A 56,734-nucleotide genomic window follows, 5' to 3' on the forward strand; every position below is an offset into this window, starting at 1 on the left:
GCCCTCGGCTGCCAGCGCCGCGATGATGTGGTAGATTTGTTGCTTGGTGCCCACATCAATGCCGCGCGTCGGCTCATCCATGATGATGATCTCGGGCTCGGCCTCCATGGTCTTGCCCAGCATCAGCTTTTGCTGATTGCCGCCCGACAGTTGGCCGACCTTGACCGATGCGTCGCGGGCCCGAATGTCGAAGCGGCGCACGGCACGCTCCAGCGCCCTGGCTTCGCTCTTGCCATCGAGAAAGCCATGCTTGAGATGCTTGCTGAGCGTCAGCAGTGTCAGATTGGGTTCGAGGCCGACATTGAGCAGCAGGCCACGACCCTTGCGGTCCTTGGTCATATAGGCGAGGCCCGCCGCGACCGACTGCGCCACTTCGGTGAAGTTCTGCGGCGTACCGTTGACCGTAATGGCGCCCTGCTCGCGCGGGTTGAGCCCGACGACGGCTTCGGCGACCGCAGTGCGGCCCGAACCGATCAGCCCGGCAAAGCCGAGAATTTCGCCGCGCCGCAGCTCAAACGAGAAATTCTTGACGCCCGGCGCCACCAGATCGCGCACCGACAGCACGATTGGTGCGTCGACATCAGGTTCATGCTTGGGCGGATAGAGGTTGGAGAGTTCGCGGCCCACCATCATCTGGGCGATGGAGTCCGGGGTCAGCGCTTCGGTGCCGACAGTGGCGATCAACTGCCCATCGCGCAGCACGGTGACGCGCTGGGCCAGCGCCATGATCTCGTCGAGCTTGTGGGAGATGAAGATCACCGCGACGCCACGCGCCCGCAGGCGGCGGATCTGTTCGAACAGGGTCTCGGTTTCGCCCTGCGACAGCACGGCGGTGGGCTCATCCATGATCAGCACACGCGCATCGCGGCTGATCGCCTTGGCGATTTCCACCATCTGCTTGTCGGCCACCGAGAGCGTGTTGATCCGGGCATCCGGATCGACATGCACATGGAGGGTATCGAGGATGGCGACGGCCCGCTCGCGCATCTCAGCGAGGCGCAGAAAGCCGTTTCTGGTCAGTTCGCGACCCAGGAAAATCGAGTCGGCGACCGTCAGATGCTCGGCCAGCAGCAATTCTTGATGGATCACCACAATGCCCATGGCCTCGGCTTCGCCATTGGGGGGCAGCACCACGGTCTTGCCGTCATAGGAGATGGTGCCCGAGCTGGGCTGTTCGAGGCCGGACAGTACCTTGATCAGGGTGGACTTGCCGGCGCCGTTCTCGCCGATAATGGCGTGCACTTCGCCCGGCTTGATGTCGAAATCGATACTGAACAGAACGGGGACTTCGCCAAACGACTTGCTGATCCTGTGCGCCGACAAGATGGCAGGCACAACCGCGCCGTCAGCTATGGACATGATCAAACCCCTCCCGGAACGCGGCGGGGTTGACCCCCAACTCTTCATTCTCAACCCGACATGTAAAGGTTTTCATGATCGATGTAAAGGTTTACAGTCTCGACAAACGGCTTAAGCCGTAGGAGGGGTCTGGCGCTGTCCGTGCCATCTGCTACAGGCAGATCGGGTGGGCGCCAGGGGGCGGGCGAGGCACAGATTGCAGCACCGGAAACTGGCCACGATTGAAGACGTAGCGGCGATCGCCGGCGTATCCATCGCCACGGTGAGCCGCGCCATCAATGAGCCCACCAAAGTCGCCGACGAAACGCGCCGCCGCGTCGCTGAAGCCGTGGCTCGCACCGGCTACACCACCAATGCCATGGCGCGCTCGCTGCGCATGCGACGATCCAACATGATCCTGATTCTGGCGCCCGATGTGGGCGACCCGAACTTCTCCAATATTCTGGTGGGGCTGGAGACCGAGGCGAGCAAGCGCGGCTATGGCGTGCTGATCGGCAATACGCAGAATGACCCGGCCCGCGAGGCCGACTATCTGCGCTTCATCAATTCCAATCAGGCTGACGGGCTGATCCTGCTCACCGGGCACCTGCCCTATGGCATCGGTGCTGCCGGCAGCGCGATGCGCCTGCCGCCCATGGTGGCGGTCAATGAGCCGGTGTCCAATAGCGACGTGCCGTTTGTCGGCGTCGATAATTTCGAGGGTGCTCGGATTGCCGCAGAGCACCTGATTGCCCAGGGACATCGGCGCATCGCCTTTATCGGCCACTCCACCAGCAAGGCCGTCAACAAACTGCGCGAACAAGGCTACCGCGCCGCGCTGAGCGGGGCCGGGCTGGCCATCGATCCCCTGCTGATCCTTGATGGCGACGGCACCACCGAAAGCGGGCGCGCCGCCACCGAGCACATGTTTGTGCGCGACGTGCTGCCCACCGCCTTCCTCTGCGTCAACGACGCCACAGCGCTGGGGGTGATCATCTCGCTGACCGCCCGCAAATATGACCTGCCGCGCGATTTTTCGGTGATGGGCTTTGACGACATTTCCTTCGCCAGCTTCGTCACCCCCTCGCTGACCACCATGAAGCAGCCGCGTCACAGGATCGGCGAAGGCGCCATGGATCTGCTGCTGGCCCTGCTGGCAGGCGAAACGCCTGCCAACACCGAGGTGCTGTTGCGCAGCGAGTTGATCGTGCGCAATTCAGTGGGCGCGCCACGGCGGGCCTGACGCTATTTGCCGCGTTTGGCGAGCCAGTCCTGCATCCAGGCGATTTCCTGTTCCTGGGCGGCAATTACCGCCTCGGCCAGGGCCTTCACTTCGGGATCGCTGCCATGTTCGAGCACAATCCTGGCCATGTCCACCGCGCCTTGATGGTGCGGTATCATTGACTTGATGAAGTCGACATCAGCATCGCCGGAAAAGGCGATCGCCATCTCCTCGTGCATCTGCATATTGGCCGCCTCATAGGCAGCGGTGGCCGGGTTGTCCGACGGCGCCATGGCATGGGTGGTGTGTTCCTGCGCCAGAACCGGCAGGCTGAGACCAAGGGTGAGTGCTGCAGCAATCAGGAGGGATTTCATTGCAAATCCGTTTCGTTGAAAGATGCCGATTGTGGGGCATTCCCCTCTGGTAAGGTCAAGCGGGAACAGACTGGCGCGCAATATTGTGATTGTCTCGGTTGGAGGATCGCTGCCGGCACCGCGATCCGGTTCAACCAGGCGCCAGGCTTCAGGTCTTGTTGCGGGGTGGCGGCTGCAGCGCCTTGAGGTAATAGTCCAGCTGATCGAGATCCTGTTCCCAGAACTGGCGATAGTTTTCCAGCAGTGCCGCAACGTCACGCATCGGCGCGGCCTTCAGCTTGCAGGGCCGCCATTGTGCCTTCTTGCTGCGACTGACCAGCCCCGCGCCCTCTAGCACCTTGATGTGCCGGGACACGGCGGCCAGGGTGATGTCGAACGGCGCGGCCAGCTCGTTGACGCTGGCCTGACCCTGCGCGAGCCGCGCCAGAATGGCCCGGCGGGTGGGATCGGCCAGCGCAGAGAGTGTCGCGCTAAGGGGGTCCGACATGATCCATTCAACCCAATTGTATAATATAATGCATTTGAATAAATTGCGCGTGATCGCTTGTCAAGGACCCGCCCATCGGGCAAGAACCGAGCATGAAAACCATTCTCGTCGTGGGTATCGGGGCTGGCAATCCCGAGCACATCACCATTCAGGCCATCAATGCGCTCAACCGGGCCGATGTGCTGTTTATCCCCGACAAGGGGGCGAACAAGGCCGATCTGGCTGATCTGCGCCGTGAGATCATCGCCCGCTATGTGACCAATCCGGCCAGCCGCACGCTGGGATATGCCGTGCCCCAACGCGATGCGGCCAACCCGGATTATGGCGCTGGCGTTGACGACTGGCATGCAGCCCTCGCCCAGCGCTTTGCCGGCCTGCTGGCCGATGTTCCCGAGGATGGCAGCTGCGCCTTCCTCGTCTGGGGCGATCCGGGGCTCTACGACTCAACCATTCGCATCATCGAGCGCTTGCGCCAGGCTCATCCCGTCGCCGTGGAAATCGTCCCCGGCATCACCTCGGTACAGGCGCTGACGGCGGCGCACGGCATTGCCCTCAATCGCATTGGCGAGCCGATCCACATCACCACTGGACGCCGCCTGACGGCTGTCACGGACGACACCATCGTCATGCTTGACGGCCAGACCGCCTTCACCCAGGCTGACCCCGACCTGGAGATTTTCTGGGGCGCCTATCTGGGTACGCCGGACGAAATCATCATTGCCGGTCGCCTCGGGGATGTCGCCGAGCAGATCGTGGCAACGCGCCAGGCTGCCCGGCGCCAGCACGGCTGGATCATGGATACCTATCTGCTGCGCAAGCGGGAGGCGCGGGAGCCCCTTCATCCCTGACCGGCAATGGGATAAACCTCCTGCCATGTCCGTTGTCCCATCCATCGCCATTCCATCGCCGCGGCGTCGCGGCGCCTGCCCGACGCTTGAGGCGCCGATGCAGACCGGCGACGGCTTGTTGGCCCGGCTGCGGCTTGCCGATGGCCAATTGTCCCCGACGCAGCTTGGCGCCATCGCCAAACTGGCAGCCCTGCATGGCAATGGTCAGGTCGAAATCACGGCTCGCGGCAATCTGCAGGTGCGCGGGCTGACTACCGCCAGCACCGCGCCTTTTGCTGCAGCCGTGCGGGCTATCGCCACTATCGAGCAGGGACTGGTGGTGGAAACCCCGCCCCTGGCTGGCGACGACCCCACGGAACTGAGCGACCCGCGCGGTCTCGCCGCCGCCATCCGGGCTCTTGCCGCGCCGCTGGATGGCCGACTTGGCCCCAAGGTCACCGTGGTGGTGGATGGCATGGGGCAGATCACCCGCGCCGGGCTGAAGGCCGATATCGGGCTGACCGCAATCGCGCCCGGTCGCTGGACATTGACGATTGCCGGCCAGCCGCAGGCGGAGTTCGACGCAGCAGATGCACCTGCCGCTGCGCTGACCGTGCTGCACCAACTCGCCGAACGGGGGCTGGCCGCCCGGGCCACCGATTTGATCGAGGGCACAGCGCTGAGTGCGCAGACGAGCAGCGCCACCATTGGTCAGTTCAAGGTGACAAAGGGCAGTGCGACCGGCATCGCCCTGCCCTTTGGCGCCAGCGACAGTGCCGCGCTGATCGCGCTTGCCGCCCGCGCCAGCCAGATGGGCGTCACCGAATTGCGCATCGCCCCGCACCACGCTTTGCTGGCCATCAATGCTCCCGCCGAATTCGTCAGCGAAGCGACCGCGCTTGGTTTCATCACCGATCCGGCCGATCCGCTCACCCGGATCAGCGCCTGCATCGGCAGCGCCGGTTGTGCCTCCGGCCATATCCCGGCCCGCGCCATTGCTGAAAAGCTGGCAGCTTTTCTGCCGGCGGGCAGCGATCTGCACGTCTCGGGTTGCGCCAAGGGTTGTGCGCATCCGCGCCGCGCCGCATTGACGCTGGTGGGGCAGCCGGACGGTTACGGTCTTGTCATCAACGGCACAGCGGGCGATACGCCAGAGAGTGTTTTGCGCGCGGACCAGCTTGAGTCCGCCCTCGGCCCGTCCGGGCAAGGAAGACGATGACCCAATACGACTACATCAAGGATGGCGACGCCATTTACCGGCAGTCCTTCGCCATCATCCGGGCCGAAGCCGACCTGTCTGCGTTCAGCGCTGATGAGGCTGAACTGGCCATCCGCATGATTCACGCTGCCGGCGCGGTCGAGGCGGCACAGCATTTCGAGTTTGGTCCCGGTTTCGTTGCCGCTGCGCAGAACGCCCTCAAAAACGGCGCGCCGATATTCTGCGATGCTGAAATGGTCGCGCGCGGGGTTACCGCCGCCCGCCTGCCGGCCAATAACGACGTCATCTGCACACTGCGTGATCCAGCCACGCCAGCCCTGGCCGCGGCGATCGGCAATACCCGCTCCGCCGCCGCCCTGCGCCTCTGGCTGCCACGTCTGGATGGCGCCGTTGTCGCCATCGGCAATGCGCCCACGGCGCTATTCTATCTGCTCGAACTGCTGCGCGATGGCGCGCCCAGGCCGGCCGCGATCATCGGCATGCCCGTCGGCTTTGTCGGTGCGGCCGAATCCAAGGCCGCGCTAGCGGAAAATTCCTATGGTGTGCCCTATGCCATCGTGCGCGGGCGGCTCGGCGGCTCGGCCATGACGGCTGCGGCCCTCAACGCTTTGGCGAGGACAGGCATATGAGCGGCACACTGATTGGCGTCGGCACCGGGCCGGGCGATCCCGAACTGCTCACGCTCAAGGCGGTGCGGGCGATCCGGAATGCCGATGTGGTGGCCTATTTTGCCAAGCAGGGCAATGCCAGCAATGCCCGCGCCATTGTCGCCGATCTGATCACCGATCAGATCGAGGAACAGCTCGGCTACCCGGTCACCACCGAGATCGACCGCCGCCACGCCGACTACAAATCGGCCACCGGTGATTTCTACGCCGAGGCCGCTGCCCGCGTTGCCGCCCATCTTGATGCCGGGCGGAGCGTGGCCGTGCTCAGCGAGGGCGACCCGCTGTTTTATGGCAGCTATATGCACATCCATGTGCGACTGGCGCATCGTTACCCCACGGAGGTCGTCGCGGGCATAACCGCCATGTCAGGCTGCTGGTCACAGGCCGGACTGCCGCTGGTGCAGGGAGACGACATTCTGGCCGTGCTGCCGGGCACGCTGGAGGAGGTCGATCTGGCCAGACGCCTGGATAACACCGATGGCGCGGTGATCATGAAGGTGGGCCGCAACCTGGCCAAGATCCGCCGCGCCATTGCAGCTTCCGGCCGGCTCGACAGCGCCATCTATGTCGAGCGCGGCACCATGGCCAATGGCGCCTCGATGCGGCTGGCCGACAAGCCCGACGATATTGCCCCCTATTTCGCCATCATCCTGCTGCCGGGCTGGAGCACGCGACCGCTTGCGGCAGGTGCGGCATGACCGGCAAGCTCACTGTCGTCGGCACGGGTCCGGGCAGTCCCGACCAAGCCACGCCCGAGGCCCTGGCTGCCATTGCCGCCAGCCACGTGTTTTTCGGCTATGGCCCCTATCTCGACCGGCTGACGCTGCGCGACGACCAGCGCCGCGTTGCCTCGGACAATCGCGAAGAACTGGCCCGCGCCAAGGACGCCTTGATGACCGCCGCCAGTGGTGAGCGGGTCTGCGTCGTCTCGGGTGGCGATCCCGGGGTATTCGCCATGGCGGCGGCGGTTTGCGAAGCCATTGAAGCGGGCCCGCCCGCCTGGCGCGCGCTGGAGCTGTCCATCGTGCCCGGCGTTACGGCCATGCTGGCGGTCGCGGCCCGGGTCGGTGCACCGCTGGGCCATGATTTCTGCGCCATTTCGCTGTCGGACAATCTCAAGCCCTGGACGGTGATCGAAGCCCGCCTGCGCGCCGTAGCCGGCGCCGGGCTGGTGATTGCGCTCTACAATCCCATCTCAAAGGCGCGCCCGTGGCAATTGGGCAGTGCCTTTTCGATTCTGCGCGAAGTGCTGCCCTGGAGCACGCCGGTGATCTTTGGCCGGGCCGCCGGACGCCCCGATGAGGCGATCAGTGTCGTGACGCTGGCCGACGCTGATCCGGCCAAGGCCGATATGGCCACCTGCGTGATCATCGGCTCGCCCGAGACCCGGATCATCGAGCGCCCCGGGCAGTCCCCGCTGGTCTATTCACCGCGTGGGGTGCAGAAGTGAGCATCAACTGTAGCCTGGTGCGTGTGGCCCCACCCCACCCTCATTCCCTCCCCATCGAGGGGAGGGAGGCGCAGGCTGCGATGCCGGCGTTCATCGTCTCCCTCCCCCTTGTGGGGAGGGATCAAGGGTGGGGGTGCTGCGCCATCCATCGCACCGGGGTTCAGCCATGACCACCGCATGGCTGTCAGTGGTCGGCATTGGCGAGGACGGGCTCGATGGCCTCGGCGACGCCGCCAGGGCCGCCATTGCCGAGGCCGAGATTGTGTTTGGTGGCAATCGCCATCTCGACCTCGCCGCTCCGATCATCAGCGGTACCAGCCGGACCTGGCTCTCCCCCTTCTCGGAATCCATCGCAGCCGTGCTGGCCGAAAAGGGGCGCAGGATCTGCGTGCTGGCCTCCGGCGATCCATTTCATTTCGGGGTTGGCGCCACGCTGGCCCGCCATATCGACGCCAGTCAGATGGTCGTCTATCCGCATCCTTCAGCCTTCGGCCTCGCCGCTGCGCGCCTGGGCTGGCCGCTGCAGGATGTTCTTGCCCTTTCGCTGCATGGCCGGCCGCTCGACCTGATCCGGCCGCATCTGCATGCGGGCGCGCGCATTCTGGCACTGACTTCGGACGAACACGGACCGACGCTGCTGGCAGCCCTGCTCACCCAGGCCGGGTTTGGGATTTCTGTTGTCACCGTGCTCGAAGCGCTGGGCGGTCCCGATGAGAAGGTCCGCAGCCAGGTGGCGATGAGCTTTGCCCTGGACGGGGTCAACCCGCTCAATGTCTGCGCCATCAGCGTGGTGGCCCTGCCCGAGGCGCGCGTGCTGCCACTGACGCCGGGGCTGGCCGACGACCTGTTCGAGCATGATGGGCAGATCACCAAGCGCGACGTGCGGGCACTGACGCTCTCGGCCCTGGCGCCGCGGCGTGGCGAGACGCTGTGGGATGTTGGGGCTGGGTCCGGCTCGGTGGCCATTGAGTGGATGCTGGCCGATCCCGGCCTGCGCGCAGTCGCCATCGAGGCCGACCCCGAGCGCGCCGCCCGCATCTCGCGCAATGCGACCCTGTTCGGTGTGCCTGACCTCAAGATCACCATCGGCACCGCACCAGAGGCGCTGGAGGGTCTTGAGCCGCCCCATGCCATTTTCATCGGTGGCGGCGGTTCCGATCCCGGCGTGCTCGATGCCGCCATTGTCGCGTTGCGCCCCGGCGGGCGATTGGTAGCCAATGCGGTAACGCTGGAGCTCGAAGCGCTGCTGCTGGCCCACCACGCCAGGCTGGGCGGCAGCCTGACCCGTATCGAGATTGCCCGGGCCGACGCTATCGGCAGCATGACCGGCTGGCGTCCAGCCATGCCGATTACCCAATGGGTCTGGAGCAAGACATGATCGTGCATTTCATCGGCGCCGGTCCCGGTGCAGCCGATCTGATCACCGTGCGCGGGCGCGACCTGCTCGCCGCCTGCCCGGTATGTCTCTATGCCGGCTCCATCGTGCCGCGGGAAATGCTGGCCTGGTGCGGACCGGACACGCGCCTGATCGATACCGCGCCACTATCGCTCGACGAGATCGAGGCCGAATATGTGCGGGCCCACGCGGCCAATGAGGATGTGGCGCGGCTGCATTCGGGCGATCTGTCGATGTGGAGTGCGGTGGCCGAGCAGATGCGGCGGCTCGACCAGCTTGGCATCCCCTATTCGCTGACGCCGGGCGTGCCGGCCTTTGCTGCGGCGGCAGCGACGCTGGGGCGCGAGCTGACCATTCCGGCCGAAGCCCAAAGCCTGGTGCTGACCCGCATTTCCGGGCGAGCGTCCGCCATGCCAGCGGGTGAAACCCTCAGCGCCTTTGGCGCCACCGGGGCAACCCTGGCGATCCACCTGGCCATTCATGCACTGGACCGGGTGGTGGCCGAACTGACGCCGCATTATGGCGCAGATTGCCCCGTCGCCATCGTCTTTCACGCCTCCTGGCCCGATGAAAAAATCATCCGGGGCACGCTGACCGATATTGCCGCCAGCTTTGCCGCCGACCCGGTGGAGCGGACGGCGATCATTTTTGTCGGCCGGACCCTGGCCGCCGAGGACTTCCGCGAGAGTTCGCTCTACGATCCCGAGTACCAGCGCCGCTTTCGCGGCCGTGATGGGCTGGATTGATCCGTTCTGCGGCTCAGGCGCGGGAAATATCGTTCAGGAGTTGCACGAACTGCAGGCCGGCCTGTTCCAGATCGCCGGAATTGTCGATCCGCACCGTATTGGCCGGCAGGTGATCGCTGACCTGCCGGTCAAGGCGCCGCTGGATGGAGCCGGCGGTTTCGCGGCCACGGCCAGCCAGCCGGCGTTCGATCACCTTGGGATCAGCCGAAACCGCCACAACCACCGTGCCGGGATAGCGCTCAAGCAGGGTCGGAATCATCGCTCGCGACAGATTGGCTACCACCACCCGGCCGGCGCGCAGATCGTCTTCCAGCGCAATCGGCAGGCCATAGCGCAGCCCGTGGGCCTCCCAGGTCAGGGCAAAGGCACCAGCGCGCTCGGCCGCGGCAAAGCCGGCCAGATCGAGACTATCGTGGTCTTCGCTGCCGCCATCAGCCTGGCGCGTCACCACGCGGCGCACCACGCGCAGCCAGTCCGCCTCGGCAAGCCGTGCGCTGGCAAAGCCGATCAGACTGTCCTTGCCGACCCCACTGGGTCCGACAACGGCAACAAAGCTCCCCTTCATCTGATGCGGCGACCTTTCCGGTAGATCGTAAGCATTGGGGGCGTATCGCCCTTGCGCTCACCAGTGCGCGTGCCGGCTGCAGCATAGCCAAAGCCGGACAGTCCGGCGACACCCTATCGTGCACATCAATGTCAGCGGGCTCAGGCGGGGCACTCTTCGAGTTCGATCAGCGTGCCGTCAAAATCCTTGGGGTGCAGAAACAGCACCGGATTGCCATGGGCGCCGGTTCTCGGCGTGCCATCGCCCAGCACGCGGGCGCCGCCCGCCGTCAGCGCGGCGGCGGCAGCGGCAATGTCTGGCACTTCAAAGCAGATATGATGCATGCCCCCGGCCGGGTTCTTGGCGAGGAAGGCGGCAATGGGCGAGCCAGCGCCGAGCGGCTCCAGCAGTTCCACCTTGGTATTGCCGGTATCGATGAACACCACGGTAACGCCATGCTCGGGCAGCGCCTGCGGCTGGCCGACATGGGCCCCCAGCAAGTCGCGATACTTCGCTGATGCCGCAGCCAGATCGGGCACGGCGATGGCGATGTGATTGAGGCGACCGATCATTGGTTGGAGAGCCTTCCTTCAATCTGGCTGAGCACGGAGAAGGCCGCCGAGAGCACATTGGTACCGGGACCGAAAATGGCCGCCACACCGCAATCGAGCAGGAAGTCGTAATCCTGCTCGGGAATGACACCACCGACAATCACGGTGACCTCGCCCAGATCACGATCCTTGAGTGCCGAGATCAGTTCGGGCACCAGCGTCTTGTGGCCGGCGGCCAGCGACGAGACGCCCACGGCATCGACCTTGAGCTCGGCGACATGGGCGGCCACTTCCGGCGCGGTTTCAAACAGATCACCCATATGGACGAGGAAGCCGAGATCGGCGAAGGCGCTGGCGATCACCTTGGCGCCGCGATCATGGCCATCCTGGCCCATCTTGGCGATGAAGATCGAGGGCGCCCTGCCCCGGCTCTTCTTGAAGCTGTCGATGCGGCCGGCAATGGCGGCAAATTCGGGATCGTCGCCATAGCCCTGCGCATATACCCCCGAGATGACGCGGGTAATGGCGGCGTGGCGACCGAACACATCTTCCATGGCCTGGCTGATTTCGCCCAGGGTGGCGCGGGCGCGGGCGGCGGCCACTGCGGCGTCAAGCAGATTGCCCTCATCCATGGCCGCAAACTCGCGCAGGGCGGAGAGCATGGACTGGCATTTGGCCTCGTCGCGGCCGGCGCGCACGCGTCCCAGCAGCGCGATCTGCTCGGCACGCACCTTGGCGTTGTCGATATCGCGGACGTCAATGCCATCCTCGACATCAAGCCGGTAGCGGTTGACGCCGACAATGACATCTTCGCCGCGATCAACACGCGCCTGCCGCAGCGCAGCGGCCTTTTCGATTTCGAGCTTGGGACCGCCGGTCTGCACCGCCTTGGTCATGCCACCCTGGGCCTCGGCCTCGCCGATCAACGCCTTGGCGCCGGCGACCAGTTCGGCGGTGAGCGCCTCGACGTAGTAGGAGCCGCCCAGCGGATCGACGACGTCGGTGATGCGGCTTTCGTGCTGCAGGATGAGCTGGGTATTGCGGGCAATGCGGCTGGAAAATTCGGTCGGCAGCGCGATGGCCTCATCGAACGAATTGGTGTGCAGGCTCTGGGTGCCGCCCAGCGTCGCGGCCAGCGCCTCGATGGTGGTGCGCACGATATTGTTGTGTGGATCCTGCTCGGTCAGCGACACGCCCGAAGTCTGGCAATGGGTGCGCAGCATCTTGGAGCGCGGGTCTTTTGCCCCCAGCCCGGTCATGATTTCGCTCCACAGCTGGCGCGCGGCGCGCAGCTTGGAGACTTCGAGGAAGAAGTTCATGCCGATGCCGAAAAAGAAGCTCAGCCGGCCGGCAAACTTGTCGATGTCGAGGCCGCGGGCCTGCGCCGCGCGGACATATTCCATGCCATCGGCCAGGGTATAGGCCAGTTCCTGCACCGCCGTCGCCCCGGCCTCGTGCATGTGGTAGCCCGAGATGGAGATCGAGTTGAACTTGGGCATGTGTTCGGCGGTATAGGCGATGATGTCGCCGACAATGCGCATCGAGGGTTCAGGCGGGTAGATATAGGTGTTGCGGACCATGAACTCCTTGAGCACGTCGTTCTGGATGGTCCCTTCGAGCTTGGCCTGCGGCACGCCCTGCTCCTCGGCGGCGACGATGAACATGGCCAGCACCGGGATCACCGCGCCATTCATGGTCATCGACACGCTCATCTGATCGAGCGGGATGGCATCAAACAGGATCTTCATGTCCTCGACGCTGTCGATGGCCACGCCGGCCTTGCCGACATCGCCGACAACGCGCGGATGGTCGCTGTCATAGCCGCGATGGGTCGCCAGGTCGAAAGCGACCGAGAGCCCCTTCTGGCCCTTTTCCAGCGCCTGCCGGTAAAAGGCATTGGATTCCTTGGCGGTCGAGAAGCCGGCATATTGCCGAATGGTCCAGGGCCGGTTGGCATACATGGTCGCCCGCACGCCACGGGTGAACGGCTCGGCGCCGGGCACCTCGCTGCCCTCGCCGAAATACACAGGCTTGACGGCGATGCCGCCATAGTCGCGGTCGAGCGCGGAGAGCGGGATATCACGGAGTTCCTTTTGGGCGAGTTCGGCCCAGTGCGCGAAATCGGCTTTTTGGTCAGACATCGTAACCCCCACCCTTGATCCCTCCCCACAAGGGGGAGGGAGACGACTGCGCCTCTGGTGGGCAGGATTTCACGGCAAACTGAGAGCAAGCGTCCCTCCCCCTTGTGGGGAGGGAATGAGGGTGGGGGTATCTCGCCGCAGACACCAAACTCATGACACCGCCTCAAATTCCAGAATCACCTGATCGACCGCCAGCACCGCGCCGGCCACGGCGTGTACCTTGCTGATGCGGGCGCGCTTTTCGGCCTTCAGCACATTTTCCATCTTCATGGCTTCAACGATGGCCAGCGTCTGGCCGTCCTCGACAATGTCGCCCACGGCCACATCGATGCGCACCACCTGCCCCGGCATCGGGCAGAGCAGGAACTTGCTCATGTCGGGCGGGACCTTGATCGGCATGTGCCTGAGCAGGCTCGCCACATGCGGCGCCAGCACCTGCACCCTGAGATCGGCGCCACGATAGCGGATGCGGAAGCCCGAGGTGGTGGCATTGACCTTGAACACCGAGTGACGGCCATCGGACCATTCGACACTGGCCAGGCCGGCGCCCGGCTGCCAATCGAGCCGCGCGGCCTGGCTGCGCCATTCAGCGCCCACCGTATAGCCATCGGCCGTTTCGTTGACGGTGACCGGCAGCGCCTGGTTGCCGATCTGGACGTGCCAGTGCTGTTCAGTGGTGCCCGTGCCGTGCCGCGCTTCGCGGCGGCTCATCAGCATCGCGGCTGCAGCGGCAACATCATAGTGATGCTGCTCGCTGAGGGCGGCGCCAAGGAAACCATCGGGGAATTCTTCGGCGATATAGCCAGTGGTCAGCCGTCCTTCGCGGAAGCGGGTCTGCTCCATCACGGTCGAGAGAAACGGCAGATTATTGCCGACGCCTTCGACTTCAAAGCTGTCCAGCGCCACGGCCATGGCGTCGATCGCCGCCAGACGGGTCGGCGCCCAGGTGCAGAGCTTGGCAATCATCGGATCGTAGAAGGTAGAAATCTCCCCGCCTTCGAACACCCCGGTGTCATTTCTCACCACCAGCGTCTCGGACGCGCTTTCGACAGGCGGGCGATATTTGGTCAGCCGACCCGTGGAAGGCAGAAAACTCCGATAGGGGTCTTCGGCATAGAGCCGGCTTTCAATGGCCCAGCCCTGGCGCTGCACATCGGCCTGCTTGAGCGGCAGAACCTCGCCATTGGCGGCGCGCAGCATCAGCTCGACCAGATCGAGCCCGGTAATCAGCTCGGTCACCGGATGCTCCACCTGCAGGCGGGTGTTCATTTCAAGGAAATAGAACTTGCGGTCCTTGTCGACGATGAACTCAACCGTGCCGGCACTCTGATAGCCGACGGCCTTGGCCAAAGCGACGGACTGCTCGCCCATGGCCTTGCGCGTCGCCTCATCGAGAAACGGCGACGGCGCCTCCTCAATGACCTTCTGGTTGCGCCGCTGAATGGAGCATTCGCGCTCGTTGAGGTAGAGCACATTGCCGTGGCTATCGCCGATCAGCTGGATTTCGATATGGCGCGGTTCGGTGACGAATTTTTCGATGAAGATGCGATCATCGCCAAAGGATGACGCAGCTTCCGATTTCGAGCGATCAAAGCCCTCGCGCGCTTCGGCGTCATTCCAGGCAATGCGCATGCCCTTGCCGCCGCCGCCGGCACTGGCCTTGATCATCACCGGATAGCCGATGGATTTGCTGATGGTCACGGCGTGCTCGGCGTCATCGATTAGCCCCATATGGCCGGGCACAGTCGAGACGCCCGCTTCGGCTGCGAGTTTCTTGGAGGTGATCTTGTCGCCCATGGCCTCGATGGCTTTCACAGGCGGACCGACAAAGATGATCCCCGCAGCTTCCAGCGCTTCGGCAAATTTGGGGTTTTCGCTCAGAAAGCCATAGCCGGGGTGCACGGCCTGCGCGCCGGTCGCCTTGCAGGCGGCAATGATCTTGTCGATCTGCAGATAGCTATCCTTGGCCGGCGACGGGCCGATATGGACCGCCTCGTCGGCCATGCGCACATGCAGCGCCTCCTTGTCTGCGTCCGAATAGACGGCGACGGTGGCGATACCCATGCGCTTGGCCGTCTTGATGACCCGGCAGGCAATCTCGCCGCGATTGGCGATGAGGAGTTTGGTGATCATGGATGTTGCCTCGGAAATGCCGTTTGCTCGGAGTCGCACCCTCCCCCTTGCGGGGCGGGTTGGGGAGGGGGGCTCGCACGGGGACGTTCCGGGCGATACTCAAGGGCGGCCGCGATGGTATCGTAAACGCCATCGGCGTGGAACAGGACGTCCTCATTGGAAAAGCGCAGCACCTTGAAGCCTCGCGACGACAGATAGTCGTCGCGCGTCCGGTCATTGGTCTGTGCCAGCTCGCCATCGTGGCTATTGCCATCGACCTCAATGACGAGTTGGGCGTGCCGACAGGCGAAGTCGACATAATAGGGCCCAATCTCGACCTGCTTGCGGAAGTGAAAGCCGCCAGTACGCATGGGCCAGAGCAACTGCCACAAGGCTCGTTCGGCACGCGTTGAATTTGCGCGCAGCTTTCGTCGAAGTTCCCGGCTCATCGGTTCCACCTTGAGCGGCTACGTCGCTGGAAGCAGGCGGGACTGCCCAAATATGGGGGCCAGCCGCCCCCCTCCCCAGCCCTCCCCGCAAGGGGGAGGGTGTTCGTCCGGCGGGCGAGGCGCGACAGTGCCACAAACGCGATGGGGCACCCTCCCCCTTGCGGGGAGGGCTGGGGAGGGGGGCGTTTGGGCAAGGTGCTGATGCTGTCCCTCACAACGGTATATTCCCGTGCTTCTTCCTCGGCCCCTGCACGCTCTTGTTTTTCAGCGTCGAGAGCGCCCGGATGACGCGGCGTCTTGTGCCATGCGGCATGATGACGTCGTCGATGAAGCCGCGTTCGGCGGCAACGAAGGGGTTAGCGAAGCGCGCTTCGTAGTCTGCCGTGCGCCGGGCGATCTTGTCCTTGTCGCCCAGTTCGGAGCGATAGAGGATTTCGGTGGCGCCCTTGGCGCCCATCACAGCGATTTCGGCTGAGGGCCAGGCGTAGTTCACGTCGGCCTTGATGTGCTTGCTTGCCATCACGTCATAAGCGCCGCCATAGGCCTTGCGGGTGATGACGGTGACCAGCGGCACGCTGGCCTCGGCATAGGCGAACAGCAGCTTGGCGCCGTGCTTGATGATGCCACCATATTCCTGGGCGACGCCGGGCAGGAAGCCGGGCACGTCGACCAGGGTCAGGATGGGGATTTCAAAGCTGTCGCAGAAGCGGATGAAGCGCGCTGCTTTCTTACTGGCGTTGATATCGAGACACCCCGCCAGCACCAAAGGCTGGTTGGCGACGACGCCGACCGTATCGCCGCCGAGGCGGATAAAGCCGATCAGGATATTGCCGGCATGGTCCTTCTGCAGCTCAAGGAAGTCGCCCTCGTCGGCGATCTTTTCGATCACCTCGCGCATGTCGTAGGGCTGGTTGGCGCTGGCGGGAATGATGGTATCGAGGCTGATATCGTCACGATTGAGGGGATCGTCGGTCGGGCGATGCGGCGGCTTCTGCCCGGCGGCCAGCGGCAGGAAGCCATAGAGCCGGCGCACTTCGAGCAGGGTCTCGATATCGTTTTCGAAGGCCGCGTCGGCGACCGAGGAGATTTTCGTGTGCGTGGAGGCGCCGCCCAGTTCTTCCTGGGTCACGCTCTCATTGGTGACCGTCTTGACCACATCGGGCCCGGTGACGAACATGTAGCTGGTGTCTTTGACCATATAGATGAAGTCGGTCATGGCGGGCGAATAGACTGCGCCGCCGGCGCAGGGGCCCATGATCACCGAAATCTGCGGCACCGCGCCCGAGGCCTGGGTATTGCGCCAGAACACGTCGGCATAGCCACCCAATGAGGCGACGCCCTCCTGAATGCGGGCACCGCCAGAGTCATTGAGCCCGATCACCGGGGCGCCATTCTGCATGGCCAGATCCATGATCTTGCAGATCTTCTTGGCGTGGGTTTCGCTCAGCGAGCCGCCGAACACCGTGAAATCCTGGCTGAACACATAGACCAGGCGGCCATCAATGGTGCCCCAGCCGGTGACGACGCCGTCGCCGGGGATGATGGTGTCGGCCATGTCGAAATCGGTCGCCCGATGGGTGACGAACATGTCGTATTCTTCAAAACTGCCCGGATCGAGCAGGATGTCGAGCCGCTCCCGCGCCGTCAGCTTGCCCTTGCTGTGCTGGATATCGATGCGGCGCTGGCCGCCGCCGACCCGCGCTTCGGCCCGCTTGGCCTCAAGTTGAGCGATGATATCCTGCATGTCGTCGTCTCCTTGCTCGTGTTGAGACTAGCGCGTTGTGTGCAATCCCCCAAGACAGCAAACGGCGGGTCTGTTACAATCACACAGAAGCAGATTTGTAATTTTGTGGATTTGTGAATGGCGACGCGCAAGATTTTCGCCGGGGCACGGCTACGGGCCCTGCGGACGCAACACAGGCTGACCCAGGGTGAGCTGGCGGCGCGGCTGGATATCTCGGCCTCCTATGTCAACCAGATCGAATCCAATCAGCGCCCACTGACAGCCTCGGTGATGCTGGCGCTGGCGGACCGGTTCAATCTTGATCTCTCCAGCCTGATGACCGACGGCTCGGACCGGCTGCTGGCGGGACTGCGCGAGGCGCTGGCGGACCCGGTATTTGGCGAGGGCGTACCGAATTTGCAGGAACTCAAGACGGTGGCGGCCAATGCGCCGGACGTGGCGCGGGCCCTGCTGGCGCTCTATGAAACCTATCGCAAGACCAATGAACGGCTGGCCAGCGTCGATGCAGAACTCACCAGAAATCCGCAGGCCGGCCTGCAGACGTCTTACGAAGAGGTGCGCGACTTCTTCCACTATGCCGACAACTACATTGATCCGCTCGACCGCGCCGCCGAGGCGCTGGCCGAGGAACTCGGCATCTTTGCCGCTGACCGGCTCAACCGGCTGATCGCCTATTGTGGCGAGGCCCATGATCTGCGGGTGGTGCTGACGGCGCCAAGCCAGCCCGATCTGATCAAGAATTATGATCGATCGACACGAACGCTAGCGATCAATGGCCGGCTGGAGCCGTCAACGCAATTCTTCCAGATCGCCACCCATCTGGCCGTGGCCGAGCAGGCCACCCTGCTCGATCACCTGCTCGACGCGGCCAGTTTCAAGACCGCCGAGGCGCGCTCGGTGGCGCGGATGGGGCTGGCCAACTACTTCGCCGGCGCGCTGCAAATGCCCTATGGCGCCTATCTCAAGGCGGCCGAGGCGCATCGCTACGACATCGAGGAACTGGCTCATCTGTTTGGCGCCAGTCTGGAGCAGGTGGCGCACCGCCTCTCGAGCATGCAGCGGCCGCGCGAAAAAGGCGTGCCGTTCTTTTTTGCCCGGGTCGACGCCGCCGGCACCATCACCAAACGGCACTCGGCAACGGCGCTGCAATTTGCCCGCTTTGGCGGGGCCTGTCCGCTGTGGAATGTGCATCGGGCGTTTGAGGCCCATGGCCAGATCATCCGGCAACTGGCCGAGACGCCGGATGGCAACCGCTATCTGAGCCTGGCCTGGTCGAGCGAGAAGCGCAGCGGCGGCTATAACGGCATCACGCGGCGCTATGCCTATGCGCTGGGCTGCGAAATCAGCCACGCCAATCGGCTGGTCTATGGCAGTGATGTGGACCCGGTGCGGGCCCGGTTTGACCCGATCGGCATTTCCTGTCGCATTTGCGAGCGCCGCGCCTGCCCGCAGCGTTCCGTACCGCCGCTGGCGGCAGAGATTTCCATTGATGGTGACCATCGCGCCATCGTTCCCTACCAGATCGGTTGATCGCCCATCTGAGGCCGAGTTGATCGGGGTCAATTCTTCGAACCGTGGCAATGCTAAAGTGAAAGGCTACAGGCGACTGGAAATCCGATGATACGAGCGAACCGGCGCATTGAGGCGCTGGAACAATGCCATAGTGAAGTGCTGGCGCTGTGCGACGGTCTTGAAGCCGTGGCCGACAGTCTGCCGCACAACGTGCAAAAGCGGATCTGCCTGACCCTGGCGGCCACGCTTGAGCCGCTCATCGCCCGCACGCAGGCCCTGGAGGAACAGGCCTTGTTTCCGCTGCTGGAAACGATGCAGAACCCGCAAATGGCGCGGACCATGGCACGGCTGCGCGAGGAACATCTGGCCGATCACAGCGCAGCAAGTGAGGTGAGCGAAGCCTTGCAGGATTTGGGCAAGGACCGCTCGAAGCTGTCGCCCGACGCCATGGGTTATCTGCTGCGCTCGTTCTTTGTGAGCATGCGCCGTCATGTGCAGAGCGAACGGGATCTGATTGCCATGGCCCTGCCGGCCGAGCCTGGCCGCGGGCCGACAACGGACGGCTGAGCCAGCCCGCGCTGGCCGCATGATGCATCTGCTCCCGCGACGGAATGGCGCTTGCGGCTGACGCCGGGGCCATCGTACCGTCAGGCCGCAGCAGGCAGACCCTTGATCAGCCCGTGGCGCCGATGGGGCGCGCCAGCGATGTGGTGCCGCCAATGGCCTGGACTGAAAGGCTGCCGGAGGCGATGCCAGCCTGCAGGCAGCGCTGGGGCGCGTGCCCCTCCAGCCACGCATGGAGCAACCCCGCATTGAAGGCGTCGCCAGCGCCGGTGGTGTCGCGTACCGGCACTCGCGGCGCCGGCTGAGCAAGGCGCTGGTCCTTGATGGCCAGCATGGCGCCATCGGCTCCCAGCTTGATGGCCACAACCGGGAAATGCCGGGCCAGATGCGCCAGCGCCGCGCTGGCCTGGGTTTCGCCGGTAATGGCCAGCGCCTCGTCCAGATTGGGCAGAAATACGTCAACCCCGGCGCAGCGCGACAGGAGCGAGGGATCGTGGATCAGTTCTTCATCCCAACTCGGATCCAGCGACACGGTCAAACCCAGCCGCTTGGCGTCGGCGACCAGATCGGGGTGTTCGGCAAAGGTGGCATATTCGGCGATGTGCAGATGGACTGCCCCAGAACTCGCGAGCAAGCGGGCATAATCACGCGGCAGCGCATGGCCGGCGCGGCGCGACAGAAAGGCGCGATCACTGTCATGGGCCATGACAATGGTGATCTGCGGACCAGCATCGGCCGCCCGCTCAATCAGGTCCATCGCCACCCCATCAGCGGCAAACTGGCCTTCCAGAGCAACAGAAATCGGGTCCGTACCAAAGCGCGACAACACACCGGCCGGCCGGCCATGCGCTACCAGGTGGGCCGCTGCAATGAAGGCGCCGCCGCCCAGGACCGGGGTCATGGCCTCGGCGAAGACTTCCGCACCCAGCCGCGGCATCGCTGGCAGGCCCGAGAACACCAGATCGCAGTAAATCCGACCGGCACAGACAATCGCGCCCGTCGGGCGTGCCGTCATCATAGCCGGCCCAGTGCCTGCTCGGTCTGCGCGTCGAACAAATACAGCGCTCCCGGCTGCGCCGTGGCCGAGACAGTACTGCCCACCTTGGGCAGCAGTTTGCCGGGTGCGGTGGCAATGGCTTCGGCCCCGGCAATATCGAGATGCACCAGGGTCTCGGAGCCCAGCGGCTCTACCGCCGTAACGGTTCCGGCGATTTCAAAGCCAGCATGGGTGGGGGCGCCGACCAGCAAATCATGGGGCCGCACGCCGACCAATATCGGACCCTCGGCAAATGCCGTCGCGTCCAATCCGGCGGCAACGGTCTGATTGACGCTGAGCTTGCCGCCCGCAATCTCGCCCGTGAGCAAATTCATCGACGGACTGCCGATAAACCGAGCGGTGAACACATCCACCGGGTTTTCATAGAGGTCCGTGGGCGTGCCCACCTGCAGGATGCGGCCATCGCGCATCACCACGATCTTGTCGGCCATGGTCATGGCTTCGATCTGGTCGTGCGTCACATAGACAATGGTGGTGCCCAGGCGCTGATGCAGGCGCTTGATCTCGATGCGCATCTGCGCGCGCAATTGTGCGTCGAGATTGGATAGCGGCTCATCGAACAGGAAGGCGACCGGATCGCGCACCATGGCCCGGCCAATGGCCACGCGCTGGCGTTGCCCGCCCGACAGTTCTGACGGGCGTCGATCCAGCAGGTCCTCGAGGCCAAGGATCTTGGCGGTTTCCAGAATGCGCTGGCCTTTTTCGGTGGCGCTGAGCTTGGACGTATAGAGGCCAAAGCCGATATTCTTGCCCACACTCATATGCGGGTAGATGGCGTAATTCTGAAACACCATGGCGATGTTGCGCTGCTTGGGTGCCATGTCATTGACCACCGCACCGGCAATGCTCAGCGTGCCAGCGGTGATGTCTTCCAGCCCCGCAATCATGCGCAGCGTGGTGGACTTGCCACAGCCCGACGGACCGACAAACACCACAAATTCCCCGTCATTGATGGTCAGATCAATGCCGTGGACGGCAGTTGTCTTGTTATAGGCTTTGACCAGGCCCTGTAGTTCAATAGTCGCCATCAGGCCGCTCCGATCAGTGCACCAAATTTGGAATTGAGTTCGGCTTTCGCCAGCGCCTGCGCCGCGGCACGGGCCCTGGCAGCATCGGCAAAGGCCGCAGCGCGCGCACGATAGCTCGCCAGTGCTTCGTTCATGGGCGCCAGCGCCGGGCCGCCGAAACGGTCCCGCACGGCGACGAAATGCTCGGGCGAGACCAGTTCGGCAAAACGCTTGGCGTCGATTGTGGTGGGCCGGCCCACCGATTTCTCGAATGCCGTCACAAACGGGCCATAGCCATCTTGGGGCAGATCGCCATCTGCGGCGACCACCGCACGGGCCACGGCGGCGGCAATCTCATGGCCTTCACGGAACGACAGCCCTTCCTGGCGCACCAGGCTGTCGGCCAGTTCGGTAATGGTGATGCAGGAGCGCCTGATATTGGTGGCGACCCGCGCCGGGTCGATGCGGACTTGTGCCATCACCGAGGCCAGCAGATCGAGCACGCGATAGGCGCTGTCAAAGGCCTGATAGCCCATGGCCTGGGTCTCGCCTTCGCTGTCATTCATGTCGGTGAAGGGTGTGTTGCGCATGACGTCGAGCATGGCCCGGGCCCGCCCGAAAGTCTGGCTGGAGAGCAGCCGCAAATGCTCGATCGGCACCGGATTGCGCTTTTGCGGCATGATCGAGGAGATCTGCACCAGCGCGTTGGGTACATAGAGCTGTCCGACTTCAAAACTGCTCCACACCTGCAGGTCCTGAATGGGCCGTCCGAGATGGAGAAACAGCAATTCGATGGCGCCATAGGTGGCCGTGATGTAGTCGACCGCCGCGATGCAACTGTAGGAGTTCTGCAGTGGCGCCGCGAAGCCGAGCAATTGCGCCACCCGGGCCCGATTGATCGGAAAGCCCGACGTCGTTATGGCGGCCGCGCCCATCGGCGATTGATCGACCACGCCATAGGCCTGCTGCAACCGGTCGATGTCGCGGCCCAGCACTTCGATCATCGCGCCCAGATAGTGGCCAAAAGTGCTCGGCTGGGCCGGCTGGCCGTGCGTGTAGGCCACGATCAGCGTGGCCTTTTCGCGCTCGCCGGTGTCGATCAGCACGGTATAGAGCGCCTGCGCCTTGGCGATCAGCACGTCGAGTCGCGCCTTCAGACCCAGCTTGAACAGGGTATGATCGATATCGTTGCGCGAGCGGGCGGTGTGCAACCGCCCCGCCAGATCGGGCCCCAGCCGGGCCTTGAGTTCCTTCTCGATGAGAAAGAAATAGTCTTCCACGTCGCCGGTATAGACCAGCGTCGCCGGGTCGACTTCGGCCGCGATGGCGGTGAGTGCCCGGGCGATGTCACGCCCCTGCCCGGCATCGAGAATGCCGGTCTCCACCAGCATCACCAGATGGGCCTGGTCAATGGCGCCGAAGGCCGCGACGTGGTGGGTCTTGGCACTGTCAAACAGCGGCCGCAGCACGGTGTCCTTGTAGACCGGATCGGGGAAAACGCTGTCGTCGTTGATGCGGGGATCGGTCATGGTCAGCCCTTGAGTCCTGCCAGCATGACGCCCCGCACGATGAAGCGTTGCAGCACGAGAAACACGAGCAGGGTGGGGATGGTGGCCAGCGCGGCGCCGGTCATGATCAATTCCCACTGGATAGACTGTTCGACAGCAAAGCTCGAGAGCCCGACTGGCAAGGTGTAGAGTTCCTTGCTGGTGGTGACGATCAGCGGCCAGAAGAAGGCGGTCCAATTGCCCAGGAAAGTAAAGATCGCCAGGGCCGAGATTGCCGGCATCACCAAGGGCATGGCCACCTTCCACCAGATTTCGAACTCGTTGAGCCCATCGATCCGCGCGGCTTCGAGGAAGTCATCGGGCACCGTCTCGAAGAACTGCTTCATCAGGAATGTGCCGAAGGCTGTCATCATGCCCGGGAACATGATGCCCCAATAGCTGTCCAGCCAGCCAAGCTGGCTCGACATCAAATACCACGGAATAACCAGCATTTCGGTGGGGATCATCAGCGTCGACAGGATCGCCAGAAAGATGAAGTAGCGGCCGCGGAACTCGAACTTGGCCAGCGTGTAGCCGACCAGGCTGTCGAAAAACACGTTCGACAGGGTCACCGTGGTGGCCACCAGCGCCGAATTGAGGAACCAGCGCATGAAGCGGCCGTCGGACAGCACCTTGATGTAATTGTCGAAGCTGGGCGCCAGCGGGATGAGCCGCAGATCATAGACCTGCCCCGCCGATTTCAGCGAGGTGGAGAACATGTAGAGCAGCGGCGTGATCATCAGCAGTCCGCCGAGCAGCAGCATCGTCCAGGTCAGGATCAGCCCCGGGCGGATGGGTTTGCGGTTGGCGGCGAGCTCATAGCCGTTGGCGGTCACCTCGGCCATGTCAGCGGTTCCTCAAGACAAACAATTGACCCAGTGACACCACCAGCAGGATCAGGAACAGCACCACCGTCTGTGCTGCCGCGTAGCCCATGTCGAAGGACGAAAACGCGGTCTGGTAGATCATCATCACCAGCGGCTTGGTCGAGTTCAGCGGCCCGCCGGGATCGTTGGAGGTCATGTTGTAGACCTGATCGAAAATGCGCAGGAAGCCGATCGAGGAAAACACCACGAGAAACACCGTCGTCGGTTTCAGCAGCGGCAGGGTGATCTTGCGCAAAATGGCCCATTCGCCCAGGCCGTCGATGCGCGCCGCCTCATAATAGGTCGAGGGAATGGCGCGCAGGCCGGCCATGAAGATGATGATCTGGAAGCCCAGACCGGCCCAGATGCCGGTGACCATGATGGAAGGCAAGGCCTGCGCCGGCGAGCGCAGGAATTGCTGCGCCGGCAGATGCAGGTTCGACAGAATGCCGTTGATGATGCCGATGGGAATGGGCTGGTAGAACCAGCGCCAGACCCAGGCCATGGCGGCCGCAGTGGTCAGGAACGGCAGGAAATAGAGCGCCCGCAGGAAGCTGTGCATGAACGTCACCTTGTCGAGATAATAGGCGATGACAAAGGACAGCAGCAGGCTGATCGGCGTGCCGATAATCAGATAGGCGAAGGTGTTGCGGAAGACCTTCCAGAATACCGGGTCGGCAAACAGTTTCTGATAGTTTTCCAGGCCGACAAAATTGGCGGGACGGAGCAGGTCCCAGTCGGTGAACGAGATCCAGAATGCCGACAGCGTCGGATAGAACCGGATCCAGCTATAGAACACAATGGGCAGCGCCAGAAAGCTCCAGGCCCACAGCACCTTGCGCCCGCTCTGGGTCAGCACGAAACCGGTGCGGCCCTTGCGGGTCGCACCATTTGCTTCAATGTCAGGGAGGTGAGCCACGGCCTATTTCTTGGCCGCGTCGATCATGGCCTGTTCGGCCGCAGCAGCCTCGTCCAGGGAAGCCTGTGGGTCCTGGTTTTCGAGCAGCACGCGGTTGACCATGTCGACAGCCGTCTGGCGCTGCCCGGCTTCGTCCACAAATGTGGTGGTGTGGGCATACTCAAGACCCTTGAGGAAGGGCGCATAGATCGGGTCAGCCAGATTGGCCTCGGTCAGGGCAGCGTCACGGCGCGCTGGCAGTTCACCAACCACGTCGAGCCAGACCTGCATGGCCTCGGTTGAGGAGATATAGGCGAGGAACTTCTCAGCAGCCGCCTTCTTTTCGTCCGTGGCGCCCGAACCGATGCCATTGGCAAAATAGCTGGCATAGTTGGAGCGAACCCCGTCAGCATTGGCAGGCAGCTCAACCACGCCCCACTCGAAATCGGTGATGGTGTTGAAGGCGCCGAGACGGAAGGTACCATCGACGGTCATCGCCGCCAGCCCGGCCTTGAATGCCGCCTGACCTTCGTCCATGAAGCCGACCAGACCGACATTGTGGGCGGTCTGCAGATCGGTGTAGAAGTTCAGCGCCTGCAAGCCGGCATCGGTGGCGTAGGACACATTGCCATTGGCATCATAGGGTTCGCCACCCATCTGGCGCACCAGCACTTCACGCCACCAATGGTGGTCCTGCCCGGCAAAATCGAGCGTCAGACCTTCCGAGGTGATGTTGCCACCACCGTCGGTCTTGGTGGTCTGCATCGCCACGTCGACGAGTTCATCGAGCGTAGTCGGTGGCGCAACGCCAGCCTCATCGAGCAGCTTCTTGTTGTAGAACAGCGCCAGTGACCGCACGGCGGTCGGAAGCCCGTAATAGGCGCCATCGCGCTTGACGGCCGAGACGATCGGGAAGAACTCACTCTCGATTTCGGCGGTCGGAAACACAGCCTCATCCAGCGGCTGCAGGACGCCGCCCTGCTGGAACTTGTCGAGCCAGCCATAGAAGAACTGCAGCACATCGGGGCCATTGCCGCCGGCCTGCGAGGCAATCACCTTGGTCTGGTAATCGGCGTAGGGAAAGGTGACCTGCTTGACCGTAATATCGGGGTTGGCCGCCTCGAAATTACTGATGAGCTGATCCATGGCGTTCACACGCGTTTCAAACACGTACTGCCAGTATTCGATTTCCACAGCCTGAGCCGAGCTCAAGGCCATAAGACTGACGCCGGCGACCAGGCTGGCGAGCGTAAAGCGTTTCCGCATCTGAACCTCCTTGTGGTCCGCAACCGGGCTTGGACACGCGGTTGGACGGACAAATTCCCCTTGGGTGAGAAGCCGGCAGCGGGCCCGCTTCACCCTCCACAAGTCAGCCGACGCCAGCAACATTGTCAATACAATAATCTACTTGAGTTATTGTGATCGGCAAAATAGCCTCTCGCTCAGAAGCGAGGGATGATGAAAAAAACAGGCTCGGCTGGGTCCGTTAGGCCGACCATCGGGAGCAATCCGGGTCGGAATCGCAATCACAACCGGCGCGTCGTGCTCGATATGGTGCGGGCCTATGGTCCGTTGGGGCGAACCGAGATCGCCCGTCGCGCCCAGCTGACGCCGCAGGCGGTGAGCAATATCGTTGACGAACTGGTCGGCGAGCAGATGCTGATCGAGCTGGGCCGATTGCGCTCGGGACGTGGGCAGCCGCCCCTGCAATTTGCAGTCAATCCGAATGGTCCCATGACCGCGGGAGTGGAAATTGCCACCGATCACATCATGACGGTGCTGATCGATCTGTCAGGCCAGATCCGCGCACAATCCTATCGCCCGATTACCGCCACCGATCCGGCGTTCATTCTGCCCCAGCTCCGCGACGAAATCGCCAGCATCCGTGCCAGCGTCAGCGACGATCCGGTGCGCCTGCTCGGCGTCGGCGTCGTGATGCCCGGACCGTTCGAGATCGAAGGGATGAGTTCTGTTGGCCCGGCAACCCTGCCCGGCTGGACCGGGCTGGATGTCAAGCATACGGCGAGCCAAGCCATTGGTGAGCCCGTCGAGATCGAAAACGATGCCACTGCCGCCGCCGTGGGTGAGCGGCTCTATGGCGCCGGGCGCCACCATTCCAGCTTCTGCTTTGTGTATTTTGGCGTGGGCCTGGGCCTGGGTATCATTCACGAAGGCCGTCCGCTGCGCGGCGCCTTTGGCAATGCCGGCGAGATCGGCCATCTTGGGGTCACCCCGCGCAACCGGCCGGCGCTCTATGGTCCTGAAGGCGCGCTCGAACGCTTCGCGTCGCTCTATGCCTTGCGCGAACGCCTGACGGCGGCGGGACGACCGAGCGCGACCATCGAGGACCTGCAGCAATTGCATGATCAGCAGGATCCCATACTGGCCGACTGGATCGCCGAAGCGGCCGACTATCTGGCGCCGACCATCGCCGCCATCGAGAACCTGCTCGATCCCGAAACCATCATCTTTGGCGGCGCCCTGCCCGACGCGATCATTGACGCCCTGATCGCCGCGCTCGAGCCATTGCCGGTTTCGGTGGCGACCCGCCGGGCCCGGACCGCGGCCCGGGTCATTCGCGGGCAAACCGGCCAGTTGACCGCGGCCCTTGGCGCCGCGGCGCTCCCCATGCTCGAGACCATTACCCCACGCCTGCACGTGGATACCCGTACTGACCCGCAATAGGAGCCTGCCATGCTGACCGCCCGCGAGCGTCTTGCCCGCCAGAAATCCCGCCCGGTGCTGGTCGAATTGCACCGCGCGCTGTCGCGGCTGCGTTCGACGCTGACGGTGATGAATACGGGCGCCCACCCCGATGACGAACACTCCGACATGCTGGCGGCGCTGCGCTTTGGCTATGGCATGCGGATCGTCATCGCCTGCTCGACGCGCGGCGAAGGTGGCCAGAACAGCCTGGGGACCGAGCGTGGCGGTGCCCTGGGCGTGTTGCGCAGCCGGGAGATGGAAGAGGCCGCGCGGGTGCTGGATGCTGACGTCGCCTGGTTCGGCCATGGCCCCGAGGACAGCGTGCACGATTTCGGTTTCTCCAAGAACGGCGTCGATACCCTCGCGCGCTGGGGCCGGGACAAGACCATCGAACGGCTCGTCACCGCCTATCGGCAGTACCGACCCGACATTGTCATCCCCACCTTTCTCGACGTGCCCGGCCAGCATGGGCACCACCGCGCCATGACCGAAGCCGCCGAACTTGCCCTGGAACTGGCGGCCGATCCGAGCTTTCACACGCCGGGCCTCGAAGCGTGGGCCGTCGGCAAATACTACCTGCCGGCATGGTCTGGCGGTGGCGACACCTATGATGACGAAGTGCCGCCACCCGCTGCGAGCGTTGCGGTGCGGGCACCGGGCCGCGACATGCCCACCGGCGCCAGTTTCGACGCCATAGGTGAATGGTCGCGGGCCCTGCACGCGACCCAGGGCATGGGCCGCTGGGTCGAACGGGCGACAGCGGAATGGCCCCTGCATCTGCAGCAAGGCCCCAATGCCCCCGAAATGGCGATAAGCGACAATCTGCCGGCAACGCTGGCCGGTTTGGCCGAACAGTTGCCGGCCGAACCGGCTGCAGCGCTAGGCATGGCCCAGCAGCACATCGATGCGGCGCTGGCGGCCTATCCTGACCGCCCGGCGATCAGCGCCGCCCTGGTGCAAGCTGGCGCAGCCATCGAGCAGGCCAAGGCGGCCTGCGCGGCAGAAGCCCTGCGCCTGCATGGGCACCGTCTCGACCGCAAGCTGGTCGAAATCGATGCCGCCTTGCTGCTGGCCGAAGGGATCTCGGCCATTGCCTGGACCGAGCCCAATAGCCTGGCCGCGGGGGGCACTGGCACGCTGACGGTGCAGATCGAGGGCGATACCCGGTCATTGCAGGTGGCCCCCCTGGCCGAAGCCGATATCCGGATAGGGGATGCTAGTGAAGCCGGTCCCAACCTGGTCTTCCCGCTATCCATCGCCCCGGACGCCGCGCTGACCCAACAGTTCCAGCCAGGATTTTCCAGTCTGAGCGGCAATGGTGCGCTGCGCATTGCCATCACCGCAACGGTCGCCGGCCGCGCCGCCACTGCCATGATTGACCTCGAAGAACCGCTCAGGATTGTGCCGGCCCATGCCGTCCAACTGGAACCCGTCGATTTCATCGTCAATCTGGCCACGTCCGGAGCCACAGATCCCTTGGCCATTGCCGTGCGCCCGAATCTTGGCCCGGTGCCGATGGACCTGCAAACTCCGACCGATTGGCGGGCAGTCCGCACGGCCGATGGCCTTGCAGTGACGCTCCCCGCCGATCTGGCGGCGGGCCTTTACCAATTGCCGCTGCAGGTCGAGGGACAGCAGGCGTTCTCGGCCCAGGAGGTTGCCTATCCCCATATCGGGCGGACGCAGTTCATCGCGCCACAAATGGTACGGGTTCTGGCGCTTGATCTGAACACGCCTGCCAATACCCGCATTGGCTATGCCGGTGCTGGAAGCGATCGGGTGGCGCATTGGCTCAAGGTCATCGGGCTCGACGTCACCGTGCTCGATGACGCCGCGCTGGCCGGGGATTTGTCGCGCTACACTTCCATTGTCATCGGCACCTTTGCCTTCGGCCAGCGTCCCGCGCTACGCCAGGCGACAGCCAGGCTGCATGAATGGGTTGAAGCTGGCGGGCACTTGCTGACGCTTTATCATCGTCCTACCGACGGCTGGGACCCGAATACCACCCCGCCCCGGCCGATCAAGATCGGTTCGCCCTCCTTGCGCTGGCGCGTGACCAACCCCGCCGCCGCGATCGAGACGCTGCTGCCCGAGCACGTTCTGCTGCGCGGTCCCAACATTATTGGCGCCGCCGACTGGGCCGGTTGGGACAAGGAACGGGGACTGTACTTCGCGGCAGAATGGGACGGTGCCTATGAGCCCCTGCTGGCCATGAGCGACGCCGGTGAAGCGCCACTGCGGGGCGCCCTGATTTCAGGAAAGATCGGCAAGGGGCGGCATACCCACACCAGCCTGGTGCTGCACCACCAGCTCGACAAGCTGGTGCCCGGCGCCTTTCGCCTGATGGCCAATCTCGTGCAGCCGGCCTGAGCCATGCAGAGTTTCGATGTCGCCGTGATCGGTCTGGGCGCCATGGGCAGCGCCACGCTGTGGCACCTGGCCAAGGCGGGTGCGCGGGTCATTGGCATAGATCGCCATACCCCGCCGCACAGCCATGGTTCGACCCATGGGGAAACCCGCATCACCCGCTGCGCCATTGGCGAAGGCGAGGCGCTGGTCCCCCTCGCCCTGCGCTCGCACCAGCTGTGGCGCGAACTTGAGGCTGAAACCGGCGCCGACCTGTTGCAGCAGACGGGCAGCCTGATCATCGGCAGGCCTGACGACAAGGTGCACCGGCCCGGCCGCACCGGCTTTCTCGACCGCTCCATCGCGGCGGCACGACGCTTCGATATTGCCCATGAGGTGCTGAGCGACGCCGAGATCGGCCACCGCTTCCCCAATTTTCGCCCGCAAGACGGTGAAGTCGGTTATTTCGAGCCGGGCGGCGGCTATCTTCGGGCCGAGGCCTGTGTCGCCGCCAATCTGCAACTGGCGCAGCGCCACGGCGCGACCATCATGGCCGACACCAGGGTGGACACACTTACCGCAGACAGTGGTGGCGTCACCCTGGGCACGACTGCCGGCACCATCCGGGCCGGCAAGGTGGCGGTCACCGCGGGCGCTTGGGCTGGCGCCCTGCTTGGTGCGCCCTTCACGCCGCTGCTGCAACCGACCCGGCAGGTGATGCACTGGTTCGAGGTCGAGCCCGACCACATCGAGACATGGCAGCGCTCGCCCGTGTTCATGTGGCCGCACGGCACGGACCAGGACGGGTTTTTCTACGGGTTTCCGAGCCTTGATGGCGCAACCATGAAAACCGCCGACGAGTTCTATGGCGCCGCCAGTGATCCGGACGCCATTGATCGAGTGGTGCCCGGCGAGGACTCGGCCCGCATGTATCGCAGCCATCTGGCAGGCCGGCTGGTGGGTGTTTCGGCCCGGGCGGCCAAGACGGCTACCTGCATCTACACCGCGACTCCCGATAGCGGGTTTGTCATAGACTGGCATCCGCGCCTAGCCAATGTGCTGGCAGTGTCGCCCTGCTCGGGCCACGGCTTCAAGCACTCGGCGGCGATTGGCGAGGCCGTCAGCGCGACCTTAATGGGGCAGGAAAGTACCCTAGATCTGAGCCCCTTCGCACTGGCTCGGCTACTGGACTAACCAAAACGTCCTTTGCTCAAGATACTACGTTATTAGTATCTGTTGCTAGATTTTGTTCCCAAACGAGCATACAATGCCTCATTATCACCATTTGGTAGCAATGAGAGCGTCCATGTCCGTCGCCTTGCCGGTTCCGCATTCCCAGCTTGAGGATGGATGCAGCCTGCTTGACCGCGTGCGGCGTGACCCGGCCCTGGCCAGGTGTCCGGCTTTTGCAGGGCCCTTCGGGCTGCGCCCCCTGATCTATGCTGACTATACCGCCTCGGGACGGATGCTTGATCTGATCGAAGACGCGGTGCGGCACCGCGTCGGCCCCTCCTATGCCAATACCCACTCCGAAGCCGCCTATGGCGGCCGTCGTACCGGCGCGCTGCGCGAAGCGGCGCGGCAGTCCATCCGCCACAATGTCGGCGCCACTGCAGCGCATGCGGTGATCTTTGCCGGTTCGGGCGCGACCGCCGGCATCAACCGACTGGTGTCGGTGCTGGGCCTGGGCCTGCCTGCCGATCACCACCTGCGCGCCCTGCTGCTCGCGCAAATCGCGCCGCACGATCGCCCGGTGGTGCTGGTCGGGCCCTATGAACACCACTCCAACGAGTTGCCGTGGCGCGAGTCGCTGGCTGAAGTCGTGCGCATCCCGCTGGCGAGCAATGGCCAGCCGTGCCAGGCCGCCATTGCCGCGGCCCTGACCCGGTATCAGGACCGCCCCCTGTTGATCGGCGCCTTTTCGGCGGCCTCCAATGTCACCGGCATCAAGACCGACATTCGGCCGCTGGCCCGGCTGCTGCATCGGCACGACGGCATGTGCGTCGTCGACTACGCGGCAGGCGCGCCCTATCTCGACATCGATATGGGCGAGACCGCCCCCGGCGCGGGCGACCAGCTCGATGCTATTGTGCTGTCGCCCCACAAATTCGTCGGCGGACCCGGGGCTTCGGGCCTGCTGATTGCGGATCGGTCGATGTTCCGAATTACCCGGCCATCGGCGCCCGGTGGCGGCACGGTGAGTTTCGTCACCCCCGACAGCCACGCCTATCTCGACGACGTGCAGGCCCGCGAGGAAGCCGGTACCCCCTCGATCATAGGCGATATCCGCGCCGCTCTGGTGTTGCAGCTCAAGGCCGATATGGGCATGGCGGTGATCGACGCCGCTGAAACGTCAGCCGTCGCGCAAACGCTGGCGTTTTTTGCCGCCCACCCTGCCCTGCACCTGCTCGGATCGAGCAAGGCCGACCGCCTGGCCATTTTCTCGTTCAACATCAGCGCCGGCGGTGACATGCTCCACCATGGCCTGGTGGTGGCCATGCTCAACGACCTGTTCGGCATCCAGGCCCGCGGCGGCTGCTCCTGCGCCGGCCCCTATGGCCATGATCTGCTGGGGATCGACCAACAGGTTTCCGGCCAATACCGCCAATTGGTCAGCGACGGGCTCGAGGTGATGAAGCCCGGCTGGGTCCGCATCGGCTTTCCGCCGGTGATGGGAACAGCTGAAATTCAATATGTGCTCGATGCGCTGGCATTTATCGCCGAGCGGGGGCTTGATCTGATGGCGCTGTATCGGGTTGAACCCGGCAGTGGGCACTGGACGCTGAAGTCAGCGCCGCCCGCACCGGCGCCCTCCATCGAAACGCTGTGCCTGTGGCGCGATGGCCTGGAGACAGACATCCCTCCCCAAGCACCACCGAGCACGGCCGAAATATTTGCCCAGGCAAAGGCCCTGGCCGATGCGGGACGCCGTGCCGAGCATGTCGCCTGCTGTGCCCTGCCCGACCAGGCAGACCCGTTGCGCTGGTTCCATCTGTAGACAACCCTATGGCCAGGCCGCGTAGGATTGCGTGCGGTTGGCATTGAGACTGTGTATCCGTTTGCGGTAGCGCCCCGGGGAAATGCCCTTGAGGCGTGAAAAGAAACGGCTGAAATAGCCGGCGTCGCGAAAGCCCAGCGCATCGGCGATTTCGCGGACCTGCAAGCTTGAGCGTTCGAGCAGGCTCTCGGCATCCTCGAGCAGGCGGCGATGCACCAGTCCGAGCGGCGATTGGCCGGTCGCGCGGCGGATCGCGGTGGTCAAGCGGTCGGTGGAAACCCCCATCACCCTGGCATAATCCGCCACCGGCCAGTGTTCGCGGGCATGCAGTTCGACCAGCTGCACAAAGCCCTGCACCAGCAGGCGCGGCGAGGCCTGGGGTTGCGTGGCGACGCCGCCCAGCCGCCAGAAGCCGATCAGGGTCAGCCAGAGCCGGCCCATCACGGCCTCGCGCATGCCGGGCAATTCGTCCAGCGCTTCGCGACGAATGTCTTCGAGATCGCGGATGGCCCCCCGGGCGGCGCCAGCGTCGAGCCGGATCCCCGGCAATGGCCTTTCGATCGCTTCGCGCAACTGTCCAGCAATCGAGCTGGCGGGCACAACGCGACCGAGCGCGGCATTGGATACGGCCAGCATCATGCCGCGGGCGCCGGCGTCCAGCCGGACACGGCTCACCACGCCGCTGGGCAACCAGATGACGCAGGGCGCCTCGATAGCGGCAACCACAGCGTTCAGCCGCAGCGTGCCCCGACCGGCAGCGAGCACGAAGCCGTTGGCGCCGCGCATTGCCTTGGCGACCGGGAAATCCCACTCAACTGCTGACAACAAGCCAGCGATTTCAACCACTTCAACATCCTGGGTCAGTCCGGGATTGAGAGTGGACGCAGATAGGTGCTGGATCATGGGGCCGTCCGGGCGTGCGATTTGTCCTAAAAAGTACAATTATCTCTCTGTAATGTCCATTTTTTCTGCTGCGGCTCCGGCCTAGGGTAGCTGCGAGAACGGCATTCGGAGGCAAAAAAGACCCATGAGGTCGGCCCCGAGCCTATCTGGAGCGCCCGCGCGGCGGGCAGGAGGAGCAAGCTATGACCAATCTGAGCCGTAGAACCGTGATGCAGGGCCTGGGCGTCGGCGCCATGGCCACCGCCCTGGCCGGCCTGCCGGTATTTGCGCAGGACCGAACCGCGATCCGCATCGGTTATGCCATTTCCAAAACCGGCGCCAACGCGGCCGGCGCCGGTATTACCACCACGCCAAACTATCTGCTGTGGGTCGATGATGTGAACAAGGCCGGCGGCATCAAGCTGAGCAAGCTTGGCGTCACCCTGCCCCTCGAAGTTACCGAATATGACGATCGCTCTGCCGCCGAGGAAACCGTGCGCGCTATCGAGCGTCTTGCCACGCAGGACAATGTTGATCTGATCCTGCCGACCTGGGGCACCGGTGCCAATCTGGCCGCTGGCCCCACCTTTGACCGTTTCGGCCACCCGCAGCTGGCCGCCACTGCCGTCACCGACATGGCCCCTCAGCTGGCCGCGCGCTGGAAGCACAGTTTCTGGATGCTGGGCGGCGGTCATGACTATGCCAATGCGCTGGTGGAATTGCTGGTCAAGCAGCGCGACGCCGGCACCATCAACAACAAGGTCGCTATCGCCTCGGTTGCTGACGGCTTCGGCATTGATCTGTCCAAGGCGGCCACACCGGCCTTTACCGAGGCCGGTTTCGAGCTGGTCTATGACAAGACCTACCCGCTCGGCACCTCCGATTTCGCCCCCATCATCAACGAGGTTTCAGGACTGGGTGCGGACACTTTCGTGGCCTTCTCCTATCCGCCCGATACCTTCGCGCTAACCCAGCAGGCCGTCGTGGCCGATTTCAGCCCGAAGGTATTCTATCTCGGCGTTGGCACTGCCTTCCCGATCTATCCGGGTATTGCCGGGCCCAACCACAATGGCGTCATGGGCGTTGGTGGTATCGATCCGGACAGCGAAGCGGTCGCTGCCTATTTCGAACGCCATATCGCGCTTAACGGTCAGGCGCCTGACAGCTGGGCCAGTGCCATCACCTATGCCAGCCTTGAAATGCTGCAGCAGGCCATTGAACGCGTTGGCGATATCGACCGCGAAGCCATCTCGGCCGAGCTGTCGAGCGGTGAATTCGACACCATTATCGGCAAGGTGAAGCTGGTCGATAACCAGTTGCGCAGCCTGTGGACGGTCGGCCAATGGCAGGACGGCAAGTTTGTTGGTCTGGCGCATACCGAACGCGACGGCAGCCGCGATCCAGTCGTGCCAAAGCCGGACTGGGTTCCAGCCACCTAGTCGACCACGAACGGTCTCCCTCCCCCCGGGGGGAGGGACCAAGGGTGGGGTCGCCACCAGCACCCGTTGCTCATCGCTCATCCCACCCAGCCCTCTCCACCAGGGGAAGGCGTTCCATTGTGCCTGCCCAACCACCGGAGCGACGCATGTTGTCCAGCGCCATTCTGACCGGCCTCGTCCTGGGGGGCACTTATGCCCTCGTCGCCATGGGCCTTACCCTGCAATATGGCGTCGCCCGGATCATGAACCTGGCCTATGGCGACATCGTCATCGCCGCCAGTTTTGCGGCCTTCGTGCTGTTCAGCGCGCTGGGCATCAATCCCCTGTTGGGCATGCTGCTGATCCTGCCGCTGGGCTTTGCACTGAACTGGCTGATTTATGCCATCCTGCTGCAGCCGCTGGCGCGCCGATCGCGTGACCGAGGGCGGCTGGAGGGTGACTCGATCCTGGCGACTTTTGGTCTGCTCTTTGTCATTCAAGGAGTGGCGCTGGTTATCTTCGGCTCCGGTTTCCAGAGCTACAATTTCCTTGCCGTCCCGGTGAATATCCTGGGCACCATCGTCGCGGCCAACCGGCTGCTCGCGCTGGTGCTGGCCGTTGCATTCGCCATTGGGCTTTTCGTACTGCTGACCCGCACGCGCTTTGGCACCGTAATACGCGCCGTCGCCGCCAATCCGGCTTCGGCCCCTCTGGTTGGCGTCAATGTTGACAGTGTTGCCCGTTTCGCCTTTGCGCTGGGTGGCGCACTCGCTGCCGCCGGCGGCGTGGTGATTTCAATGTATCTCACCTTTTCGGCGACCATGGGGGTGGTGTTCACCATGAAGGCGCTGATCGTGGTGATCATGGGCGGCGTCGGCAATCTGATGGGCGCGCTGGCCGCCGGGCTGATCCTGGGGCTCGTTGAAACACTGGTATCCACCTATATCGATCCGGGGCTGACCCTGGCCGCCACCTATCTGATTTTCCTCGCCGTGCTGGTCGTCCGTCCACAGGGTCTGTTCGGGAAGGCCACATCATGAAGCTCGCCGCTGCCCTCATCGCGCTGCTCGCGCTGGCTTTTGTCCCGTCGCTGGTCGGGCCCTACCCGCTTGGCTTGATGATCGGCATTCTGGGCTATGGCATTCTGGCCACCGCCTGGGCGCTATTTTCCGGCCCCACCCGCTACATCTCGCTGGCCACCGTCGCCTTCTTTGGCCTGGGCGCCTATACCGTGGCGGTACTCAGCGAGACGCTGCCCTACCCGCTGGTGCTGCTGGCGGCCGCCGCCATTGGTCTGGTCGTGGCGCTGCTGGTGGGCCTTGCCACCCTGCGCCTCGCCGGCATTTATTTTGTCATCTTCACCTTCGGACTGACCGAGCTGGTGCGCCAGTTGGTGACCTATTATGAGGTCAACGTCACCCGCACGCTGGGCCGCTACGTCTTCCTGCCGTTCGGGCCCGAACACATCTATTGGCAATTGCTGGCGCTGCTCGCCGCAACGCTGGCGATCGCCTTCTGGGTGCGACAGTCAAAAATCGGGCTGGCCTTGCGCGTCATCGGTGACGATCCGGTGGTGGCCAGCCATCTGGGCATCCGCATCACCCGCGCCAAGCTGACGCTCTTCTCCATCAGCGCCGTCATCATGACCCTGGCCGGCGCCATACAGGCGCCACGCTGGACCTATATTGAGCCCTCCATCGTGTTCAATCCGACCACCAGTTTCCTTGTCGTCATCATGGCCCTGCTCGGCGGTCCCAACCGGTTGTTCGGGCCGCTGCTGGGCGCCATCCCGCTATTCCTGCTGTTTGAATGGCTCTCTGCCAATTTCCCCAACCACTATTCGATCATTTTGGGCCTGCTGTTCATCGCCATTGTCTTCGTTCTGCCCAATGGGGTGCTGGCCGCGGTGGATAGCGTACGCGCCCGATTGACCCGCAAGGAGGCCAGCGCATGAGCCTGCTCCGCCTCAACAATGTCACCAAGCGCTTCGGCGGACTGACTGCCGTCAACGGGTTGTCGTTCGACCTGGCCGAAGGAGAAATTGTCGGTCTGCTTGGCCCCAATGGTTCGGGCAAGACCACGGCACTCAACATGATTTCCGGCTATCTGCCTCTGAGCGATGGCAGTATTGGTCTGGTCGACGAGACCATCAGCGGCTTGCCACCTGAGCACATCGCCCATCGCGGCGTCGCCCGCACCTTCCAGCTGGTCCGCGCACTACCCTCGCTCAGCGTGGGGGAGAACGTGCTGGCGGCTCTTGCCTTCCGCAAGGCGCCGCTCTGGGGCGCCGGGGCAAAGGCCGAGATCGACACCCTGCTTGCCGATGTGGGACTGGGCGGGCGCGCGGATCAACCCGCTGATAGCCTGACCTATATTGACCTCAAACGCATGGAACTGGCGCGGGCACTGGCCAGTGATCCCCGCTTGCTGCTGCTTGATGAGTGGCTGGCCGGTCTCAACCCCACCGAACTGCAGGCGGGAATTGAACTAATCAGCGCGCTGCGTCAGCGTGGCATTACCATCCTGCTGGTTGAACATGTGATGGATGCCGTTCGGGCATTGTGCACGCGCTGCATCGTGATGAATACCGGCAGCAAGATTGCCGACGGCCCGACCGCCGAGGTACTGGCCGATGCTGAAGTCATCCGCGCCTATCTGGGAGCCGATCATGCTTGAAGTCAGCGCCATCAGCCTGCATTACGGCAAGCATCTGGCCCTCGACAACGTCGCGCTCAGCGTCGCCGACAAGGAGACCGTGGTGGTCCTGGGGGCCAATGGCGCCGGCAAGTCGAGCCTGCTCAAGGCCATTGCCGGGATGGTCCGCCCCAATCCGGGTGCCAGGGTGAACCTGGATGGGGTCAATCTTGTTGGTCGCCCGGACCATAGTTTCGTCGAACAGGGCATCGCGCTGGTGCCCGAAGGCCGCGGCATCTTTGGTGACCTGACGGTTGCGGAAAATCTCGAACTGGGCGCCTACCCCCGCCATGCGCGGCCTCACGAAGCGCGACAACGCGCGCTGGTCCTTGACCTGTTCCCGCGCCTCGGTGAACGACAGCAGCAGATCGCCCGCACCATGTCGGGCGGCGAGCAGCAGATGCTGGCAATCGGACGTGCGCTGATGAGTTGTCCGCGCCTGCTGATGCTGGACGAACCAAGCCTGGGTCTGGCCCCCATTGTCACGACCGAACTGTTCGCGGCACTTCAGCGCATTGGTCAGACCGACATCGCCCTGCTAGTGGTCGAACAGAACGTCAAGGCGAGCCTGGGCATTGCCGATCGCGGGTATCTGATGGAAGCCGGGCGGATTGTCGGTACCGGCTCGGCTGCAGCACTGCGCAGCGATGCCGCTGTACAGCAGGCTTTTCTGGGCGGCGCCGCGCCCACAGCAATTTCAACAGGAGTGTTCCCATGACCGATCTCAACCTGCTTATCAATAACGAGGAATCCGCAGCCACGGGTGGCAGAACCTTCGAGCGCAACAATCCCATGACCGGTGAACTGGCCACGCGTGCTGCAGCGGCGACGGTCGAAGACGCCTTGCGGGCGGCAGATGCGGCTGCGGCGGCCTTCCCTGAATGGAGCAAGACCACCCCCGGCGCGCGCCGCAAGATCCTGCTCGCCGCCGCCGATTGCCTGCAGGCCCGCACCGACGATTTCATTGCCGCCATGGGCGCGGAAACCGGCTCTACCGCCGGATGGGCTGGCTTCAACGTCATGCTGGCGGCCGACATGCTGCGCGAGGCGGCTTCGCTGACCACCCAGATTACCGGCGAGATCATTCCGTCCAACCGCCCCGGCTCAACGGCCTATGCCGTTCGCCAGGCCGCCGGCGTCGTGCTCTCCATGGCGCCCTGGAACGCTCCGGTGATCCTGGGTGTCCGGTCGCTGGCAACCCCGCTGGCCTGCGGCAATACGGTGGTCTTCAAATCAAGCGAGATCTGCCCGCGCACGCATAAGCTGATTGCCGACGCGCTGCTTGAGGGCGGCCTGCCCCCCGGCGTGCTGAACGTGGTCTCCAATGCACCTGAAGATGCGCCCGAACTGGTTGAGGCGCTGATCGCGCACAAGGCGATCCGTCGCGTCAACTTCACCGGCTCGACCCGCGTCGGCCGCGTCATTGCCGAACTCTCGGCGCGCAATCTCAAGCCTGCTCTGCTCGAACTGGGCGGCAAGGCACCCTTCGTCGTGCTCGACGATGCCGACCTCGAACAGGCCGTGGCGGCGGCAGCTTTCGGCGCCTATATGAACCAGGGCCAGATTTGCATGTCGACCGAGCGGATCGTGGTGGATGACAAGATTGCCGACAAGTTCGTTGAAGCGCTCGCCGCCAAGGCATCCTCGCTCAAGGCTGGCGATCCGCGCACCGGCGATACCCCACTCGGCTGTCTGGTCGATGTCTCGGCCGCCGAGCGCATCGATGCACTTGTCAAGGATGCCGTGGCCAAAGGCGCTCGCATTGTTGCTGGCGGTCAGGTCGACGGCGCTATCATGCAGGCCACTGTCGTCGATGGTGTTACGCCCGGCATGAAACTCTACCGCGACGAATCCTTCGGTCCGGTCGTCGCCGTGGTCCGCGTCGGCAGCGTCGATGAGGCGGTGCGTGTCGCCAATGACACCGATTATGGTCTGTCGGCAGCCGTCTTCGGCCGCGACGTCAGCCGGGCCATGGCCGTTGCCTCACGCATCGAATCCGGCATCTGCCACGTCAATGGCCCCACTGTGCACGACGAGGCGCAAATGCCGTTCGGCGGCGTCAAGGCGTCCGGCTATGGTCGGTTCGGTGGCAAGGCAGGGATTGCAGAGTTCACCGAGCTGCGCTGGATCACCGTTCAGGACGGCGCGATCCACTATCCCATCTAGCCAAGGGACGCCCAGTCTGGGGCCCTTGGCCCCAGGCACGCACAGCAACGCGGGTTCGCTGCCAATCTGCAGCGGGCCCGTTTTTTCGTGGTGGCGAAAGCCGGCAGCATGTTGCAGCTGCAGCACTCACTCCTGGTCGTTGTGCCGTCCCTTGGTCTCGCCGACCATCCTGGCCAGTTCGGCAAAGGCAGGCACACCCCGGTCACCGGCCGTGTTGTTTGCTATTCGCAGCAGACGGACCGGGAACACCACCGCGTCCCGGTTCGCCGGCGACATGTCCTCGGTCAGGCGATTATCGCCCAGCGCGGTCTGCTCCGTTATGGTTAGCGCGCGATCAATCTCTGCAGTGGTGAGTACTCCCTTGGCGACCAGTGCCTGGTTGATGGCGGCGACGGCCATGAGCAGGCCCTCAAGTTGCAGATTGGCGGTGTTCATGCGGACCTCCCGTTTCGACAAAGCGCTGCAGCTCCAAAGAAGCACTGCCGGGCCATGCTAACCCAAATCAGCAATCCGGTGAGGGGCAATTTTGGTCGGTCTTGCCGGCCTGTCCGGACTTTTTTTGCCAGATGTCGGGTGGTTATGGTTCGCTCGCGCCCGCCGCAATGCACCTGCGTTCCAATTATAGTCGCATCCGAGCTCCGCTTCTGGCAAAATGCGGCTGCAACGACGCGGGGGGAGACGGCGATGCTGGGCACGCCACAAGAGGCCGTGACGTCCAGAGGCAGCATTGCTCTGCCGGCGCAGAACGCCGCCAGCAATGGCGCTGGCTTGCGCTCAACCACCATCGAGTACGCCGCCGCGCAAGCCGCCATGCAGCCCTGGGTGACCATGGAATGCTATCAGCTCAGCCGCGGCAAGCAGGTGTCGCAGATGGATACTCTAGACCTGGGAGGCCTGCAGGTGGTGCGGGAGCGTCAGTTCGCCGCCATCCAGAAACTGGGCGCCACCCCGGCAGATTTTTGCACCATCTCCTATTGCACACTGGACCCCGCATTCCGGTTGTCCGACCAAGCCATCAACAATGCCGACAGCGTGTTCTTCCTTCCGGAGCAAACCGAGTTCGACATTTACGTACCAGCCGGCACGCAAACCACTTATGTCGGCTTTTCGCAGGCGGAGTTCATCGCGGCGGCCCGGGCGCTCAATCCGAGGATTTGGGGCCAACCGTCGCAACAGGTCGCGCAGTTTCAGTCCACCCGGCTGGCCGAACTGAAATCGGCGCTTTCGCTAAGGTTTGGTGCTGCGGATGCTGCGACGATGAGGGGTGAGGTGCTGGACCCAGGCGTCATGCGCGCCATTGTTCTGCAGACCACGCTGCGCATCGCGACTGCCACCCCGGACGATGCTGCAACCCGCCTGCCGCTCGCCGCCCGGTCACGCGCCTTGCGAATTTGTCGACTGGCGCGCAGCTATGTCGAGGAGCGACTGGCCGATCATGCGGTGCCCACCATCGTTGATATCTGCGTCTCACTCGCCGTCTCGGAGCGGACGCTACTTTATGCCTTCCATGAATATGTCGGCATGTCCCCGCAAACCTATCTGCGCGTCGTTCGGCTGAATCGCGTCCGCGCGACATTGCTCGTCGGAAATCCGCAAAACACCACGGTGACCCAGGCCGCCATGCAGTTTGGTTTTCTGCATCTCGGTCGCTTCGCCGGCGACTACAAGCAGGTGTTTGAAGAGACCCCGACGACGACGCTGGCGCGGTGCGTCTGACGCCTGAGAGAGCCGACCACAGTTTTGCGGATATCGGATAGCGGCGTCACCCGTTCAGATTTAGCGTGACCACGAAGAATTCTGCGCAACGGGCGATACCAGTGCAGCAAACCATTGCTTGCCGCCAGACCAACAGCGGCGACCGAGGCTACTGTGCTGTCGATTGGAGAGAACCATGCCAGGCTTGGTCTCAGCATTGCTTTGAAGCTGGCGCAGGTGCGCCCGGCGTCTTGATGAACTCCGAATATTATAAAGGCGAGGAAGATAAACTATGTGCCAGGATTGCAATACCGGGACTATGAGCCGCCGCGGACTGATCGCCGGGGGCTTGGCACTGTCGCTGACCGTCCCGCTGGTGACGCAGGCCGTTGCGCAAGAGGCAGCTGCCGCGGCGCCAGTCTCGCCAGAAGAGGCGCTGCAGCGTCTGATCGAGGGCAATGCGCGCTATGTCGCCAATGCCGCGATCAATACCGACTATTCAGTGGCGCGTGCCAGTCGGTCCGAAGGGCAGCGGCCCTTTGCAGCCATTGTCAGCTGTTCGGATTCCCGCGTAGCGCCGGAACTGATTTTCGATCAGGGCCCGGGCGAGCTGTTCGTGGTGCGCGTCGCGGGTAATTTCATCAGCGAAGAAGGCTTGGCGACGCTCGAATACGGCGTGGCCGTGCTGGGCATCAAGTCCATCGTGGTTCTGGGGCACACCGCCTGTGGCGCTGTTGATGCCACGATCAAGTCGATTGCCGACAATGAGCTGCCACCGGGCCATCTGCCCAGCCTGGTCAACGCCATCCGCCCGGCGGTCTATGACGTGTTGGACAGCGCGCCAGCCGATCTGCTGGCTGCCGCTACCGCTCAGAATGCCAAACTCAACGCCGAACGGGCGCTGCGCGAAGGGCCAATTCTGTCGGAGGCCCATGCCGCCGGCACGCTCGGTGCTGTGGCCGGCATTTACGAGATCGCCACGGGCAAGGTGGCGTTTCTCTAGCCTGCCCGCGGAACAGGCCGTGGCGCAGCGGCGTCGGCGCAACTCGATCTTGGTTCAGAGGACCATCATCGTGTAGCGGAATGTGGGCTCAACGCCGTGTATTGGAAGTTGGCGGGGCTAATCCTCGCCAACTTCATCCTTCACTCTTCACCCCGCCACGCGCTCAGCGCGCTGTCTGGCAGTCGCTATTGTGCGTCTGCCTCGGATTTGGCACGACAGAAGACAAATCCCCCCGCACGGCATAGGATGATTTTCAGCGCATAATTGCTACCTCGTCGATCGGCAGCAACAGATTTCTTGCCAAGTTCTGGCCTGAATGGACAAGATGAGGCTCGCATGAAAAACAATACACAATTTCATGTTGGATACTGGATCGCCGCGGCCTTCGGTCTATTTTTGTTTCAATACTTTATAACCGTGCCGCAACAGGTCGTTGAACTGCCCTATAGCGAGTTTGAGACCTATCTCAACGATGGCAAGATTGCCGAGGTCACGGTATCCAACGACTATCTGCAGGGCACCTTCAAACAGCCATTGTCGACGGGCCAGTCGCGTTTCGTCACGACGCGGGTAGACCCGGACTTCGCCAGACAGCTGCAAGCAAGCGGCGTGGAGTTCACGGGTCGGATCGAAAGCAATATTATCGGCACTTTGCTGTCGTGGATCATACCGGTCGGGCTGTTCTTTGCGGTTTGGTATTTCCTGATGAAACGCATGGGTTCAGGCGCAGGTGGGCTGATGCAAATCGGCAAAAGCCGCGCCAAGGTCTATGTTGAGACCGACATCAAGGTCACTTTCGACGATGTCGCGGGGGTCGACGAAGCCGTGGACGAACTACGCGAGATCGTCGAATTCCTGAGCAACCCCGTGGAATATGGCAGGTTGGGGGGAAAGATGCCCAAAGGCGTGCTGCTGGTCGGCCCCCCCGGCACCGGGAAGACCCTGATCGCAAGGGCGGTGGCCGGCGAAGCCAAGGTACCGTTCTTTTCCATCTCCGGTTCGGAATTTGTCGAGATGTTCGTGGGTGTGGGGGCCGCGCGCGTTCGCGATCTGTTTGAGCAGGCGCGCGCCAAGGCCCCGGCCATCATTTTCATTGATGAACTCGATGCGCTCGGTCGCGCGCGCAGTGCGGGCCCAATGATGGGCGGTCACGACGAAAAGGAGCAGACGCTGAACCAGCTGCTTGTTGAGTTGGACGGCTTTGACACGTCAAGCGGCGTTGTGCTGCTGGCAGCGACCAACCGCCCCGAAATTCTTGATCCAGCGCTCCTGCGGGCCGGCCGCTTTGATCGACAGGTATTGGTCGACCGTCCCGACAAGGGCGGTCGCATCGAGATCCTTGGCATCTACATGAAGAAGGTAAAGCTCGCCGCCGATGTCAACGCCGAAAACGTGGCGGCGCTGACGCCCGGATTTACCGGCGCGGACCTCGCCAACCTCGTCAATGAAGCAACCTTGTTGGCGACCCGGCGCAAAGGTGATGCGGTCACCATGGACGACTTCAACAACGCCGTAGAGCGCATTGTCGCGGGCCTCGAAAAACGCAATCGCCTGCTCAATCCGAAAGAGCGCGAGATCGTAGCCTACCATGAAATGGGACATGCGCTGGTTGCCATGGCCCTGCCTGGTTCCGATGTCGTGCACAAGGTGTCGATCATCCCCCGCGGGGTGGGGGCGCTTGGCTACACCATTCAGCGCCCAACCGACGACCGGTTTTTGATGACGCGAGAGGAACTGGAAGACAAGATGGCGGTACTGCTTGGTGGGCGCGCCGCCGAGAAGATTGTCTTTGGCCACCTGTCGACAGGCGCGGCCGACGATCTGTCCAAGGTGACAGATATCGCCCGCGCCATGGTCACGCGCTATGGCATGTCAACGAAATTGGGCCACGTGGCGTTGGAAAAAGAGCGGCGCACCTATCTGGGCACCGATCTGGGCACCGATTTGACGACCTATACGCGCGATCGAGACTATGGTGACCAAACCGCCAACGAGATCGATGACGAGGTGCGCGAGATTGTCGAACAGGCGTTGCAGCGCACCTTGTCGCTCCTTGAGAATCGGCGGGAATCCCTCGAACGCGCCGCACGCGAGCTGCTGGCAAAGGAGTCGCTGGACGAGGCCGATCTGCGATCGATCGTAGAACACCCAGCGTCGTCCAAGCCCGACAAGACGCCGGAACAGCCCCGCGTTTCATAGATATCCTCAGAGTTCGAACTTGTGCTGCCGTTCGAACCCGACGGGCGTCCGGAAGCCCAACGGCGTCGTGCCCTCGATCAAGACGCTTCGGCAAAATTAGTATGGCAACATCACGGCCGGTAGAAGAATCGGCACAGTATTTTCCCGTCCTGCCACGCGGGATTGCCCACATTTTTCTGGCCGCCGGGCGGCTGTCGCGCGTTGACCCAAGTCAAAGACTTGCCTGTTCGCCGCCGCTACGCTGGAGATCCATGATGAAGATTGTGCGCCCAGGGGCGCTGCCATCAAGAAAAAGGTAGCAAGACATGACCTCTTCTTCCGATCCACAACCCGATGATGCCACGGTCCTGCAGTCGCGATTTCCCACGGCCTATACGATCCTGTTCGGTCTGATCGTGCTGGTTGCAGCGCTGACCTGGATCATCCCCGCCGGACAGTATGAACGGGTGGTGGACGAGACGGTGGGTCGGACGGTCGCGGTGGCCGGCACCTATGCCGAGGTGGCGTCCAATCCGCAAGGCTTTGTCGATGTCATGCTCGCCCCGATTGCCGGTTTCTACGACCCCGATAGCTACACCGCGAACGCCATCGACGTGGCCTTGTTCGTGCTGTTCCTCGGCGGTTTCCTCGGTGTCGTGAACGCCACGGGGGCCATCGACACGGGCGTCCGCGCGGCGATGGTGAAGATGCGGGGCCGCGAGATCTGGATGATCCCGATTCTCATGGCGCTGTTTGCCCTTGGTGGCACAACCTATGGCATGGCCGAGGAAACGCTGGCGTTCTATGCGATCCTGATCCCGGTGATGATCGCTGCGGGATATGACGCCGTAACCGGTATCGCCGTGATCCTGATCGGCGCCGGCATCGGCGTTCTGGGGTCCACCATCAATCCGTTCGCCACCGTCATCGGATCGAATGCCGCGAGCATCCCGTTCACTGACGGCATCGTGTTGCGCCTCGTGCTGCTGATCGGCGGCCTGATAATATGTGCTGCCTATGTCATGCGTTATGCCCGCCGCGTAAAGGCGGATCCCTCTCGTTCCGTTGTCTCGCATCAGGCTGCCGCGCACCGGCGCCTGTTTCTGGCAGAGGCGGGCGAGGAGGTGGACGATACGCTGAGCACGACGCAGAGCATTGTTCTGGTTGTCTTCGCCCTTACCTTTGCGGTGATGATCTGGGGCGTCTCCTCGCAGGAGTGGTGGATGGCGCAAATGGGCGCCTTGTTCCTTGGCGCCGCGATCGTTACCGGCCTCGTCGCGCGGCTGGGCGAAAAACGGCTGACCGGCAGCTTCGTTGACGGCGCCCGCGATCTTTTGGGCGTGGCTCTCGTAATCGGGCTGGCGCGCGGCATCGTGGTGATCATGGAGAACGGCCTGATTGCCGACACGATCCTGCATGCGGCTGAAGGCTCGCTCGGGGGTCTGGGCGAGTTGGCGTTCATCAATGTGATGTTCTGGATCGAGGTGGGGATGAGCTTTTTCGTGCCGTCCTCTTCCGGTCTCGCCGTGCTGTCGATGCCGATCCTGGCGCCTCTCGCCGACTTTGCTGGCGTGGGTCGCGACCTCGTGGTCACGGCGTATCAGTCGGCCAATGGCCTGGTTAACCTCATCAACCCGACCTTTGCCGTGGTCATCGGGGGGCTCGCGATCGGACGGGTGTCCTATGACCGCTGGCTCGTCTTCATCTGGCCGCTGCTCCTGGTCCTGACTGTGTTCATCTCGGCGGCACTCAGTGTAGCTGCCATCCTCTAACTTCTTGCCTGGAAGGAAGCATCCGATGCCCGATACCAAACTTGGCGTGCATTCCGAATCCGGCAAATTGCGGCAGGTCATAGTCTGCCGCCCCGGGCTCGCTCACCGCCGCCTGACGCCGGATAACTGCAGTGAATTGCTGTTCGATGACGTCTTCTGGGTGAAGCAGGCGCAAAAGGACCACGACGCCTTCGCGGCATCCATGCGCGCCGAGGGGGTCGAGGTTCTCGACACCAACACCCTTTTGGCCGAAACGCTGGACATAGCCGAGGCCCGCAAATGGGTGCTCGATTACCGCATCGCCCCCAACCAGGTCGGCGTCGGCATGCAGCGCGCCCTGCGCGACTGGATGGACGAGCTGCCGGGCGAGGAATTGTCGAAGTGGCTCATCGGTGGGCTGACTGTCGCCGACGTACCGTTCGATGCGACCAGCATGTTCGGCAGCTATCTGGGCCGTCACGGCTTCATCCTGCCGCCCCTGCCGAATTTTCTTTTCACCCGCGACAACTCTGCCTGGGTCTATGGCGGGGTTACACTGAACCCGATGTATTGGCAGGCGCGGCGTCCCGAGACGCTGCTCACGGCCGCGATCTATCAATATCACCCCAAATTCAAGGGCAAGGTCGAGGTGATCTGGGGCGATCCGCAACAGAATTACGGCCTCGCAACGCTGGAGGGTGGCGACCAGATGCCAGTGGGCAACGGCATCGTTCTGGTCGGCATGGGCGAGCGGACATCGCCACAGGCGGTGGGCCTATTGGCGCAGGCGCTGTTCGATCAGGGCCGGGCTGAACATGTCGTGGCCTGCCAGATGCCCAAACAGCGCGCGGCGATGCACCTCGATACCGTGTTCACCTTCTGCGGCGACGATGTCGTCACAGCCTTCAAGGAGGTGGCGGACGAAATGACCTGCTATCACCTGCGCCCGGGCGAGGGGAACAAACCGCTCGATATGCGTCATGATGACAGGCCGATGCTCGACGTCGTTGCCGACGTCATGGGGTTCAGCAAAATGAAGGTGGTGCCAACGGGTGGCAAGGACCCGTTCGAGCAGTCGCGAGAGCAGTGGAACGACGGCAACAACGTGCTGGCATTGAGACCTGGCCTCGTCATGGGCTACGACCGCAATGACGACACCAATGCGGCCCTGCGGGCGGAAGGTATCGAGGTAATCGAGATGCCCGGCGCCGAACTGGGACGCGGGCGCGGCGGCAGCCGTTGCATGTCCTGCCCTACCATCCGCGACGCCCTCTGAGGAAAAACCATGGCTTTCAATCTGAAGAATCGTCACTTTCTGACCCTGCGCGACTTTACCCCCGATGAAATCCGCTTCCTGCTGAAACTCGCGGCCGACCTCAAGGCCGCCAAATATGCGGGCACCGAGGTCGAAACCCTGCGCGGCAAGGAAATAGCGCTGATCTTTGAAAAGGACAGCACCCGAACCCGGGTCGGGTTTGAAGTCGCGGCCCACGATCAGGGCGCCACGGTCACCTATTTGGGCCCGACCGGCACCCATATCGGCCACAAGGAATCGGTGAAGGACACGGCCCGCGTGCTGGGCAGGGTCTATGATGCGATCGAATATCGCGGCTTTGGCCAGAGCATCGTCCAGGAGTTGGCGGCTCATGCGGGGGTTCCGGTCTACAACGGTCTCACCGACGAGTTTCACCCCACCCAGATCCTCGCCGATTTCCTGACGATGCAGGAGCATGCGGAAAAACCGCTGCGCGAGGTTGCCTATTGCTTCATGGGCGATGCGGGCAACAATATGGGCGACAGCCTGCTGATTGGCGGTGCCAAAATGGGCATGGATGTGCGCTTGTGTGCGCCTCAAAGCCTGTGGCCGACCCGCGAGATCCAGGACGAGGCGGCGGCCATCGCCCGTGAAACCGGCGCGTCCATCATGATCACCGAGGACGTGGACAAGGCCGTCAATGGCGTCGATTTCGTCTATACCGATGTCTGGGTCTCGATGGGCGAAAGCGCCGAGAAATGGGCCGAGCGGATCGACCTTTTGCAACCCTTTCAGGTCACGACTGAGGTGATGAAAAAGACCGGCAATCCACGCGCGCGGTTCATGCACTGCCTGCCCGCATTCCACAATACGGAAACCCAGGTCGGCAAGGACATCCACGAAAAGTTCGGCATTGAGGCGATGGAAGTGACAGACGAGGTGTTCGAGAGCCCGGCGTCCATTGTGTTCGATCAGGCAGAAAACCGGATGCACACCATCAAGGCGGTTCTCGTCGCCACGCTGGGGAATTAGACCATGCTCGTCGTTGCAGCCCTCGGCGGCAACGCGTTGCTGCAACGCGATCAGCCCCTGACCGCCGAAAACCAGCGCATCAATGCCCGGGTTGCGGCTGAAGCCTTGGCGAAAATCGTGTGGGCGGGACATCGCCTCGTGGTGACCCATGGCAACGGTCCGCAGGTCGGCCTGCTGGCATTGCAGGGGGCGGCCTACAAGCCGGACGAGGCCTATCCGCTGGACGTGCTGGGCGCGGAAACAGGCGGCATGATCGGCTATATGATCGAGCAGGAGCTTGAAAACGCGCTGGACCATTCCCAACCCGTGGCAACTCTTTTGACGCAGGTTGTGGTTGATCCGCGCGACCCGGCGTTTTCCAGGCCGACCAAGTTCATCGGCCCGGTATACAGCCGCGAAGAGGCCGAAGCGCGGGCAAAGGCCGCCGGATGGAGCATCGCCGCGGATGGCGCGCAATGGCGCCGCGTTGTCGCCTCGCCCCAGCCGCTCGAAATACCAGACCTGCGCGTCCTGCGGCTGCTGTTGGATCAGGGCGTGATCGTGATCTGTTCCGGCGGCGGCGGCATCCCCGTCATACGCCAACCCGACGGCAACCTCTCGGGTATCGAGGCGGTGATCGACAAGGACGCGGCGAGCGCCCTGCTGGCGCGCGAACTGGGCGCCGACGCGCTGCTGCTTTTGACCGACGTTGCCGCCGTGATGCGCGATTTCGGCACACCCGATCAGGCAGCCATCGGCGCGATCAGCCCCGAAGAGGCGCAAAAACTCGCGCTGCCTGCCGGGTCGATGGGCCCCAAAGTCACCGCTGCCGCCGGCTTCGCTGCAGCCACCGGTGGGCTGGGCGGGATCGGGCGGCTGGATCAGGCGGCGGACATCCTCGCCGGTCGGGCCGGGACGCGAATTTCCTCTGTCACCAAAGGAACCACAGCGTGACACCCCACCGAAGCAAAATCTTGCTCATCACCGGGGATCGGTATCGGCACGATGGCGGGCTGATATGACAGCTCCCGACAAAAGGCGCGCGGAGGGTCGGATCGTGGCGGTGCGCGGCGGCATTGTTGATGCGTTTTTTCCCGAGGGCGGGCCCGAACTTGATGACCTCCTCTATGCGGGCGATGTGGCCTTGCAGGTCATGTCATTCGTTCAGGGGGGCGCCGCCCGCTGCATCGCACTCCACCCGGTGCAGGGCCTCGGCCTCGGCACGACTGTGCGCGCCACTGGCGGTCCGATCAAGGTGCCGGTGGGCGAGGCGGTGCTGGGCCGAATGCTCGACGTTTTCGGCGATCCCATCGACGGTCTGCCCGCGCCCGAGGCGGCGGACCATCGCTCGATCCACCGCGCCCCGCCGCCCCTCTCCGACCGGATCCTGCGGGCCGAGGTGCTCGAAACCGGCATCAAAGCGATCGATCTGCTGGCCCCCATCGAACGCGGCGGCAAGACCGGTCTGTTTGGCGGGGCGGGTGTTGGCAAGACCGTGCTGCTCAGCGAGTTGATCCACAACACGGTCGAGCATCACCACGGCGTCAGCCTGTTTTGCGGCATCGGCGAACGCTCCCGCGAGGCCGAGGAACTGTGGCGCGAAATGGGCGAAGCGGGGGTGCGCGACCGCATGGTGATGCTGTTCGGCCAGATGAAAGAAAGCCCCGGCGTGCGGTTTCTCGTCGGCAAATCGGCCCTTACCATGGCCGAGTGGTTCCGCGACGACCGCAAGCAGGACGTGCTGCTGCTGATCGACAATATCTTTCGCTATGTTCAGGCCGGGTCCGAGGTGTCGGGCCTGATGGGCCGCATGCCCTCGCGCGTGGGCTATCAGCCGACGCTGGCAACCGAACTTGCTAGCTTGCAGGAGCGCATCGCCTCCACCAAAGCGGGGGCGATCACCTCGATACAGGCCGTCTATGTCCCCGCCGACGATTTCACCGATCCGGCAGCAGCGCATATTTTTTCCCATCTCTCGGCATCCGTCGTCCTGTCCCGCAAGCGCGCCGCCGAGGGTCTTTACCCCGCGGTCGATCCGCTCGCGTCATCATCGGTGATGCTGACGCCAAACGTTGTCGGCCAGCGCCATTATGACATCGCCCGCGCGGTGCGCCGGACGCTGGCAGAATATGATGATTTGCGCGATATCATCGCCATGCTCGGTATCGAGGAGCTTTCGGCCCATGACCGCGCCGTGGTTGCCCGGGCGCGACGGTTGGAACGGTTCCTGACGCAACCTTTCGCCACTGTCAGCATGGCGACGGGCCCCCAAGGCCAGATGGTTCCGCTTGAGGCGACGTTGGCGGGGTGCGAGACCATCCTTGCCCAGGACAAGTTCGATCGGCCCGAGAGCGACTACTATATGATCGGCGCACTGCCGGTGACGGAGGTTGCCGCATGAGCATGGCATCCGAAATGCACGTCAGTATCCGGCTGCCCGGGAGCTTGCTCTACCACGGCACGGCTACGCGCCTCAACGCCGAGGGACCGCAAGGCGCTTTCGGCATCTTACCGAACCATGTGGATTTTGTTGCCGCGCTGGTGCCTTCCGTACTGCTGTTGACCGAGGCCGACAGTACTGAGCGCGTATTCGGTATCGACGAGGGCGTTCTGGTCAAGAAGGGCCACGGCGTCGAGATCGCGGTGCGCGGCGGCGTCGAGAGCGCCAATCTTGCCTCGCTGCACGAGACCGTGGGCAAGTTCTTTGCCGGAGTCGAGGACGAGGAACGGGTTGCCCGCTCGGCCCTGTCACGTCTTGAGGCCGACATGGTGCGCCGCTTTGCCGGCTTGCGGGGAGAGCCACGCCCATGACCAACGACCACGACAAAGAGGACCGTATCGGGCGCGATGCCGCCCGCAAGCAGGCAGCCCGGGACAATCCCGGTCCCAGCCCGTTGCGCGGCATCAGCGTCTTCGGGATGATCGGCTGGGCCGTCGCCGTGCCAACCGTGGCCGGTGCCTTCCTCGGCCTCTGGCTTGACGGCGCCTGGCCACAGGCATTTTCGTGGAGTGTTGCGCTCATCCTCGGCGGCGTCGTGATCGGCGCCTTCCTGGCGTGGCGCTGGATGGACAGGGGGAACACCGGATGATCACTATCGACTGGCCCCTCCTCGCCATCGGCCTTGGTGCCGGGGCAGTTGCCGCAGCGCTGTTCTTTGCCGGTCTTGGTCTGGGAATGCGGCTGGCGCTGCGCACGGCCCATCCCCTGGCCGTGCTTTTGCCGAGCGCTGCGCTGCGCATCGCGCTGCTGCTCGCTGCCGGCTGGTGGGTGGCAACCCTTGGTGCTGTGGCACTGCTCGGCTTCGCGCTCGCCTTTTTTGTCGTCCGGCTCGTCTTGGTCGCGGTGCTTCGTCCGGCACAGGAGGGTGAAGCATGGAACTGAGCCCCGACGAGAGCATCGTCTTCTACGTCGGGGCCTTTGGCGTGAACGCCACCATTGTCTTCACCTGGGGCGTCATGGCGCTGCTCACGCTCGCCTCAATCCTTGTCACTTGGTCGCTCAAGCCCGAAGTGCCGCCCGACCGCTGGCGCACCACGCTCGAAACCATCGTCCTGGCCATTCAGGCCCAGATCGACGAAATCAGCGCCCGCCCCGACCGCCGCCTGCTCTATTTTTCGGGCACGCTGTTTTTGTTCATCGTCACCTGCAACCTTTTGATGGTCGTCCCCGGTTGGCGTTCGCCCACTGCCTCGCTGTCCACGACCACCGCGCTGGCGCTCGCCGTGCTGGTCGCTGTACCGCTTTTTGGCATCGGTGCGCGCGGCCTGGGCGGCTATCTGCACAGCTACATGGAGCCCAATATTGTCATGCTCCCGTTCAACATCATCGGCGAGGCATCGCGCGGCATCTCCCTGGCCATCCGTCTCTACGGCAATGTGATGAGCGGGGCGGTGATCGCCGCGATCCTGCTCGGCGTAGCACCCTTCTTCTTTCCGGTGGTGATGGACATGCTCGGCCTGCTGACCGGCGTCATTCAGGCCTACATCTTCGCCATCCTCGCCACTGTCTACATCTCGTCGGCAACAGCCATTCCCGCACCCGCACAGGAGTCATCATGACCGACCTCGCCATTATTGCCGCCATCTCGATCTTCACCGCCGGGCTCACCGTGTCCTTTGGCGCGCTTGGCCCTGCGCTGGGCGAGGGCCGCGCCGCCGCGCAGGCGCTGTCGTCCATCGCCCAGCAACCCGACGCAGCGTCGACCCTGTCGCGGACCCTGTTCGTCAGCCTCGCGATGATCGAATCCACCGCCATCTACTGTTTCGTGGTCGCCATGATCCTCCTGTTTGCCAATCCGTTCTGGAATGCGGCACTCGAGGCGGCAGGTCAGGGCGTCTGACATGTCCATCGACTGGGTCACCGTCGTCGCACAACTGCTGAACTTTCTTGTGCTGGTCTGGCTGCTGAAACGGTTTCTCTACCGGCCGATCCTCGACGGCATCGATGCACGCGAGGCGGCCATTGCGACGCGCATGTCCGAGGCGACCCGCATAAGGGAAACGGCGGAAGCCGCCGAGGCTGACCACCGCGCCGAGATTGCCCGCCTGAAGGCAGGGCACGAGAGCGCACTCGCTGCAGTTCGCGAAGAGGCCGAAGCCGAGCGCGCTGCGCTGCTATCAGGCGCGCGTGAGCGTATCGCCCGCGAACTGGAGGCCCGTGAGGCTGACCGCATCGAGGAGGCCCGCCGCTACAGCGAAAGCCTGCATCAAAGGGGTGCCCAGGCTCTGCTCGCCCTGCTGCGCAAGGCGCTGGACGACCTTGCGGGCGAAACGCTGGAAGAGCAGATTGTCGCCCGCACGCTGACGCGGCTGCCGGACATGGCGGCCGATCTGCGTGAGGCGACGGGTGATAGCAGCGAGGCGGTAGTCACCACGCAACGCCCGCTGCCCGACGAACTATGCGCACGCATTCGCGACACGATTACCCAGGCCGTGCCCGGCAGCCGGGTCAGCTTTGAGACCGATGCCGCCCTGTCGCCCGGCCTGTCGCTGCGTATGGGCGGCGCGCAACTGGAGTGGACGGTCGAAGCCTATGTCGATGGGTTGGCCGACATGCTGGACGATGCCAGCCCGCGCAGAAAGCAATTCAATGCCGCGTGATACGACCGACGCCCTGTTGCAGGTGCTGCTCGACGCTCCGGCGCCCGAACCGAAACTGCAAGAGATCGGTCGGGTGTCCGAGATCGGCGATGGCATCGCCATTGTAATCGGCCTCGCCCGCGCCCTGGTGGACGAACTACTGGACTTCGGCGGTGGTCTCATGGGCATTGTCTTTGACCAGGAGCCGAACCGTCTCGGCGTCGTGTTGCTCGGTCCCTCCGGCCCGGTCGTGCCCGGATCGGATGTACGCCGCACCGGCCGTGTCGTCAGCGTGCCGGTGGGAGACGCGCTGCTGGGTCGCGTAGTCGACGCGCTTGGGCGGCCCCGCGACGGGCGCGGCCCGGTTGGGTCCGACCGCCAGCGCCCGATCGAGGCCGAGGCCCCCGGCATCCTTGACCGCGCCCCGGTCGCACGGCCTCTTGCCACCGGCCTCAAGGCTATCGACGCCGCGGTGCCCGTGGGCATGGGCCAGCGCGAATTGATCGTTGGCGACCGGCAGACCGGCAAGACCTCAATCGCCGTCGATGCCATCCTCAACCAGCGGGGCACTGTCGTTCTTTGCGTTTATTGCGCCATCGGCCAGCGCGGCGATGCCGTCGCCAAGGTCATTGGCGCAATCCGCAAGGGCGGCGTCATGGACAACACCATCATTGTATCAGCGGGCGACGAAGAGGCACCGGGCCTGTCCTGGATCGCCCCCTACGCCGCGATGACTATGGCCGAGGCGCTGGCGGCCACGGGCCGCGACATTCTCATCGTGTTCGACGACTTGACCCATCACGCCCATTCCTACCGGGAGTTGTCCCTGCTCTTGCGTCGTCCCCCGGGGCGCGAGGCCTTTCCAGGCGATATCTTTTACGTCCATGCCCGCCTGCTCGAACGCGCCGGTCAGTTCGGGGCGCGAATCGGCGGCGGTTCGATCACGGCCCTGCCGGTAATCGAAACCCAGGCCGAGAACCTTTCGGCCTATATTCCAACCAACCTCATCTCGATCACCGACGGGCAGATCTACCTCTCGCCGCGCCTCGTGCGGCGCAACCAGTTTCCTGCCGTCGATCTTGGGGTCTCGGTCAGTCGCGTGGGCGGCAAGGCACAGGCCCCGGCCCTGCGCGATGTGGCCGGTAATTTGCGCGTGACGCTCTCGCAGTTCGAAGAGTTGGAGGAATTTGCCCGGTTTGGCACCCGTCTTGACGACAAGACACAACAGACCCTGAGCCGTGGCGCCGCTGTCCGGGGGGCCCTGCGGCAGCCCGAACGCGATCCGATGCCGGCTGACGAGCAACTTGCCATCCTTGTCGCGGCAATGGCCGGCCTGTTCGATAACTTCGATGAGGCCAAGACCGCAGCGGCGGCGACCGCCATACGCAGGGCCATCCGCCACGCCAATGGCGAAACCCAGGAACTGCTCGGCTCTGGCCGCAGCATGACGCCCGAGGATCGGGCACAAATCATCGAGCTGGCCCGCGCCGCCATTGAGGAGAGTGTCGATGGCCCAGTCGCTTGAACGCCTGACCCGGCAAACGGGCACCATGCAAAGCATTCGCGGCATTGTTCGCACCATGAAGACGATGGCAGCGATCAACGCTGCCCCTTACGAACAGGCGGCCCGCGCCATTGACATCTGGCGCGACAATGTCCTTGACGGCCTGCATGCCTTTATCCGCGTCAACGGTCCCCTGGTGCAATCGGGCGGTACGGATGGGACCATTCTTGTGGTCATGGGATCGGATCACGGCCTTTGCGGCAACTATAACGAGATCGTGGCGATCGAGGCCAAGGCACACCTCACCCCCGACACCCGCATCCTTTGCGTCGGCGCGCAAATGCAGGACGCGCTGCGTGGCGAGGGCATGACGCCCGAGGTAACCCTGCTGCCCCCCGCGAATGCGGACGGGCTGAACCGTCTGGCGGGCGATCTCGTCACCCGACTGGAAGCGATGCGCGTTGACGACACCGCCATCGCCCTCGTCTTTACCCAACGCGCCGAGCACGGGCGGCAAAAAGCCATATGGCAATCGCTATTGCCGCTGAGTCCCGATCTGCTGGCCGCGCTCGCGGCGCGACCCTGGGTCTCGCGCAGCCTGCCGAGCCTTTCGATGTCTGCGCCGCAATTGCTGGCTGTTCTGATCCGCAACCTGATCTACGCCACCGTCTATCGTGCCTCTGCCGAGGCCTTGCTGACCGAAAATGCTGCCCGCCTCGCGCGGATGCAGCAGGCCGAGCAATCGGTCGATGAGCGCTTGGTGGACTTGCAGGCCGAAACCCGATCAGTTCGGCAACGCGAGATCACCACCGAACTCCTCGACGTCATCGTCGGCTTTGAAGCTCTAAAGGACCGGAACCGGAAACGACGGGGTTCGGGCGGACAAGGCGCGCCTTGAGCGAACCGCAAGGCGTGCGTCCCGCATCAAGGGCAATCACGCGGCCCGGTTTGCCCATGTCATTCACACTCTACGCCAGAGAAACTGTCCAGCAGCGTCCGGTATTGGCCCAGCACAGCCGCATCGCGCGCGGCGGGCGGGATCGGCAGGGCGATATCGGCGACGATCCGCGCCGGCCGATGATCGAGCAGGATGGCGCGGTCGGCGAGCCGCGCCGCGTCATCGGTCAGATGCGAGACAAAAACCACCGTCGGCCGGCCCTCGGCAATCAGGCGGCTGAACAATAGATGCATCTCGCCGACCAAGGTCCGGTCGAGCGAGACAAAGGGCTCATCGAGCAGCAACAGCCTGGCATTGACCGCCAGCGCCCGCGCCAGGGCCACGCGGCGCTGCATGCCGCCCGAGAGTTGATGGGGGTAGAGCGACCCGGA

General features: G+C 63.7%; 54 protein-coding genes (2 of these 54 running past the window's edge). 36 read left to right on the top strand and 18 right to left on the bottom strand.

The features are described 5' to 3' along the window. Positions 1–1,359, bottom strand: partial view of a sugar ABC transporter ATP-binding protein gene (locus ABFY71_RS08480; protein ID WP_431021518.1) — the 5' portion only. It extends 183 nt beyond the left edge of the window; only the first 1,359 of its 1,542 coding nucleotides appear in the window; the start codon lies at positions 1,357–1,359; the stop codon falls past the left edge of the window. Between the two features lie 196 nt (positions 1,360–1,555). On the opposite strand from ABFY71_RS08480, the gene ABFY71_RS08485 reads away from it, so the two are divergent. Beyond that, positions 1,556–2,581 carry a LacI family DNA-binding transcriptional regulator gene (locus tag ABFY71_RS08485; protein WP_305580257.1) on the top strand — a complete coding sequence of 342 codons (1,026 nt, stop codon included), beginning with the start codon at positions 1,556–1,558 and terminating at the stop codon, positions 2,579–2,581. Positions 2,582–2,583: 2 nt separating this feature from the next. On the opposite strand, the gene copM is transcribed toward ABFY71_RS08485, so the two are convergent. Beyond that, entirely contained in the window at positions 2,584–2,934 is a 351-nt protein-coding gene (copM, locus tag ABFY71_RS08490; protein ID WP_347945570.1) for a CopM family metallochaperone, read from the bottom strand. A gap of 148 nt (positions 2,935–3,082) precedes the next feature. Beyond that, positions 3,083–3,421, bottom strand: coding sequence for an ArsR/SmtB family transcription factor (locus ABFY71_RS08495; protein WP_347945572.1), 339 nt, complete (start codon positions 3,419–3,421; stop codon positions 3,083–3,085). 92 nt (positions 3,422–3,513) lie between these two features. Between ABFY71_RS08495 and cobF the strand changes: the two genes are divergently transcribed. The 7 genes from cobF to cobM all read left to right on the top strand — a co-directional run bounded on the left by cobF (position 3,514) and on the right by cobM (position 9,727). Continuing rightward, positions 3,514–4,269, top strand: coding sequence for a precorrin-6A synthase (deacetylating) (gene cobF / locus ABFY71_RS08500; RefSeq protein WP_347945573.1), 756 nt, complete (start codon positions 3,514–3,516; stop codon positions 4,267–4,269). A 25-nt stretch (positions 4,270–4,294) separates the two neighbouring features. Further along, positions 4,295–5,467, top strand: a complete 1,173-nt coding sequence (cobG, locus tag ABFY71_RS08505; protein WP_347945574.1) for a precorrin-3B synthase — start codon at positions 4,295–4,297, stop codon at positions 5,465–5,467. Next, entirely contained in the window at positions 5,464–6,096 is a 633-nt protein-coding gene (locus ABFY71_RS08510) for a precorrin-8X methylmutase (protein ID WP_347945575.1), read from the top strand. The genes cobG and ABFY71_RS08510 overlap by 4 nt, the downstream gene beginning before the upstream one ends. Beyond that, entirely contained in the window at positions 6,093–6,833 is a 741-nt protein-coding gene (locus tag ABFY71_RS08515; protein ID WP_347945576.1) for a precorrin-2 C(20)-methyltransferase, read from the top strand. Before ABFY71_RS08510 ends, ABFY71_RS08515 begins: the two co-directional genes overlap by 4 nt. Next, entirely contained in the window at positions 6,830–7,585 is a 756-nt protein-coding gene (locus tag ABFY71_RS08520) for a precorrin-3B C(17)-methyltransferase (protein ID WP_347945577.1), read from the top strand. Before ABFY71_RS08515 ends, ABFY71_RS08520 begins: the two co-directional genes overlap by 4 nt. Positions 7,586–7,751: 166 nt before the next feature. Further along, on the top strand, positions 7,752–8,963 hold the full coding sequence (cbiE, locus tag ABFY71_RS08525) for a precorrin-6y C5,15-methyltransferase (decarboxylating) subunit CbiE (RefSeq protein WP_347945578.1): 1,212 nt from the start codon (positions 7,752–7,754) through the stop codon (positions 8,961–8,963). Continuing rightward, positions 8,960–9,727, top strand: coding sequence for a precorrin-4 C(11)-methyltransferase (cobM, locus tag ABFY71_RS08530; protein ID WP_347945579.1), 768 nt, complete (start codon positions 8,960–8,962; stop codon positions 9,725–9,727). The genes cbiE and cobM overlap by 4 nt, the downstream gene beginning before the upstream one ends. 13 nt (positions 9,728–9,740) lie before the next feature. Here the strand turns inward: cobM and phnN are convergent, their stop codons facing one another. The 6 genes from phnN to ABFY71_RS08560 all read right to left on the bottom strand — a co-directional run bounded on the left by phnN (position 9,741) and on the right by ABFY71_RS08560 (position 17,268). Further along, positions 9,741–10,292 (bottom strand): phosphonate metabolism protein/1,5-bisphosphokinase (PRPP-forming) PhnN, encoded by a 552-nt coding sequence (phnN, locus tag ABFY71_RS08535; protein ID WP_347945580.1) that lies wholly within the window; start codon positions 10,290–10,292, stop codon positions 9,741–9,743. A 140-nt stretch (positions 10,293–10,432) separates the two neighbouring features. Next, positions 10,433–10,843 (bottom strand): methylmalonyl-CoA epimerase, encoded by a 411-nt coding sequence (gene mce, locus ABFY71_RS08540; RefSeq protein WP_347945581.1) that lies wholly within the window; start codon positions 10,841–10,843, stop codon positions 10,433–10,435. Further along, positions 10,840–12,963, bottom strand: a complete 2,124-nt coding sequence (gene scpA / locus ABFY71_RS08545; protein WP_347945582.1) for a methylmalonyl-CoA mutase — start codon at positions 12,961–12,963, stop codon at positions 10,840–10,842. The genes mce and scpA overlap by 4 nt, the downstream gene beginning before the upstream one ends. Positions 12,964–13,113: 150 nt before the next feature. Beyond that, the gene (locus tag ABFY71_RS08550) at positions 13,114–15,096 is read right to left on the bottom strand and encodes an acetyl-CoA carboxylase biotin carboxylase subunit (protein ID WP_347945583.1); all 1,983 of its coding nucleotides are present in this window, start codon (positions 15,094–15,096) and stop codon (positions 13,114–13,116) included. Then, on the bottom strand, positions 15,093–15,524 hold the full coding sequence (locus ABFY71_RS08555; RefSeq protein WP_347945584.1) for an endonuclease domain-containing protein: 432 nt from the start codon (positions 15,522–15,524) through the stop codon (positions 15,093–15,095). The genes ABFY71_RS08550 and ABFY71_RS08555 overlap by 4 nt, the downstream gene beginning before the upstream one ends. Positions 15,525–15,735: 211 nt before the next feature. Beyond that, positions 15,736–17,268, bottom strand: a complete 1,533-nt coding sequence (locus ABFY71_RS08560; protein WP_347945585.1) for an acyl-CoA carboxylase subunit beta — start codon at positions 17,266–17,268, stop codon at positions 15,736–15,738. Positions 17,269–17,385: 117 nt separating this feature from the next. On the opposite strand from ABFY71_RS08560, the gene ABFY71_RS08565 reads away from it, so the two are divergent. Beyond that, positions 17,386–18,798, top strand: a complete 1,413-nt coding sequence (locus tag ABFY71_RS08565) for a helix-turn-helix domain-containing protein (RefSeq protein WP_347945586.1) — start codon at positions 17,386–17,388, stop codon at positions 18,796–18,798. 87 nt (positions 18,799–18,885) lie between these two features. Beyond that, a complete protein-coding gene (locus ABFY71_RS08570) occupies positions 18,886–19,347 on the top strand; it encodes a hemerythrin domain-containing protein (RefSeq protein ID WP_347945587.1) in 462 nt (153 codons plus the stop codon). 106 nt (positions 19,348–19,453) lie between these two features. Here the strand turns inward: ABFY71_RS08570 and ABFY71_RS08575 are convergent, their stop codons facing one another. The 6 genes from ABFY71_RS08575 to ABFY71_RS08600 form a co-directional block, all read right to left on the bottom strand. Further along, positions 19,454–20,362 carry a carbohydrate kinase family protein gene (locus tag ABFY71_RS08575; protein ID WP_347945588.1) on the bottom strand — a complete coding sequence of 303 codons (909 nt, stop codon included), beginning with the start codon at positions 20,360–20,362 and terminating at the stop codon, positions 19,454–19,456. Beyond that, the gene (locus tag ABFY71_RS08580) at positions 20,359–21,429 is read right to left on the bottom strand and encodes an ABC transporter ATP-binding protein (protein WP_347945589.1); all 1,071 of its coding nucleotides are present in this window, start codon (positions 21,427–21,429) and stop codon (positions 20,359–20,361) included. The genes ABFY71_RS08575 and ABFY71_RS08580 overlap by 4 nt, the downstream gene beginning before the upstream one ends. After that, positions 21,429–22,937: an argininosuccinate lyase gene (gene argH / locus ABFY71_RS08585; protein ID WP_431021519.1), complete on the bottom strand. Its 1,509-nt coding sequence runs from the start codon at positions 22,935–22,937 to the stop codon at positions 21,429–21,431. The genes ABFY71_RS08580 and argH overlap by 1 nt, the downstream gene beginning before the upstream one ends. 2 nt (positions 22,938–22,939) lie before the next feature. Continuing rightward, positions 22,940–23,800 (bottom strand): carbohydrate ABC transporter permease, encoded by an 861-nt coding sequence (locus tag ABFY71_RS08590; protein WP_347945590.1) that lies wholly within the window; start codon positions 23,798–23,800, stop codon positions 22,940–22,942. Position 23,801: 1 nt separating this feature from the next. Continuing rightward, positions 23,802–24,680 carry a carbohydrate ABC transporter permease gene (locus ABFY71_RS08595; RefSeq protein WP_431021520.1) on the bottom strand — a complete coding sequence of 293 codons (879 nt, stop codon included), beginning with the start codon at positions 24,678–24,680 and terminating at the stop codon, positions 23,802–23,804. Positions 24,681–24,743: 63 nt separating this feature from the next. Beyond that, on the bottom strand, positions 24,744–25,985 hold the full coding sequence (locus ABFY71_RS08600; protein ID WP_347945591.1) for a sugar ABC transporter substrate-binding protein: 1,242 nt from the start codon (positions 25,983–25,985) through the stop codon (positions 24,744–24,746). A 189-nt stretch (positions 25,986–26,174) separates the two neighbouring features. Here ABFY71_RS08600 and ABFY71_RS08605 point away from each other — a divergent pair, with 189 nt between their 5' ends. The 4 genes from ABFY71_RS08605 to ABFY71_RS08620 all read left to right on the top strand — a co-directional run bounded on the left by ABFY71_RS08605 (position 26,175) and on the right by ABFY71_RS08620 (position 32,769). After that, on the top strand, positions 26,175–27,404 hold the full coding sequence (locus ABFY71_RS08605; RefSeq protein WP_347945592.1) for an ROK family transcriptional regulator: 1,230 nt from the start codon (positions 26,175–26,177) through the stop codon (positions 27,402–27,404). Between the two features lie 9 nt (positions 27,405–27,413). Continuing rightward, positions 27,414–29,795, top strand: coding sequence for a PIG-L family deacetylase (locus tag ABFY71_RS08610; protein WP_347945593.1), 2,382 nt, complete (start codon positions 27,414–27,416; stop codon positions 29,793–29,795). Positions 29,796–29,798: 3 nt separating this feature from the next. Beyond that, entirely contained in the window at positions 29,799–30,965 is a 1,167-nt protein-coding gene (gene solA, locus ABFY71_RS08615) for an N-methyl-L-tryptophan oxidase (RefSeq protein ID WP_347945594.1), read from the top strand. A gap of 112 nt (positions 30,966–31,077) precedes the next feature. Next, a complete protein-coding gene (locus tag ABFY71_RS08620; RefSeq protein WP_347945595.1) occupies positions 31,078–32,769 on the top strand; it encodes an aminotransferase class V-fold PLP-dependent enzyme in 1,692 nt (563 codons plus the stop codon). Positions 32,770–32,775: 6 nt separating this feature from the next. Here ABFY71_RS08620 and ABFY71_RS08625 read toward each other — a convergent pair whose 3' ends face one another. After that, a complete protein-coding gene (locus ABFY71_RS08625; protein WP_347945596.1) occupies positions 32,776–33,672 on the bottom strand; it encodes a helix-turn-helix domain-containing protein in 897 nt (298 codons plus the stop codon). Positions 33,673–33,854: 182 nt separating this feature from the next. Here ABFY71_RS08625 and ABFY71_RS08630 point away from each other — a divergent pair, with 182 nt between their 5' ends. The 6 genes from ABFY71_RS08630 to ABFY71_RS08655 all read left to right on the top strand — a co-directional run bounded on the left by ABFY71_RS08630 (position 33,855) and on the right by ABFY71_RS08655 (position 39,929). Further along, on the top strand, positions 33,855–35,090 hold the full coding sequence (locus ABFY71_RS08630) for an amino acid ABC transporter substrate-binding protein (RefSeq protein ID WP_347945598.1): 1,236 nt from the start codon (positions 33,855–33,857) through the stop codon (positions 35,088–35,090). A gap of 146 nt (positions 35,091–35,236) precedes the next feature. Beyond that, on the top strand, positions 35,237–36,109 hold the full coding sequence (locus tag ABFY71_RS08635; protein WP_305578184.1) for a branched-chain amino acid ABC transporter permease: 873 nt from the start codon (positions 35,237–35,239) through the stop codon (positions 36,107–36,109). Beyond that, positions 36,103–37,023 (top strand): branched-chain amino acid ABC transporter permease, encoded by a 921-nt coding sequence (locus tag ABFY71_RS08640; protein ID WP_371136131.1) that lies wholly within the window; start codon positions 36,103–36,105, stop codon positions 37,021–37,023. The genes ABFY71_RS08635 and ABFY71_RS08640 overlap by 7 nt, the downstream gene beginning before the upstream one ends. After that, on the top strand, positions 37,020–37,745 hold the full coding sequence (locus ABFY71_RS08645) for an ABC transporter ATP-binding protein (protein WP_347945599.1): 726 nt from the start codon (positions 37,020–37,022) through the stop codon (positions 37,743–37,745). The genes ABFY71_RS08640 and ABFY71_RS08645 overlap by 4 nt, the downstream gene beginning before the upstream one ends. Then, entirely contained in the window at positions 37,738–38,481 is a 744-nt protein-coding gene (locus tag ABFY71_RS08650; RefSeq protein WP_305578190.1) for an ABC transporter ATP-binding protein, read from the top strand. The genes ABFY71_RS08645 and ABFY71_RS08650 overlap by 8 nt, the downstream gene beginning before the upstream one ends. Further along, positions 38,478–39,929 carry an aldehyde dehydrogenase gene (locus tag ABFY71_RS08655; RefSeq protein WP_347945600.1) on the top strand — a complete coding sequence of 484 codons (1,452 nt, stop codon included), beginning with the start codon at positions 38,478–38,480 and terminating at the stop codon, positions 39,927–39,929. Before ABFY71_RS08650 ends, ABFY71_RS08655 begins: the two co-directional genes overlap by 4 nt. Positions 39,930–40,055: 126 nt before the next feature. On the opposite strand, the gene ABFY71_RS08660 is transcribed toward ABFY71_RS08655, so the two are convergent. Next, positions 40,056–40,364, bottom strand: coding sequence for a hypothetical protein (locus tag ABFY71_RS08660; protein WP_305578194.1), 309 nt, complete (start codon positions 40,362–40,364; stop codon positions 40,056–40,058). Between the two features lie 249 nt (positions 40,365–40,613). On the opposite strand from ABFY71_RS08660, the gene ABFY71_RS08665 reads away from it, so the two are divergent. The 16 genes from ABFY71_RS08665 (at position 40,614) to ABFY71_RS08740 (ending at position 56,303) form a co-directional block, all read left to right on the top strand. Continuing rightward, entirely contained in the window at positions 40,614–41,645 is a 1,032-nt protein-coding gene (locus ABFY71_RS08665) for a helix-turn-helix domain-containing protein (RefSeq protein ID WP_347945601.1), read from the top strand. A gap of 298 nt (positions 41,646–41,943) precedes the next feature. Next, positions 41,944–42,627, top strand: coding sequence for a carbonic anhydrase (locus ABFY71_RS08670; RefSeq protein WP_347945602.1), 684 nt, complete (start codon positions 41,944–41,946; stop codon positions 42,625–42,627). A gap of 336 nt (positions 42,628–42,963) precedes the next feature. Then, positions 42,964–44,826 carry an ATP-dependent zinc metalloprotease FtsH gene (gene ftsH, locus ABFY71_RS08675; RefSeq protein WP_347945603.1) on the top strand — a complete coding sequence of 621 codons (1,863 nt, stop codon included), beginning with the start codon at positions 42,964–42,966 and terminating at the stop codon, positions 44,824–44,826. Between the two features lie 305 nt (positions 44,827–45,131). Then, positions 45,132–46,577, top strand: a complete 1,446-nt coding sequence (locus ABFY71_RS08680) for a YfcC family protein (RefSeq protein ID WP_347945604.1) — start codon at positions 45,132–45,134, stop codon at positions 46,575–46,577. 25 nt (positions 46,578–46,602) lie between these two features. Beyond that, entirely contained in the window at positions 46,603–47,832 is a 1,230-nt protein-coding gene (locus tag ABFY71_RS08685) for an arginine deiminase (protein WP_347945605.1), read from the top strand. Positions 47,833–47,841: 9 nt separating this feature from the next. Further along, on the top strand, positions 47,842–48,843 hold the full coding sequence (argF, locus tag ABFY71_RS08690) for an ornithine carbamoyltransferase (RefSeq protein ID WP_347945607.1): 1,002 nt from the start codon (positions 47,842–47,844) through the stop codon (positions 48,841–48,843). A 3-nt stretch (positions 48,844–48,846) separates the two neighbouring features. Further along, positions 48,847–49,776 carry a carbamate kinase gene (gene arcC / locus ABFY71_RS08695; RefSeq protein ID WP_347945609.1) on the top strand — a complete coding sequence of 310 codons (930 nt, stop codon included), beginning with the start codon at positions 48,847–48,849 and terminating at the stop codon, positions 49,774–49,776. Between the two features lie 64 nt (positions 49,777–49,840). After that, positions 49,841–51,223, top strand: a complete 1,383-nt coding sequence (atpD, locus tag ABFY71_RS08700; RefSeq protein WP_347945610.1) for a F0F1 ATP synthase subunit beta — start codon at positions 49,841–49,843, stop codon at positions 51,221–51,223. After that, positions 51,220–51,633 (top strand): ATPase, encoded by a 414-nt coding sequence (locus tag ABFY71_RS08705; protein WP_347945611.1) that lies wholly within the window; start codon positions 51,220–51,222, stop codon positions 51,631–51,633. Before atpD ends, ABFY71_RS08705 begins: the two co-directional genes overlap by 4 nt. Next, positions 51,630–51,911 carry an AtpZ/AtpI family protein gene (locus tag ABFY71_RS08710; RefSeq protein ID WP_347945612.1) on the top strand — a complete coding sequence of 94 codons (282 nt, stop codon included), beginning with the start codon at positions 51,630–51,632 and terminating at the stop codon, positions 51,909–51,911. The genes ABFY71_RS08705 and ABFY71_RS08710 overlap by 4 nt, the downstream gene beginning before the upstream one ends. Continuing rightward, positions 51,908–52,204: an N-ATPase subunit AtpR gene (locus ABFY71_RS08715; protein WP_347945613.1), complete on the top strand. Its 297-nt coding sequence runs from the start codon at positions 51,908–51,910 to the stop codon at positions 52,202–52,204. Before ABFY71_RS08710 ends, ABFY71_RS08715 begins: the two co-directional genes overlap by 4 nt. Continuing rightward, positions 52,195–52,881, top strand: a complete 687-nt coding sequence (locus tag ABFY71_RS08720) for a F0F1 ATP synthase subunit A (protein ID WP_347945614.1) — start codon at positions 52,195–52,197, stop codon at positions 52,879–52,881. The genes ABFY71_RS08715 and ABFY71_RS08720 overlap by 10 nt, the downstream gene beginning before the upstream one ends. Then, complete coding sequence (locus ABFY71_RS08725) at positions 52,878–53,162, top strand: F0F1 ATP synthase subunit C (RefSeq protein ID WP_347945615.1); 285 nt, start codon at positions 52,878–52,880, stop codon at positions 53,160–53,162. The genes ABFY71_RS08720 and ABFY71_RS08725 overlap by 4 nt, the downstream gene beginning before the upstream one ends. A gap of 1 nt (position 53,163) precedes the next feature. Next, the gene (locus ABFY71_RS08730; protein WP_347945616.1) at positions 53,164–53,922 is read left to right on the top strand and encodes a F0F1 ATP synthase subunit delta; all 759 of its coding nucleotides are present in this window, start codon (positions 53,164–53,166) and stop codon (positions 53,920–53,922) included. Next, complete coding sequence (locus tag ABFY71_RS08735) at positions 53,912–55,426, top strand: F0F1 ATP synthase subunit alpha (RefSeq protein WP_347945617.1); 1,515 nt, start codon at positions 53,912–53,914, stop codon at positions 55,424–55,426. The genes ABFY71_RS08730 and ABFY71_RS08735 overlap by 11 nt, the downstream gene beginning before the upstream one ends. Next, positions 55,410–56,303 carry a F0F1 ATP synthase subunit gamma gene (locus ABFY71_RS08740; RefSeq protein ID WP_347945618.1) on the top strand — a complete coding sequence of 298 codons (894 nt, stop codon included), beginning with the start codon at positions 55,410–55,412 and terminating at the stop codon, positions 56,301–56,303. Before ABFY71_RS08735 ends, ABFY71_RS08740 begins: the two co-directional genes overlap by 17 nt. 59 nt (positions 56,304–56,362) lie before the next feature. Here ABFY71_RS08740 and ABFY71_RS08745 read toward each other — a convergent pair whose 3' ends face one another. Continuing rightward, positions 56,363–56,734: the 3' portion of an ABC transporter ATP-binding protein gene (locus tag ABFY71_RS08745; RefSeq protein WP_347945619.1), read on the bottom strand. 360 nt of this gene lie beyond the right edge of the window; 372 of the gene's 732 nt are visible here — the last part of the coding sequence; the start codon falls outside the window, past its right edge; its stop codon occupies positions 56,363–56,365.

The sequence above is a fragment of the Devosia alba genome (assembly GCF_039938915.1).
In the GTDB taxonomy this organism is placed as follows: Bacteria; Pseudomonadota; Alphaproteobacteria; order Rhizobiales; family Devosiaceae; genus Devosia; species Devosia alba.

Coding starts and splice junctions, on each gene's coding strand:
- copM (WP_347945570.1), bottom strand. CDS start 2,934: ATGAAATCCCTCCTGATTGCTGCAGCACTCACCCTTGGTCTCAGCCTG.
- ABFY71_RS08495 (WP_347945572.1), bottom strand. CDS start 3,421: ATGTCGGACCCCCTTAGCGCGACACTCTCTGCGCTGGCCGATCCCACC.
- cobF (WP_347945573.1), top strand. CDS start 3,514: ATGAAAACCATTCTCGTCGTGGGTATCGGGGCTGGCAATCCCGAGCAC.
- cobG (WP_347945574.1), top strand. CDS start 4,295: ATGTCCGTTGTCCCATCCATCGCCATTCCATCGCCGCGGCGTCGCGGC.
- ABFY71_RS08510 (WP_347945575.1), top strand. CDS start 5,464: ATGACCCAATACGACTACATCAAGGATGGCGACGCCATTTACCGGCAG.
- ABFY71_RS08515 (WP_347945576.1), top strand. CDS start 6,093: ATGAGCGGCACACTGATTGGCGTCGGCACCGGGCCGGGCGATCCCGAA.
- ABFY71_RS08520 (WP_347945577.1), top strand. CDS start 6,830: ATGACCGGCAAGCTCACTGTCGTCGGCACGGGTCCGGGCAGTCCCGAC.
- cbiE (WP_347945578.1), top strand. CDS start 7,752: ATGACCACCGCATGGCTGTCAGTGGTCGGCATTGGCGAGGACGGGCTC.
- cobM (WP_347945579.1), top strand. CDS start 8,960: ATGATCGTGCATTTCATCGGCGCCGGTCCCGGTGCAGCCGATCTGATC.
- phnN (WP_347945580.1), bottom strand. CDS start 10,292: ATGAAGGGGAGCTTTGTTGCCGTTGTCGGACCCAGTGGGGTCGGCAAG.
- mce (WP_347945581.1), bottom strand. CDS start 10,843: ATGATCGGTCGCCTCAATCACATCGCCATCGCCGTGCCCGATCTGGCT.
- scpA (WP_347945582.1), bottom strand. CDS start 12,963: ATGTCTGACCAAAAAGCCGATTTCGCGCACTGGGCCGAACTCGCCCAA.
- ABFY71_RS08550 (WP_347945583.1), bottom strand. CDS start 15,096: ATGATCACCAAACTCCTCATCGCCAATCGCGGCGAGATTGCCTGCCGG.
- ABFY71_RS08555 (WP_347945584.1), bottom strand. CDS start 15,524: ATGAGCCGGGAACTTCGACGAAAGCTGCGCGCAAATTCAACGCGTGCC.
- ABFY71_RS08560 (WP_347945585.1), bottom strand. CDS start 17,268: ATGCAGGATATCATCGCTCAACTTGAGGCCAAGCGGGCCGAAGCGCGG.
- ABFY71_RS08565 (WP_347945586.1), top strand. CDS start 17,386: ATGGCGACGCGCAAGATTTTCGCCGGGGCACGGCTACGGGCCCTGCGG.
- ABFY71_RS08570 (WP_347945587.1), top strand. CDS start 18,886: ATGATACGAGCGAACCGGCGCATTGAGGCGCTGGAACAATGCCATAGT.
- ABFY71_RS08575 (WP_347945588.1), bottom strand. CDS start 20,362: ATGATGACGGCACGCCCGACGGGCGCGATTGTCTGTGCCGGTCGGATT.
- ABFY71_RS08580 (WP_347945589.1), bottom strand. CDS start 21,429: ATGGCGACTATTGAACTACAGGGCCTGGTCAAAGCCTATAACAAGACA.
- argH (WP_431021519.1), bottom strand. CDS start 22,937: ATGACCGATCCCCGCATCAACGACGACAGCGTTTTCCCCGATCCGGTC.
- ABFY71_RS08590 (WP_347945590.1), bottom strand. CDS start 23,800: ATGGCCGAGGTGACCGCCAACGGCTATGAGCTCGCCGCCAACCGCAAA.
- ABFY71_RS08600 (WP_347945591.1), bottom strand. CDS start 25,985: ATGCGGAAACGCTTTACGCTCGCCAGCCTGGTCGCCGGCGTCAGTCTT.
- ABFY71_RS08605 (WP_347945592.1), top strand. CDS start 26,175: ATGATGAAAAAAACAGGCTCGGCTGGGTCCGTTAGGCCGACCATCGGG.
- ABFY71_RS08610 (WP_347945593.1), top strand. CDS start 27,414: ATGCTGACCGCCCGCGAGCGTCTTGCCCGCCAGAAATCCCGCCCGGTG.
- solA (WP_347945594.1), top strand. CDS start 29,799: ATGCAGAGTTTCGATGTCGCCGTGATCGGTCTGGGCGCCATGGGCAGC.
- ABFY71_RS08620 (WP_347945595.1), top strand. CDS start 31,078: ATGTCCGTCGCCTTGCCGGTTCCGCATTCCCAGCTTGAGGATGGATGC.
- ABFY71_RS08625 (WP_347945596.1), bottom strand. CDS start 33,672: ATGATCCAGCACCTATCTGCGTCCACTCTCAATCCCGGACTGACCCAG.
- ABFY71_RS08630 (WP_347945598.1), top strand. CDS start 33,855: ATGACCAATCTGAGCCGTAGAACCGTGATGCAGGGCCTGGGCGTCGGC.
- ABFY71_RS08635 (WP_305578184.1), top strand. CDS start 35,237: ATGTTGTCCAGCGCCATTCTGACCGGCCTCGTCCTGGGGGGCACTTAT.
- ABFY71_RS08645 (WP_347945599.1), top strand. CDS start 37,020: ATGAGCCTGCTCCGCCTCAACAATGTCACCAAGCGCTTCGGCGGACTG.
- ABFY71_RS08650 (WP_305578190.1), top strand. CDS start 37,738: ATGCTTGAAGTCAGCGCCATCAGCCTGCATTACGGCAAGCATCTGGCC.
- ABFY71_RS08655 (WP_347945600.1), top strand. CDS start 38,478: ATGACCGATCTCAACCTGCTTATCAATAACGAGGAATCCGCAGCCACG.
- ABFY71_RS08660 (WP_305578194.1), bottom strand. CDS start 40,364: ATGAACACCGCCAATCTGCAACTTGAGGGCCTGCTCATGGCCGTCGCC.
- ABFY71_RS08665 (WP_347945601.1), top strand. CDS start 40,614: ATGCTGGGCACGCCACAAGAGGCCGTGACGTCCAGAGGCAGCATTGCT.
- ABFY71_RS08670 (WP_347945602.1), top strand. CDS start 41,944: ATGAGCCGCCGCGGACTGATCGCCGGGGGCTTGGCACTGTCGCTGACC.
- ftsH (WP_347945603.1), top strand. CDS start 42,964: ATGAAAAACAATACACAATTTCATGTTGGATACTGGATCGCCGCGGCC.
- ABFY71_RS08680 (WP_347945604.1), top strand. CDS start 45,132: ATGACCTCTTCTTCCGATCCACAACCCGATGATGCCACGGTCCTGCAG.
- ABFY71_RS08685 (WP_347945605.1), top strand. CDS start 46,603: ATGCCCGATACCAAACTTGGCGTGCATTCCGAATCCGGCAAATTGCGG.
- argF (WP_347945607.1), top strand. CDS start 47,842: ATGGCTTTCAATCTGAAGAATCGTCACTTTCTGACCCTGCGCGACTTT.
- arcC (WP_347945609.1), top strand. CDS start 48,847: ATGCTCGTCGTTGCAGCCCTCGGCGGCAACGCGTTGCTGCAACGCGAT.
- atpD (WP_347945610.1), top strand. CDS start 49,841: ATGACAGCTCCCGACAAAAGGCGCGCGGAGGGTCGGATCGTGGCGGTG.
- ABFY71_RS08705 (WP_347945611.1), top strand. CDS start 51,220: ATGAGCATGGCATCCGAAATGCACGTCAGTATCCGGCTGCCCGGGAGC.
- ABFY71_RS08710 (WP_347945612.1), top strand. CDS start 51,630: ATGACCAACGACCACGACAAAGAGGACCGTATCGGGCGCGATGCCGCC.
- ABFY71_RS08715 (WP_347945613.1), top strand. CDS start 51,908: ATGATCACTATCGACTGGCCCCTCCTCGCCATCGGCCTTGGTGCCGGG.
- ABFY71_RS08720 (WP_347945614.1), top strand. CDS start 52,195: ATGGAACTGAGCCCCGACGAGAGCATCGTCTTCTACGTCGGGGCCTTT.
- ABFY71_RS08725 (WP_347945615.1), top strand. CDS start 52,878: ATGACCGACCTCGCCATTATTGCCGCCATCTCGATCTTCACCGCCGGG.
- ABFY71_RS08730 (WP_347945616.1), top strand. CDS start 53,164: ATGTCCATCGACTGGGTCACCGTCGTCGCACAACTGCTGAACTTTCTT.
- ABFY71_RS08735 (WP_347945617.1), top strand. CDS start 53,912: ATGCCGCGTGATACGACCGACGCCCTGTTGCAGGTGCTGCTCGACGCT.
- ABFY71_RS08740 (WP_347945618.1), top strand. CDS start 55,410: ATGGCCCAGTCGCTTGAACGCCTGACCCGGCAAACGGGCACCATGCAA.